The following is a 57,671-nucleotide window of genomic DNA, read 5'->3' on the forward strand; positions in this document are numbered from 1 at the left end:
CAAACCTTGCTCACCTTGAAGCCCCTGTTCTCCTTGAAGACCTTGCTCACCTTGAAGACCTTGAGTCCCACGTAAGTTTTCTAGCTGCGCATCGGTAAAATCTTCATATCTGAAATCACGTCCATTCGTCCCATCTATACCATTTGCACCATTAGTTCCTGGGTCTCCCTTAAGAGCTAACAGTTGTTCTGGCGTGAAATCTTCATATTTGAAATCGCGTCCATTAGCGCCATTGGCACCTAATATCTTTCCTAAATCTTTTGTAGAACCGTCTGAGTACGTAATAATAAGATTTCCTGAACCATTAACAGCCGTTCCCGAAATGCTTACTCCATTATCTCCTCTGTCTCCTTTATCTCCTTTTACTTTTCCAGCTTCTTTTGTTGTACCATCTGAATACGTTATGATAAGATTTCCAGAACCATCAACAGCTGTTCCAGTAATACCTTTTCCGTCATTACCATTTTTACCTGGCAAACCTTGAGGTCCCTGATCTCCTTTTACTTTTCCAGCGTCTATACTAGTTCCATCAGAAAAATTAATAATAAGATTACCTGCTGTGCTAACTATTGTATTAGAAATAGTTTTACCTCCAGCACCAATTTCATCAGAAAGCGCAATCCTATGCCATCTGTCAATATACCAGTAGTAATAACCTGGTTTCACATCTGCAATTGTCGCAGTGTTAAAGACTAGAAGACTGTTTACATTTTTTCCATCCTTAATGGTAGTACGATCTGTAGTACTAGTTAATTTTATTTGAGGAATCAAAACACCTTTGTTATTTGCATATACCTCTAACTGTGCAGAAGGATTTGGCTCTACTTTTCCTATTACTACTTGGGAGTAGGCAGAATAAGCACCTAACACAAATAGTAAAGGAAGTAATTTATTTTTCATAACATTTAAATTATCAATTTGATTTTTGCTTTTTTGTCACAATAAAGTATCTAATATTCATTTTACCATTTTAAAACACTGAAAATCAATTGTAAAAATGAATTGTAAAAACCCATAAAATGAGAGAACAAAATTCTTTTAAAACTATTTTTAAAATTGCCACTAGAAGTTTTAAAAATTATATTTTAAGTTTTTTTTTTAATGTAGCTATTTAAATTAATTGAAATTTTAAAAACCATAATATCAAAAAAAAAGAGAGAAGACTATCTTCTCTCTCTTATGCAAAAACTATCAAAAACTAAAAATGTTAAGAATTCCCAAAAACAACTAACTATTAAATTGTTATTAATAAATGTAAATATCTTACTAGCAAAAAAAATTAGAATTTCCGCTAGAAATTAAAAAAGTAAAGATCTTTCACCTCTCTAAAAAAGAGATTTTATAAAAAATAATTGAAGGAAAAGAAATGCCTACTTATCTTCCTCTCTAATTTTCGTTAGCAGAGCTACATTGATAGGTTTTATTTTATTCTTGAAAAACTGATCTTAAGAGGTAAGTCGCCGATCAGTCCATTAAATCAAATAAAAACCTGTAAATCAAACAAATACACATAAAAAAAACAAGTATAAATACTTACTTCAATATTTGACTTTTGATTTATTTTTACATCGTTATAATCTTACCCAAAATAATAAAACAATGAACCAGATTACTAAGATTTGGATTTCTCATTTTATTCAAAGCAGAATTAACACTTATCAAAAATTGCACAAAATATTAACTTTTTAGAATCTCCCTCGCACAACATAATTTAAAATCATTCAAATCTGGAGGTATTATTAATCTTAAAATGAAGTATTATGGCAAATCAACCAAGCACCGGCTATCAGGTAATCGGTACAAATGAAATGGCTCTTTTTACATTAAAAGTTCACCGTGGAGACGGAATGGCACTATTGGGAATGAATTGGAAAAATGGAAAGCCAACGTCTGACTTTGTTGGCTTTTCAATTGAATATATGGAACCTGACGGCACTAAGTTCTTTCCATTAAGAAATAGAATCAGTTTTCCAGAAGCAGATAAAACTGACCCTAATGTACGATATACATTGCGTAGTCCCTTGCAGGTCTTCCGTTGGGTACATTTTCCACGTAATCCTGAAATTCAAGGTTTATTTACTTATGTGGTTAAACCAGTATTTATGAATAAAAACAAAGAATTAAGTTATGGTGAATCCCAACAATGTTCCATAGCACTTGCGAGAGAAACTTATCCAAATGCTCTAAATGTAACTTTTACACGAGGATTTATTTCTTCCCAAGCTTTTGTAGATCGTTTTGAGAAAGAAGGCGAAATTAAAACATTACTTCCTGCCAACTCAAAAGAAGGCCTTGATTTTAAACCAACACATCCGCTTTCTAAAGATGCTTTGGCATGGATGGGATTTGAAGCATACAATGCAATTTTAAAAGTTTTAGATGATGCTATCAAAGATAAAACTGCAAAAGTTTCAGTAATTGCTTATGACCTTAATGAGCCAGAAATTGTGAAACGTCTAAAAAAATTAAAAAAGCGTCTGAAAATAATTATTGATGATTCAAAAGATCACGGAGAAGAAGGCTCATCGGAAAATAAAGCTGCTGAAATGCTAGCATTTACCGCTGGAAATGATCAAGTGATCCGTCAGAAAATGGGAAGCTTACAACATAATAAAACGATAATTGTTGATGGCTCTGAATTTAAAAAAGTAGTTTGTGGATCAACAAACTTATCATGGCGAGGTATTTTTGTCCAAAACAATAATGCCATTATACTTACAGGGGAGAAACCTGTAGAATTGTTTAATGAAGCATTTAAAAATTTCTGGTCAGTTGGCAAAAGTAACTCCGTTTCATTGTTCAACAATACAGAATCTGCTACTTGGCAGTCTCTCGGCTTAGATGGAATTGATGCTAAGGTAACCTTTTCTCCTCATAATACTGAAAATACTGTACTTGAATCAATTGGTGAAGATGTTGCATCAACCGAATCAAGTCTTTTATATTCTATGGCTTTTCTTGCACAAACAGGCGGCCCAATTAGAGAAGCGCTAACAAATATTACCAAAAAAGAGGAAATATTTGTTTATGGAATTGCTGATAAACCTGTTGGCGGAATCAATTTAAAAAGCACAGACGGAAATCCACAACCAGTCTCTCCAGCAGTAATAGCTGAAAATATTCCTGAACCTTTTAAAAAAGAGCCTGTAGGCGGTGGTGGTATACGCATGCATCACAAATTTTTGGTTATAGATTTCAATACCGATAATGCAAGGGTTTATATGGGATCCTATAATTTTTCTGGGGTTGCAGATTCTAAAAATGGAGAAAATTTATTATTAATTAAAGACAGAAAAGTAGCAACATCATATATGATTGAAGCATTAAGGATTTTTGATCACTATGAATTTAGACTTGCAAGATCAAAAGCTGATGCAAAAAACCAGAAATTAGAACTAAAATTTCCTCCAAAAGACAATAGACAGAAACCATGGTGGGACAAATATTATTCAGATAAAAGACGCGCTAAAGACCGTGAATTATTCTCATAATTAACATTTTTTATTTTGCAGTCATTTCTTAATTTATTTGTTCAAAATAGTTTTAACGATTTTAGAATTTTCAATGTACATTCAATGCAGATCTTAAAGGAAACTTTTATCATAATGTACAACTATATTAGGAAGTCAGCTAGAAAAACAAAAAATAGACCGTAAAAAAATAATTAATTATCTATTTCGCATTGCTTTTATTAATCTTGCATTACGTCTGTCAGCTCTTGAATTCTGAAGCGATATGACTGCCCATATTGCAGCAGGCAACCAACCGATTAAAGTTAGCTGTAAAATCAAACAGAGTAATGCGGTCAAAATTTTACCTCTTAAAAGAAAGGAGATACACGGAAAAAATATTGCTATAAGCGTCATCATTTATATGGTTTAGTTATATGTCGCAAATCTTGTAATTTGTTACTTAAACCTCAACCCAAAGTAAAATTATCTAAATCTCAAAAAAAATTAAATATTTCACAAAACAAGCTAAGACTTAATTGCATTATTTTCGTTTTTGCCTCACTATTAAATCTTTAGCTTTATCTAGGATTTTCTTTTTTTATATGTCAATCATTTTCTTTGCAAATAGTTTCAAAAAAGTTTTCACAATCAAAAAAACAACTTATATTTGCACTCGCAATCACAAAATGGTAGCAATATACTGGAGAAATGGCAGAGCGGTCGAATGCGGCAGTCTTGAAAACTGTTGACTGTAACAGGTCCGGGGGTTCGAATCCCTCTTTCTCCGCTGAGAGCTTAAAAAGAGACTTTTCAAAGTTTACAAAAAAGGCTAAAATTCACGGAAAACCCTGCAAATCTTATGATTCGCAGGGTTTTTAGCTTTCTGCAGGTTTTCAATGTTTTTAAAAATGCACAAAAACTTCATGGCAGGTTCGTGGCAAAATTAAAATGGAGTTCCCTTCAAAAGTGCCACAAAAAGTTAAGGCGAATTCAGTGCAAGCCAGCTTAAATGTTAGATAATTTACGTTTTAATTCTTAATTCTAAAGGAAGAATAACGCACCTAACTTTTGAAAGCATGAAAAGCAGCAGAAAAAAATACAGCACCGAATTTAAGATCTGGGCCGTCAAGACCTGCATCGAGCATAAAAGCGTGCGGCTCGCCGCCGCCAAGCTTCGGATCAACAAAAACAGCCTGCAGCACTGGAAAAACCTCTTCCGGGCTGGAAAACTCACCCTACAGCAGACGGCATGTACTGATTCAGACAGAAAAGAAACAGCCACACTTCGCAAGGAACTCAAAAACATCAGACTGGAGCGTGATATTTTACAGCGAAGTGCCGGATTGCTCCACCGGGACAGAAAAGATGTATATCAGTTCATAAAGGAACATTCCGATAAATTTCCCATCGGGTTGATGTGCCGGGTTTTTCACTCGGATCCCAGCTGTTATTACAAATGGCTTAAAAGGCAGTTCTCCGGAAGGGCCGCGCATAAAGCTTTTGTAACATCTGAGATTACAAGGATTTACCACTGGAGCCAGTGCAGATACGGAAGCCCCCGAATTGCCAAAGAACTCTCGGCAATCGGGATTAAAGTTTCCAGGGCTTTTGTAGCCAAAATTATGATGGAAAACCATCTTCGCAGCATCGCAAAATCAAAATTCAAAAAAACCACAGACTCTTCCCATAGATTGTTGACAGCACAGAACATACTGAAGCAGGATTTTAAAGCATCACGCTGCAGCGAAGTATGGGTTTCGGACATAACCTATATCGAAACCGAAGAAGGCTGGCTGTATCTTACCGTGGTAATAGACCTTTTTGACCGCAAGGTAATCGGGTGGTCTGTAAGCGAAAACCTAAAAGCAAAAGAAACCAGCATCAGGGCTTTTAAAAATGCGATAGCGAATCGTCCCTTGGAGAGCAACCGGAAACTGATCTTTCATTCAGACAGAGGAACACAATATGCCTGCCTGTGGTTTGCTTCGATGCTGGAAGGCACCGGACAGATAACCCGCAGCATGAGCGGCAGAGGAAACTGCTATGACAATGCGGTTGCGGAAAGTTTTTTCAAAACGCTGAAGACCGAACTGGTCTACCATAACACATATGCCACCAAAGAAAAAGCAAAAGAATCTATATCTGACTACATAGAGGACTTTTATAATAAATACAGAAGACATTCTGCCCTTGGTAATTTGACAATAGAAGAATTCCAAAAACAATATCTTCTGTAAAAAATAAATTTCATCTGTTTTACATCAATGATTTTTTACTGATTAGTGCTTTATTTCTTTATTTAACCAAACTCCATATTTCTTCCATTGATTGTAAAAAACAATCCATTCCGTTATCCAAGGTATCATTTTAAATAAGGGAACAATCTGCATTATCGGCTTATCAATCACTGGGTGATACAGACACAAAGACATATCACTGTACAAATGAATTTTACTGCTGTATTGTATCGATTTATCTCTAATATAGATTCTGTCAAATCTAAAATCATAAAATGGCGAATAATACAGCTCAATGTCGTAATTTTTTCCGTTTACAATTAAGTATCCTCTGCCGTATAAAGATTTTGTCTCACTTTTAACTTCCATTTTCAGCCATTTAAAATGCTGCTCAACTAATGCCTTTTGGATAATTAAAAAGACATACCAATTCTTCCTGTTGCTCGCCGCTAGATCAGCTTCCAAAGTAGTGATGAGATTCATTTTTAATTCCTGTATTTGAATTTATCTGGCCTTGAGTATTTGTATAGGCTTTTCCGCCGATAATTAGACCGCTTGCATTTGTAAAACCATCATCTGTATTCTTCGAAAAAGTTACTATCTGCTCATTTAAAGATTTTTTATAAACACCTTCGCCAAAAAGTTTTATGTAATCGTCTTTACCAGTTTCGAAAGAAGTTTTAAGATTCTGCCACTGAATATATAAATCTGAAATAAAACCATAAAAACTCTTAAAATGCTCATCAGTCCAGCTGTCAGTAAAATCTTCCTGAGGATTTACCGGATTTAAGACTTTAAATTTTGCATTTGATTTTAAAGCATCAAGATAACTTCCTTTTATCTTTTCCAATACATTGTCAATTGTATCAAAAATTGAATTTTCTCCATTGTAAAAATGAGCAGTCAGAGTTGTAATAACAATGCTTGAAACTCTGTACTTTTTGTCCGCATAATATAGATCCCTGCATCGTTTTATCAATTGAACACCCCTTTGAAGCGGTGTTTTTTGGTATAGCTCCACAGGCAGAGGTTCTGATTCCACCTTCGCCTCCATCAAAGCACGCATATGCGTTATCAATACAGGATTTCTAACCGAATCCGCAATTCTTAAAAACCATTCTGAAAAGCCTTTTGGATTTCCAGAGGACCAGCTTCTCATCATTTTCTCCGGAATTGCAATCTTTTGTTTTTCAAAATGCGAAGGCATGCAGGCAGGTAGAATATCCATATGAAAATCGCTTTTATAATTCAAACGGACGCATCTTTTCTTTTTTTCCATTATGGATTTATAATAACTGTCCTTCTCCAAAGCCTTGACTAATGCATTATAGATTTCTTCAGGTGAGTATTTATGATAGATATCATAGATATGAAGTACCGTGTCCAAATCAAAATCCTCATCATTAATAGGTTTGATACTGGTTCCTATTCGCTTAGAACCCTGAGCATAAACCTCTATTTCTACATCTTTAAAAAAGTCCTCATCTTTTTTCAGAAGGTCGGCTACGGCATTATATGCACTTTCCATTCGCTCTAAACGAGTTTTATCCAGCTGTAATTCCTGTGCAATTCTTGCCAGAAGTTCATCTCTCTGCAATGCATAGTTTTTAAATATATCTATCATTCTTTCAAAGTTTTGTTTATAATTAGTTTTGTGTGTTCTCCAATACGTGCTATCTGTTTTCCGTCAACCACAAGCCGAAGATGTTCAATATCATCACAATCAGCTATTGCATAACCTCTTGCCAAATCTAAATCCTCCTGAGCTAAATCAATAAGACTTCTCTTCTGCTGCTCATTTGGAATAAGTTCAAAAACATCATAGATTTTTACCTCATAGCACTTAAAGTATTTACTCCAGCTTAGACTGTCAGAATATCTTCTTATATGCCTATAAGTGAGAGCCTTAAAAATATCCGAATTCAGGATATTTGTATCCAAAAGTTCTTCTTTAAATTCCCGATTTGGATCTGTTTCCCTTTCCTGCATACTTTCAAACCAGTTCATCACCTCAATAACGTACTTGCCTCTAACCATAAATCGTAGATCTGAAGAGCTTTTCTTATCCGTATCCAAGCCATTTCTTTTGTTATCAGGCTTATATTCCCATTTATTGAAAAGAGAATCGTCACCATATCTTTTATATACGCCTCCAACTGGCTGAAGCTGGTTTTCAATCCTTCGGTTCAGAACAAGCAGATATTTATTAGTATCTGGTATTTGAATCTTAAAAAGGTAACTGATTGAAAATCGAATATCCTTATTCTTATATGAACCAAATTTGGTTCTAAAAAAAACACTTAAATGTTTTCTGTTCTCCCAAACTATTGCCGCCCCTTTAATAAAAATAGGTTTCAATAGTGGTGTAAATAAATCTGCCATATATCATTATCATTTAAATATTATTGAAAGAGGGAAATTCTCCCTCTCTCAAATAAACAATCTCATCGCTATTCATATTCTCAGGAATTTGGAAAACAAAATTCTAAACTAAAGGAATAATTATCTATTGGCCATCTGCATAAAGGCAATCATTCTCTTAAAAATTATCCTATTTTTTCAACTCTCTGCATCTAATTGAAAACACACGAGATCAGTTTTTGAAAAGTATCTTACTTTTCTTTTGTTACTCCTTTGAAAGGACTGTTGTCAGATGTTTTTACATCCATAAACCTACCCGTGTTAGTGTCACGTTTTACCCAATGATCGGTCTTTGGGTTGTAAGTCTGGGAACGCTCTTTAACAGCTCCTTTTCTAGAATTGTCTTTCGGTGGATTCGTTGCCATCTTGATACAATTAATTGATTAAACATATTCCTTTAACATTAAGGCATAAAGGATTTGCCTTTATTTGTAAGTATTTCATTTATATACTAATTCCATTAGGAACTTTTTTTTTAACTTTGAAAAAATTAGTAGTCCTACTCATATACTAATTCCATTAGTAACGCTTTTGATATATAGATGAAAGTTGAATTAAAAACTACAGAGATTGACTTTGAAAACTTATCCAGTGATGAACTTATTGAGTACATCTCTTTTAAGAATGAGTTTCCAAATGAAGCTGAAAATGCATTTATAGTTTTCTGCAGCAGATTTCAGAATGATGTTATCGAGAAAGCTGAAATTTATTCTGCTAAGTATGGACATAGCGGCGTTACTGCTTTAGATATTGCTAACTGCACTTTTGCAAAGGTCTGGAAATACCATTCCTTTAATAAGGAAAAAGCAAAGTCCAAAGACATGGATAAAGCCATTAAAATTTGGCTGTATGCAATAGTATTTAATGAACTCATGAAATACGGTGTAAGCGACACTTGCGCCGAACCAGAAGAGGAAGACCTTTCTATTGTAGAAAACATAAGTGACCTAATTAATGTAACTGTAGGGGAAGATCTTGACAAAAAAAGAGACTTAAAAATCAGATTGGAAATCATTGAAAAAGCAATGCTGGGGCTTTCTGAGAAGCAGAAAGTAATTTATCTCACTTATAAGGCCTATCAGAATAATGGAAAAAATATCCCAAGACAAGTCGCTAAAAAATTACGTGATACTTTAAATCTGGCTCAAAGTTCCATTCAAGTTTACAAAAAAGAAGCAACTGACCATATTAACAATTATTTGAATAGTTTAAATGGCAATCGATAAAAAATATATAGGCAAAATCTCCGAGGAGAACTTAGATGACTGGCTTCATTCGACAGGATTTTTATACCCAATGAATGAGCACCAGCTCGACAGGTTTAACAAATTATATGATGATTATGATTTTAAGCTAAAAGACTCTGTGATTGACATCGACTCAATTTTAAGTGGAAGTTTACGCAATAAATCTAAAATAATCAGTTTAGATATAAGTTCAGATGTAAAAGCAGAAATTGAGAATTTGAAAATGGTTGCCAGAAAAGGGCAAAGCGGCCTTCCGCAGCATATCATTGATAAGATGAGAAAAAAGCATCGTGATTCAGATGATAAATAACACTTCGAAAAATAAAATAAAAAGAATTGCAGAGTCCATAGCCCTGCAGTATGATCAGAAAATTACTCCTTTAGAAAACATTTTAAAGGAAGAGGGCCTAGAAGTCTTTTACGATAGCTACGGAAAAGGAACTTTTGACGGAATGACCTTTTATGACGATGGTCAATTTTACATTCATATAAATACCGACTGTGGCAATAGAATTGATTCTCCACGAGGGAGGTTTACTTTGGCCCATGAATTAGGGCATTACATAATTGACTCCCATAGAATTGGCCTGATGCAGGGGATGCTTGAGGTCCATGCCTCGAAAACTAATAAAGCACAATTTTCTGAAATAGAAAGAGAGGCTGATTATTTTGCCTCCTGCCTTTTAATGCCGGAAGAGCGTTTCAAAACAGACATTTTCAGAAAAAAATTTAATTTTGAATTAATAAGCACACTAAGTATTCAGTATGCTGTTAGTGTCACGGCTTGTGCGTTCCGTTTTGCTCAAATCGGATCTCATCCAATTATGATAATTTATGGCGAAAATGGTCTTATTAAATGGAAATATTCCAGTGATGATTTCCCTTACAAATATGTTCTAAACAACCCTAAAATTCCATCTTCATTTGTTATGGGAGAATATTTTAACAACATCAATTTAAGTGAAATTTCGAAAACCTCCCAAATTTGGGCAATCGACTGCTTTGATTATGTCAAAAATGAAGATTCAAATAAAAAGTTTTATGAGCATTGCATCACTCATAAAGGAACTGCGTTAAGTATTATTTGGGAAGATTAGTCATTACTTTCCCCACATAGAAAACCATCATCAATTAACTCAGCCAAAATTTTATTAGAAAGTTGACTTTAAAAAAGCATTGCATTAAAAAAAGTGATTTAAAGATTATATATCTTCAATTAATTTTTATTCCTTTTTATCAGACATATTTTTTAATAATGGTAGACTTTTGTATGTCATTCCCATTAAACTCATGAAATTTTCTTCTTTCAGCTTACTATCATTCCTTAATTGCATAGCGCCTATAATTCCTATGATCAAGACACCACCGATTAATACTATCGGTAGGATCACCCATGGTACGAAATTAGAAATTGTAGCAATGGTTATCAAAATCATCAAAGCTAAAAAAAGATAAAAACTACCAGAAATCCAAGGATTATTTCTTTTCATATGATTATTAATTGTAATTAAAGTTGTTTCTAATGCTGGGTTAAGTTCGGAATAAGCTTCATCTCGATCTAAAATAGTTATTTTATTGCCATTATAATCAATCTTACTACAAGCGTGATCATAATTAAACTTATGCCAATATTGATGTGAATTGACAATTACCTTTTGATAAGGTTTTGTCGCTGCCGCTACCATTAAATACATTTCCTCTTCATGAATATTTTCAGGTACATTTACATCTATCACTTCAAATCCAGAAGGGTTTCTAGACATTAAATCTAGCCATGTGAAAAAATCGTTACTTTTCAACGCATTATTTGAATAGTGATCTAATATTTTTTTTGTTTTATCAACAGCAACTTTTAGTTCGTTATCAGGATTAGGAAACTTATAAAATACATTTAATAAATGACTTTTGTTTGCGCTAACTCCATCAATATAATTTATTGATAGTGTGTAAATACCCATTAAATTTGATTTTTTAAAAACTCAGTAATATCATCGGCCAGTTCTCCAGTATAAAAATCTTTTGGCCATTCAAAGGCACCTTTAGAACTTATATCAATTTTTCTAATTGAAGCACTTTTAGTTTCTTCCTGTGGTTCAATATAATAGATTGCAACTTGATCTGGATTAATCTTTTCTTCGGAAATTCTTCTTCTCAACCTTTTTAATAAATATTCACTATGAGTCTCAATTATCAAATATTTATGTGATGAGAATGTATTTTTTCTAGTATTTTTTCGAATTGCAATGTCTATAAATAAGTCTGCCAAATCAGCCTGCATTTTTGGATGTAAATGTATTTCAGGTTGCTCTACTAAAGTTATACTTTGATCTTTCGATAAAAATCCCTGAATTATAACAGGTAATACTTGTGAAACTCCAAACCCCACATCCGTTATATCTAAATCGAGGGAATTTTGTTGAACAACAATCTGATGAATAATATCCTTTATTGGTCCAACATCTATGTGAAGATTAAATTTTTTAAACCAAGTATTTACACTATTTTTTAAATTATTATTCTCTTTAATTATTTCAGCAATTGCTTCGCCATCAAGAGTATCTAAAAAAGTATTAATTTTTGCTTTGTCTAAAAAGTAGTAACGTTTAGGATGCGCACGTAGTGGGCTTACATAGTTTATCCTTTGACCATTAAAAGAATCTTCGACTTTATCTATAATTTCCGAAAGGAAATTAACAAAATATGAATCAGAAACGCTAAGTGGAGATTCACTAGTTTCATTATATTCAATAAAAGAAAATACAGTTTTATTATTTTTAAAAATTCTTCGCAATTCAGTAATCTGCTTGCTAGTAGCTCCAGTAAAATCTTTTACTTCACTTTTAATAAAAGATTTATTATCTGTTTTATCAAAATCGACATTGACAATCTCCGAAATACCTAATTGAAGCTTAAATTTTTTAATCTTTAGAACATCTTGTATATACTCAAAGCTATAAGAAAGTCTAACATTTGTAGTATCTTTCACATCTAGCATTTTTTTTAAAAAATCATAGGTAACAATTAACTCTTGTCTATTGGACATTAATGTCTGACCAATTAAATTACTATGAAAGATGTATCTAGAATGTGTTACTTCTTTTATTAGTGACTTATCTTGAAACTTTATCAAAGTTTCATAAGTGAGATCAATTAATTGCACCAAGTCTTCTCTGTTAATATCAAAAATATTAACTAAATCGGGACTCAAAAAGCCTATCTCATTATTTTGTCGTTTATTTGATTTTGGTCTTGTAAAATTTCTTCTAATAAAATTCAAATGACCTTCATTTTTTGAAATTCGGGCAACAATAAAGAAGCAATAATTAATCACATCTTCCATATAACGTCCAAAAAAATCCTTTTGAATTAAATCTTTTATAGTAGGTTCATTAAATTCAATTTCGATATTTAAAGGATTATTAATGTCCTTTTTTCTAAATAAATTTATACCCTCTCCTAAACTAAAAAAACCGCCGTGTAATTTTAAAGCCGATTTGTAGTTCTCTGCCAAAGCAGTTTCCTGAAGCATTAAAAAGAGTTGAATTAAACTACTTTTACCAACGCTATTGGCGCCTAAAAGTATCGTAATAGGCTTTATCTCTAGCTTACCCTCTTCAAATGCCTTATAATTTTTGAAATTTATACCTGTTAACATTGAAGTTTTTTTGAAGATTAATCATTTTACTATTGTCATTATAGATATTAAAAATCATTAAGAAATTTAATCTGAATCAATATTTTTATTCGTTTTTTCGAGGATATTAAATCGGACGTAAAGAAATAAAATACGTTTAAGCTTGCAATAGGTATTTCTACGGTATTTTTGGAATTTTTACAATTTCTTCCAAATATAAATTAAGTATAATTCTAAAGAAGTTTTATATTTTGTGTACTTTGTTGTATGATAACATCAATGAAACTGTCATCAAGAGGCCTACAAAAAATTAAGACAATTTTACAAATATATGGATGTGCTAAAAAAATTGGAGAATTAGAAAGGAGAATATAATCTTAAATTACTTCTCAATTCCTTTTAACATCCCTTAAAGGTTTTCAAAAATTTCTCTGTTAGTTCGTCTTAAAAATTTGTAACTTTGCCTTTCAATTAATTACGAATTACAACATTATTTAAACGGAAAATCTGCTCCGTAACTTTTCAAAATGCACAAAAACACGCAAAAAGTTCTTGGCAGAATCATGGCAAAATAATGTATAAAACACCAAGAAATGCACTAAAAAAGCGGGATGCTACATTTTTGTTCGAATCCCTCTTTCTCCGCTGAGAGCTTAAAAATAGACTTTTCAAAGTTTAGAAAAAAGGCTAAAATTCACGGGAAACCCTGCAGATCTTAAGATCAGCAGGGTTTTGTCTTTTAAGTGCATTTTCATTATTTTCAAAACCGCACAGAAGTTTCGTGTCAGAATCGTGGCACGGGTTTCGTGAAGTCCCCTCCAAAAGCTAAGGTGAATTCTGCTTAAACTAGGTCTCGAGCTCTAATCGAAATCTACAAACCAAACGAAAATTGGAGTTTCCTTTTAGGTTTTGGACGCGAATTTGCTAAGTAAAAAAATTTCTTTTTAACCCAAACCGGAGTTGAATAAGGCCATAAACTCCCAAAAGGATGGGTATATATTTGGCGCAATAAGTTATGACTTTAAATGGAACGCCTACGCCAGTTGGGGAATTGGTCTGGGAATCGGAAAAAACTTTGTAAACTGACACAACCATAGACCTACTTTAAATTCATTTTAATATTTAAATTGCTGAAAATAAATAATTTACATACAAAAAACCACTCCTTTTCGGAGTGGTTTTTAAACAGTTATGAAGGTGTTACTAACTCTATTTAAAAAAATAACCGATCGTTATTTGAAAAACTTTATTCTTCATGTCACTGTTAATAATATAATTTGTGTTTGCTGTTACATCTTTAAACACATTGGTATAAGACAAATTATATCTTGCATCTGCATAAAACCTGTCTTTAAACTGATACCCCAATCCGAAATTTACAGAAGCGTCTACTCCATTTGAGTAATCTTTTAAATCCATTTCTTCATGGTTATCATAACCTAAAAAGTTGTCTTGATATTTGTTATTTGCTTTTAGCAGAATTCCAACTTGAGGTCCTGCTTGAATACTTAAACCTTTCACTACATAATATTTCAGCATTACAGGAATGTTTAAATAGTTTAAGGCAATAGTACTTTTGTAATGTGAATTTTGAACGTCTGGATCTGAATACGAAATTTTCATTCCCTGCTGGCTGTACAATAATTCTGGCTGTATCGAGAAGTTTTTTGCCAAAGGAATTTCTGCCATTAAACCAGCTGTAAATCCTGTTTTACTTTTGGAATCCAATTCGTTTTCATCAAATGTCAAGCTCGAAATATTTAAACCTGCTTTTACACCCAACTTTACCTTTTCGGTTTGGGCCATTACACCTGCACACATTAACAGCGCGCAGATTATTAGCTTTGATTTTTTCATCGTATTTTTTGTTTTTAAGAAGGGCAGTTCTGTATGAGAACTGCCTTTTCTATCTGTAATTTGTTACTTTTTTATAATCTTAGCCGTGTACTTTTTACCTTGAACCGTACAGTCTAAAATGTAAACTCCTGTAGTCAGCTGGCTTACATTTACACTTGATGGAACAGCAGAATAAGTTTTACTCCAAACTGCATTGCCTTCCATAGAGTAAATTTTCATTTCAGCTTCGCCTTCAGCTTTTTCAGCCAAGAAGATATTTACATTGTCTGCCGCTGGATTTGGAAATACTCTGAAAGAATTTGTCAGTTTTCCAATAAGAAGACCTTTTGAGTCAATTGGAGCAGACATACTTGTACAGCCATGTGCATTGGTTGCTTGAAGACTATAACTTCCTTCCCAAATTGTTGCAACTGTTTTTTCGGTCGCATTCGGGATAATTCTTCCATTTAAATACCACTGATAACCTGCAGCATCAGCAGAAGCTGTAATTTTATTTCCTTCTAATGCTTGAATTTCTGGTACTTTATTTTCTAAAACATTAATAGTTGTTGTAAAAATTTTACCTAATCCGTGTTCGTTGTAAACTGTTACATAGTAATCTCCGCTTTCTGTTGTAGTGAAAGTTGGATTTGTTGAGCCGTCAAACCATTCGTAAGCGGCATAATTTCCTGGATTTAAAACTACTTCAGGTCCGCAAGCATCACCGCTTGGCAATTCAGAATTGAAAGTATCGAATGTCACCGTTACTTTTTCTGTTAATGTACATCCGTTTTCAAGAACTGCCGTAACGATATAATCACCTGGTTTAGTTACTTCAATATCGCTGGTTACTTCTCCAGTATTCCATTTGTATGAAACTGCGTCTAACTCTTTGATCAGCAAATTGTTTTTTGCGTTTATATAAACACTTTTTCCAGCATAACCATGAATTGATGCATTGTCAAATAATTTGAAATCACTTGAAACTCCTTGATAATTATAATTTTCAATAATATTGTTTTGGTCAATAATATCTCCTTCTAATTTGGCTGCGAAATTAAATATATGCGAATCTCCGCTTTCGTCTAATTTTGGCTGTTTTTTAAAGGTATATTCAATACTTTCACCAACAGGAATTCCAGCTTCTACAGTTTCTGAAATACTTTCTGATGTGTTCAGATAGTCTAGCTTCAACTGAATTGAATTTTCTTTGATGGCATTCTGGCCTTCATTAGTCAATTTCACTTTATATTCTTGACTTCCGCAAACGTCTTTTGGCGATAAAATCTCCATAGCTACGTCTGTAACGGCATCATTAAAGATTTTTAAATCATCTAAAACCATATAAGAATATCCAGCTGCTTTTGCATGTCTGAAACGGAACATTACCAGTTTTCCTCTGTATTTACTAATATTCAATGCAGCTCTCTTCCATTCTGTGTCTATGTAGCTGCCTTCTTTGTTTCTTCTCCAAAGTTCTGTCCACTCGCCTCCTGCTACTTTTATATCAACTAGGAAAATGTCATTAACATTACTCTGCATTGCATAATAGAATTCTACGGCAGAAGCGCTATCAGACAATTTGTACATTGGCGAAATTAATTCTCCATAATAAGATAAATTCTCTAACGAACTGTACAGCATTTTTGCAGAAGTATCTCCTGTATGATCTTTTTTAGGAACTGTTAAGTTCGCATTATCTGGAGTCGTTACAATTCTCCACGGATAATTATCGTCACTTATACTCGAAACAAATCCATTTGCTCCTAATAATGATCCAGCTGTTACATTAGAGAAACTTTCAAGGCTTAATTCAGGAGCTTTTGCCACAACTTGAAAAGTGCCATTTATTACTTTTGCCTGATCTTTTGGTTCGTCAGCTGTAAAAGCTTTAATTGCAATTTCATAGTTTCCTGCTGGCAATTCCGGCAAACCATCAATTGTATAGGTAATTGTCTGACCAACCAGTACTTCATCATTTCTTTCTAAAGAAACTGGAGCGCCAACAGCCGTACCGTTTTGAGAAATCTGATATTCAATTGTAACTTTATTTATCGGTTTGTAGGCAGAATTTCTTGCGCTTACCACAAACTCATGAGAAGCTGAATCTTCGTTTACATTTTCTGCAACACTTAGATTTGACAATCTTACATTCGATTTTGTTTCTTTAATTTCGATATTATCTACCGCAAAACCATTAGCAAAATATCCGTTATCATTTTGGACGAATGCAATCATAACACAAGATTTTCCTGCATATTCGGTCAAATCCACTCCATATTCCCACCAATTTCCATAATAAGGCATTTTAAACACTTCCTTCCAAGTTTCTCCTCCATCTGTACTTGCTTTTACATATCCGTCAGAAAGATGCTGAGCATCACCAAAACCGTCAAAAGTTAAATGCGCTGTTTTGTAATTTGTCAAATCAAATACTGGAGAAACCAACATATCGTTTGCTGCATCACAATTGCATTTATCATCGTTACTTGCCATAAATTTGGTATGATCTGCAATAAACCAACCTGGTGAACCTAAATCTGGACGTAAACCATGTTTCCAGCCTGCAGAACCTTTATTTTCAGCAGTTCTCCATCCTTTGTATTTAGAAGCATCTTCAAAATCCATTTTATAAGGAAGAACAGAGATTTTCATATCTTCATTATTCCAATTATCGTAAGTAAGCGTCACGGCGTTGTTTCCTTGTTTAAGATCTTTTGCCATATCTTCAGGAAATACAGAAACCGTAATAGTGTGCTCTCCAATATTTTTCAAACTGATATTTGGCACTGAATATGATATTGTGTCTTTAAACTTCGCAAAGTTTAAAGTTGTTTTTTCAGTTTTTGAAAATACCTCCGTTTTTGTAGCATCAAGAACTTTAGTCGTAATATTAACCACTTGGCTAGCAGTAGCAAAATTGTTTGTAATCTTAGCTTTTATGGCAACATTACTATTATTAATATCACATTTTCCTGCATCTAGTTTTGCAGATAAAACTTCTAAATCATAAGGAGCATCGCTTACCAAGATGTTGTCTATAAATCCCCCTAAAAATCCATCATAATAATCATCTGATTTTACACGAAAACGAATGGCTGCTTTTTTACCAGCAAGCTCATTTAAACGTATTTGATAAGGATCTTTTTTCAGATTATTGTTCACACCCGTAAACCATCCTCCATCAAATAAGTCATTTAAATGCTTGGTTTCTGGATAATTTACAGTTTCAACTTTTTTCCAGTTCTGGCCATTATCTTCAGAATATTCAACCACTAATCCGTCATAGCCAGTATGAAGCAAATAATACAAATCAAACTCAACATAAGGAGAAACTACATTGGTAAAGTCAAAAATTGGAGATTCTAGAACAAAATCAGAATTAAGTCCCATTCTTTCTGTTCCTTTAAAATCTACCATTCCCCACATATATTGCGATTTAACGGTTCTAAATGATGCAGGATAATTTTGGAATAAAAACTTTTGGTTTCCAGCTAATGCTTTTGTATTCCATCCTCCAGCTGTTCTTTCAAATCCTTCAGAATATGGAAACTGTGTAATAATACCGTTATATGCAGCATTTATAATACTGTTATTTGTGGTAATTGGGTCTTGTGCAAATGTTACAAATCCTTCGTAAGTATGCAGGCCAGCCGCAGATAAATCGAAAGTGTTATCAAAAGAAACTGTCATTTCTGAATTTCCTTTAAAATCTGCCGCAAGCGTAACATCTTTCCAAATGGTTGTACTTCCGGCAGCCGTATTAGCATATCCAACTTTAAGTACCGTTCCTGCCGGAATATCAGCACAACCTAAATTAAAAATCGTCATCGATGACTGATAGTTTGAAGGAAGCACACCTCCTGTATAATAAGGCATACTCAGCGAAGTTGCTTTAAGATCATAATCTTTTTGCGCTGCAGGAACAACAAGTGGCGAAATAAAGGTATAGCCTTCTTTTGCTCCAAATTCGGTTATAGGATTTAAATCTACTTTTACTTCTACATAATTTGTTGCTCCGTTACCTTGATATGGAATTTTACTTTTTAACGGTAAAACTACTTCTTCGCCTGGATTTAGATCTTTAGCAAAAGGAACTTTCCCATCATAAGTATAAAAAGTAATCATTCTTCCTAAAGCACTTGCCATTGCTCTTAATTTGAAATTCAAATTTTCGTCGGCTTTAATTACGGTGCTTCCTGTGTTTTTAATTTTTACATAAAAAGGTTCTTCTCCTTTTAAAGGACCACATGAAACCGAAGGATTCTCAACAGAAACTAGAAGAATTTGTCTTTCTCCATAGGCAGGTCCAACACCAATTGCATACCAAGCATTGGTTACTTGCTTGTATTCTTCAGAACCTAATCCGTACAAATCTTCTGTAGCCATCAAACTTGCCTGACGCATTGCCATGAAATTTGAAGAAGGCGATAAATATTCTGTAAGTGTCGTGTAGGCAATTTTCTCGGCTTTTTCCAAACCAATTGCTTTTACGCTATAACTGTTATTTAAGTCATTAACGCCTTCGCCACCTTCTACTAAAAGATAATACCAATAATTGGTAATTCCACTATTTTGGTGAACACCTCCATTATCAACACTTGTATTGGCAGGATTTGTCCAAAATTCTCCACCGTAAGTATCTGGCTGACCAGCCGCTTTTGGGTTGGCCATACTTCTTAAACTTCCGTGTTTGTACAATTCGTCTCCAAGCATCCAGATATCATTTTTAGAATCTTTTCCAGCATAAAGCTCAATCGAAATTCCAAAAATATCACTGAACGATTCGTTCATTGCTCCAGATTCTCCTAAATAAATTAAACCTGCAGAAAATTGTGTTACGGCATGCGTCATTTCGTGTCCCGTAATTCCTAAACTTACAAATGGCTGTTTGTCTCCATCACCAAACTGCGCCCATCCTCCTGTCCAAGATGCATTCTGAACATTGGTTCCTAAGTGCGCAAGACCAAAAATGGTCATTCCTTTATCATCGACACTATTACGGTTAAATTTTTCTTCGTAATAATTCAACGTCTTTTGCAATCCCCAATGAATATCGATTGCCGCTTCATCGTGATCTTTATTGTATAAATCATTCCAATTATTGTCTTCATCGATATACTCTGTCAAAACTTCATCAGATGCGTGTTCTGCATGATTCATATTTAAAGTATAAATCGGCACTTTATATTTTCCTAATAAAGTTTCCAATCTATAACCATCTGCATATTGTGTTGTGCCAAAAGTAACATCTCCTGCAAATCTGGCTTTTCCTTTACCAATGGCAGCTCTTCCGTCAGCAGAAGGCGAAGAAGACGAGCGAAGATCTCTGCTTAAATCGATTTTTAAGATTACTTTTCCTGTATTAGCATCTACATAAATCGTCTGACTTGATTGCGGATTTGTAGCGAAAATATCGTACTTCCAAGCCAAATGATATTCTGTCAATTCTGAAGAGAAATTTGGTCCAACATAAACCAATTCTCCTTCTGGTTTTGTGCTAATTTTTTTATGCACTAAAGAAGATAACTTTTTGCTCTGCCAAACATATTCTTTAGCATTTACCGTATTTAATGCATTTTGCAAAGCCGTCGAAGCATTTACTTTATAATTACTGCTGGCTGGCAGCTTTTTGCTCACCGCACCAAATGCATCAATCTTAGATTTATCTTCTCTAACCTTGAAAATAGCTCCTTCTACAGGAACAGAATTGTGCAGTTGCTGATACGTAGCCAAAGTTCGTCCGTGCTTATCTGAAACCGATTTTAACTGCATTCTATCTGAACCCGATAACTCGAAAGCGTCTTTTTTAACTTCAAATATATTTCTAGACGTCAATTTTGCGGACTTTGCAAAAGACTTCACTTTTGTAGTGTCTGAAATCTGCACATTTTTGGCTGTTGCAGCTCTTTGGCTTTTGTCAAAAAATTTCTGGCTAGCCTTTAATCGCTGATTTACCGCATCACTTTCTTCTTGCGAAAGTGTGGTTCCGTTTACACTCTTTTGAGTTAATAAAACAGTAGGATCATCATTCTGATTACTGTTTTGATCTGTTGTTTTTTGAAAAACCTGATCTTTTTTCTGATTGGCGCTTGGCGATTGTATGGCCGTCTGCGCATTGGCCGATTTGTTTTTTGGTAAAGGTGACTGAGCCATTCCGACGGAACAGACTAAGAAACCCAACAAAAGAAACAAATACCTAGGGTTTGAGTAGGTTTGGTTCATTTTTTAAAATTTTTAGATTAGTATTAAGGCATTTTTAGTTCATAGTTTGCGCTCTATTCGTTCGCACAAAAGCGCAAAAGCCTCGTCCAAAAATCAATTTGGCGATTGATTCTTAGATCCGGTTTTTGTTATTTTCTGTAGAATTTTTAAGAGTGCGCTCTTTTTTGTTTTTGTTTCCTCCAAAAGTTCATCTAAACTTTTATTCGGTTCATTTTTCTTTGTGTCCATCCAAACGTATTTTATAATCGTTTGGTAAATGTAGAATAGCAGTATCAGACTCAGAAAAAAAGGACTATTGCAAAAACACTCGCAGGCTAAAATGCATCACTAAAAAAACACTCATTTTAAAATAAAAACAACTATATCAAATAGTTACATTTGAAATTATTTTACAATGAATCGCCTTTAAAACTGTTCAGATAAGTGGAAAGATTTACTTTTTCGTTGGTCAAATCGAACTTTTTACGCAGTCTGGTGCGGGCATTTTCTATTGATTTAAACGATTGCCCAGTGATTTGAGAAATCTCTTTTGTAGTTAAATCTAAATATAGTAGCGCACAAAGACGGCGCTCTTTTGGAGTAAGTGTCGGATAATCTATGGTCAATTTATCGAAGAAAGATTTATGAACCTGCTCAAAACTAATTTCAAATTCTTTCCAGATATCAGTATTTAAATCTTTTTCTAGACGTTTTAAAACAATATCTATTGCTTGCTGTAATTCTTTATTTGGCGTTTTGAGTTTGATCTTTTTAAGATCTGTCAGAATTTCATTGATGTTGTCTGTACGATGAATTTCAGACATTGCTTTGCCAACCAAAACCATGTTCTTGGCTTCAAGACTTTGTTTGAGTTCCTGCTGTTTGGCTTTTAATTTCTCCTGCTCCAACTGATTTTTGATGTGCTTATTTCGATATCGAATTAATAAAATAATGAGCACTAATATTCCAACAACCAATATTAATCCGACAACATAATATTTAAATCTGGTTTTCTCTTCGACGAGTGTTCTTATCTGACTTCTAACTTTATAATCTTGTTCAAGCTTAATTCTTTCAAGGTTTACAGCTTTCTGTTCAATATTTATGCTGTCACTGATTTTATTGTATTCCTGAAAATAATAAACCGCATTCTTATAATCTGCTTTTTTTAAATAAGCTTCATAAAGCATTTTATTTAATCTCATATTCGAAAAACCAAAAGGCTTATCTTTATTAAATTCAAAAGCTTTTTTCGCATTTACAATGGCAGCATCACATTTATTTTCTTCCAAATTATATTGCGAAAGAGATTCATACACAAATGATTTTAATGAATTATCGATGTTTGAACTAACCAAAGAAAAAGCCTTTTCAAAATAAAGATCGGCATTCTTCTTATCTTTCTTTTTAGCATAAGTCCTTGCTAAATTGGTATAAATATATACTGTTAAAGTATTGTTTTTCAGCTTTTCGGTTATCAAATGTGCCTTTTGATAATAGTGCAAAGAAGAGTCCGCATTTTTGTCGAGATAGATTGTTCCAATATTATTTAGAATCTTAACCAGTTTTGTCGAATCATTTTTAGCTTTCTGATACTTATATACATGCGAGAAAAATTTAAGGGCTTTTTCCTGATTATTGCTTTTTGCATACAAAATGGCTAGATTGTTTTCTGCGCTGGCAATTTCTGCAGGATTGTTTTTTTCTTTATAAATATCATAAGCCTTCAAATAGTATTGCAACGCCACATCCAAAACATCTTTTGAGTCGTAAAGATTTCCAGCTGCTGTATATACAACAGCTAAAATTTCATTTGGTTTCTCTGTTTTTTTTGCTTCAGTTTCGGCCAGTTCTATATACTTAACAGCTCTTTCCCAATCTGTTTTGTTTAATTTTAATGCTATTTTACAGCACAAATCGGCCTTGCGAGCAGGATTATTGATCGTGTTTAGGCTATCTATCAGCTCTTTTGTTGAAGATTGCGGATAAATATAAAAACTAGCTGAAATAAATAATATGTAAATTAATCGGCTCATTATATATGAAAATCGTAAGAGTAAGTTCAAAATTAGATAAAATTAAAAGCAACATTTTATAAACAGTTTCAAATTTGATTATTTAGAATTAAAAAACTAAAACTGAGACCTTTTTAACAACAAAACAAGAGCTATTGATAATCAAATCTTATAAAATTAAAATCATTCTTTATCGTATATCATAAAAAAGAGCCTTTTAACAATTAAAGAATTATATCGTAAATTTAAACGTTTTTTAACCAGTCTGGAACTTTCAATATGAATAAAAACACATAAAAAATTCATAGCAGAATCGTGGCGCAATAAAGAAAAAAAATATTAAGAAATGCAGTATAAAAGTGGGATAAGATGTAAGTAGCAATCCTTCTTTCTATGCCAAATGAAGTTTCAAAAAGAAACTTTAAAAAACATAGCCTTTAAACGTTATATTTAAAGGCTATGTTTTTTAAAGTTTTAAATTAATCAACAGTTAGTATTATTGTCTATAATTACAGTTACTGCTCCTGAACTATATTCTGGTGTGCTTACTAAAACAACTGTACGATCACCAAACAAATCATAAGACAAACCTTGCGGACCTATTCCTGTTTTCGAAAAACTATATTTTTGAACATTTAGGTCATTCCACTTTTTAGTTGCTAAACTCGCTTGTTTTTCTATTTCTTCAGTATTCCATTGAAGATCACTTATCATGATTGTTTTTGCATTCTTCAAATAATTCAATCCTCTTGAATAATCTGAAGGAAGATCACTTGGTATCAAATAATCTATATCATTTGATTTGTAGCCTACTTTTGCTAATTTTTGACTAACAATATCTTCAATCTCTACAAATGGTTTATTAATAAGATTTTGAAAAAAACTAAGCTCTTTCTTATCACGTTTAATTTGATGAATGTCCGCATGGCACATTTGATCAATCAAAACCACACCTTTTGGATGTTCTATCAAATAACTTGATACAGGAAGCCAGACTTTACATTTAACTGGTTTTGCAATTCCAGTATAGGAAAATGTACGGAAGTTATTATTTTCATTGGAAGGAAGAAATCTTTCGACTCTTACTTGACCGTTGTGCAAATTGTGAACTTTAATTTCCATAATCAAATCGTATTTATTATTGGATAATTATTTAATTCTAAAGATAAAAAAACAGATCTTACAATGATTACAATTCAAAGAAAAAATCCTTTTCGAGTGATCTTAAAAAGATAGGAAGCAAAAATTAATTCACTCCCTATCGAAACTAAAAAACTCAATTATTATATAAAACTTTAATTATAACCTGGGTTTTGTGTCAAGTTACTATTCGTATCAATCTCAGACTGCGGAATTGGTAAAATGCTTCTGAAATCGCCGTTTGGCGTGTGAGTAAACCATGATTTTTTGGTAAAAACTCCAAATCGGATTAAGTCTTGTTTTCTGTGTGCTTCGCCAATAAACTCCCAGCCAAGTTCATCCAAGAAACCTCCGTATTGAATATCTGCTCCTCCTTCTAATTTTGTAATAACACCTGCTTCATAAGTTCCGTATTTATAAACACTTCCTCCACTTAGTTTGGCTCCCGAAACGGTTGCTTTACTTGGATTTGTATTTTTAAAATCCCTTTGTCTGATTTGAGAAACAATTACAGCAGCACCTTCAGCATCTCCCGTTCGTAACAAACATTCCGCCTTGATCATTAAGGCATCTGTATATCTGTAAAAAGGAACATCATTACTTGTTTGTCCTATATCTCCAGTACCTATTTCGTATTTAACTAATCTGTAACCTTCATTTGGTTCACAGCCGTTTACATTTGTCATGAAATTAATATACTCAAATTGCACTCCATCAACCATTATTGGCTCTCCTTTGCTTGTGTACTGCTTTCCTCCTAAATAACAATCTGTTAACCTTTGATCATCTGGATCATAAGTATCAATAAATTGTGGAATTACTCCAGTTCCGTTCCAAGGACCTCCACTCATTTCAAATGTTGCCTGACTCGGAGCTGCTAATGATTTAAATGGCCAATAACTTCCTCCTGTTTTAACTTGATCAAAAGGAATAGATAATATTTCTTCTGGAGAACCTTCATTTTTAATTTTAAAATTATCAGCGTAATTACTTGCTAAACTAAATTTTCCGCTATTAATAATATCATTTACTTCACTTAAAGCCTCATTCCATTTAGGAGTGCCAATGTATACTTCTGAATTTAGATATAATTTTGCCAAAGTCATCTTAACCGCCCATTTCGTAACCTTTCCGTAAGTATTTGTATTGTTTTCCTCACTTAAATATGGCAAGGCAGTTTTTAATTCAGTTTCAACAAAATCATATACTTCTTTTCCTGTATTTTGTACTGGCAGATATCCCGGAGGATTAATAAAAGAAGTCACAATAGGAACATTTCTAAAATTATCTAGCAATAAATAATAATAAATTGCTCTTAAGGCTTTTAATTCTTGGATTACTTTTTCTTTATTTTCAATTCCTTCAATCTGCTCAATTTGATAGATTGCCCTATTTACACTGTTTACACCTGTGTACATATAACTCCAGTTACCTTCTGCATGAGGAAGAGTAGATCCCCACGTATGAAGATGCATTGTGATGTAATAATCTCCCCATCCAATACCATTTCGCTGCGGAGTTACTAAACAGTCTGATGATTCTTCATACAAATCGTGCAAACCATCCCAATTCCAAAAAATTCCTCTGAATGAAGTATAAGCTGGCGCAATAATGCTCGTTAAATCTTCTTCAGTCAATACTGTTCCTTCAGCAGTTATTTTATCATAAACTGTTTCGTCCAAATTTGTACATCCGGTTCCTAAAAGAAGCAAGCCAGAAATAAGGATTTTATATACTATATTTTGATTTTTCATCTTTAATTTTTTTTAAAAAGTTACATTTAAACCTAAAGTAAAACCTCTTGTAGTTGGATATTTATCTCTATTATCTACTCCTTGCGACAAAACATTATCTCTTGGAATCTCAGGATCTAAACCTTTGTACTTTGTAATTACAGCCAAATTATTTGCTGAAGCATACACGCGCATTGCGCTAAGGAATTTATACGGTTTAACATCAAAATTATAAGTCAATGTTACATTATCAACTTTTACATAATCTCCTTGCTCTAGATAGTAACTAACATATGTTTGGTTGTAGTTTAAAACTGCTTTATCATATACTTTATCAAATGCAGAATTCAACATATTATAATTGATCGTCGGATTTTCATAAAACATACGTTGAGAATTCAAAATTTGATAATCGAAAGCTCCTGTCATAACAACACTTAAATCAAATTTTTTGTACGTAAACGTATTAGTCCAACCTGCATTATAATTTGGTATTCCGTTACCTAAATACTGTTTATTAGCATCATTATATAAATCTGGCGTCAGTGTTTTTCTAGTTCCATCTGAAGTTTCGATGATCCATTTTCCATCATCTGTAATATCAACCGATTTTAGTCCCCAGTAATTTCCAATAGATTGTCCAACTTCTAATCTATGTGTTGTAAATGAAATTGGATCTCCTGTATCTCCTGTGTTAATAAAGTTTCTATCAATGCTATACAAATCATTTGAAAGGCTTGTCAATTTATTTTTGTTGTGAGAGAAAGTCATAGAAGAATTCCACATAAAATTCTCGGTCTTAACTGGAACTATATTTAACAAAAGCTCAAAACCTTTGTTTTCCATTTTTCCAACATTTGCAGTAATGCTTGAATATAAATATGGAGGTGTTGGCACACTATAATCCCATAGCATATCACTTGTTTTTTTACTGTAAACATCAAAACTTCCACTGATTCTATTATTTAGGAAACCAAAATCAACCCCTATGTTTACCTCAGCTGTTTTCTCCCAACGTAAATCAGGATTCGGGTTACTTGCTGGCACTAAACCTTTTACCCATTTTCCATCATTAAAGAAATAGCCGTCGTAATTATATAAAGTTTGAGACAAATAAGATTCGCCAGGAATTACTCCTGTAACACCATAACCCGCTCTTAATTTTAAGTTATTTATAGCAGTAGCCTCGCTTAAGAAAGACTCTTTGTTGATGCTCCATCCTGCTGAAACAGCTGGAAAATTACCCCATTTATGATTTTCTCCAAACTTAGAAGAACCTTCTCTTCTGATACTGAACAATACATCATATTTGTTATCAAAATTGTAATTTGCTCTTCCGAAGAAACCAATTAATTTATCATCATTTTTATAACTTCCCATAGATGCTTTTCCGTCAGAAAGCGCATTCCCTGCTCCTAAATTATTATAAGAGAAAGCGTCAGTAGGGAAATCAAAATTATAAGCAGAAAAACCTTCATTCACAGTATATTGATAACTGTAACCACCAAGCAATGTAAATTCGTGTTTATCGATTTTCTTATTGTATTTAGAAGTAAGCTCCACATAATCTCTATCTGTTTGCCCAGTAGTTCTTGAAGCAACTCCATTTCTTCCGTTTATGGTATTCGAATAATGTTTTTTAGTTTCAGCATACCCATCTAACCCTGAATTTTTATTTTTAGCAAGCAAAGCGCTTACATCCCATCCTGGCAATAAATCTAGTGTTAAATTGGCTGTAAACCTCTGCCAAGTGCTTTGTCTGTCTTGTTTTGTTTCATTTAAGATTGCAACTGGATTATAATACTGAAATCTATTTGTTTCTGCATAAGTTCCATCATCGTTATAAACAGGAGCGGTAGGATTTCTAATCATAGCTTGTCTGTAAGCATAACCTGCTGTGTCAGGAGAAATTCCCATTTTTTGAGTCCCATTCAATAAATTCAAATTAATTTTTAATCTATCATTGAACATTCTATGATTCACATCAAATGAGAATCGATATTCTTTATTAAATGTTCCATTGAAAACTCCTGTTTGATTTACGTAATTTAAGTTTACAGTATAATTCGTTTTTGCAGTTCCTCCTTTAAGGTCTAAATTATGATTTTGAGCAAATCCGCTTCTTGAAATTTCATCTAACCAATCTGTCGTAGCACCTTCATCTGTAAAAGGAACTTTAACACCTTGTGACATCAAACTTCTTAGTCCATTCGCATCTAAAAAATCTGCTTTTTTAGCAAAATTAGACACAGTAGTAAAAGTAGAATACGTCATTGTGGGCTGCATCTCTTTATTGACGTTTTTTGTTGTAATTAAAATTACCCCATTAGCACCTCTTGTCCCATAAATTGCCGCTGCCGAAGCATCTTTCAATACATCAATAGAAGCAATTTCATTAGGAGAAACAGTATCGATTCCACCAGGCACACCATTAATTAAAACCAAAGGAGTAGTTGAGCCTTTTAAAGAAGATACTCCACGTAACGAAATATTTGGAGCGGCAGAAGGATCTCCAGAACCAGTGCTAATCGTCAAACCAGCAACTTTTCCTTTTATAAGATCTGAAGCATCTCTAATTGCTCCTCTCGTAAAATCTTTTTCTTTGATACTGGCAATAGCACTTGTAACTCTTGATTTTTTTTGCGTACCATATCCAACTACAACAACGTCTGATAATTGTTCGACACTTTCGAGCAACACTACATCTACTGTATTATTTGAAACCGTAACTTCCTGGGATACAAACCCTACATAAGAAACAACCAATTTAGAATTTGGTTTTTGAAGTGTCATCTGGAAATTACCATCAAAATCTGATAATACATGATTTTGAGATACATTCTTTTCTATAATTGATACACCCGCAATAGGCACTCCATGAATATCTTTTATAGAACCTTTAATCTTTGTTTGTGCAACGGAAGTTAAAACCGTCAAAAGAAAAAAAATGGCAAATCCCAGTTTTTTCTTCAACATTTTATTTCCAAAATTTTGCAATACTGAATGGTTAGTAAAATTCATAGCTTTTTGGTTTTTTGGTTTTTGTTTGGTTAAAAAAATACTTTTTTAATACACTGTAGGTTAATTGTGTATTTTAAACACTTGTAAAGTTAAATGATAACCAATCTTAGGAAAGCCAACAATTTATCCGAAAGCTGTATTATATTATCCTGTTATTATGTTTTTTCAATCAAAACAGAATAAAAAAAATATTATTAAAAAAAATTATGTTAATTCTACACAATAAAAATCACTTAATTTTAAAATACCTTAAAAAAACAGCAAAACAATACTTACAAAATGATCAAGTTGTAAGATTTTTTCAAAAAATCGAGATTTTGATAAAAATCGAAGCCCATCACAATTAATTTTCATTAATTTTTGATGGGCTTTTTAGCATTATCATATTAACTCTACTTCTCTAACCAGTGGCTCAATATATTTTTTTGATCATTTGAATTTGATTCCAGAATCTGAAAGGAAAATTTTCTAGTTTTAGAAACTACGTCAAAATTCTCTTTCAATATCAAACCTGCATATTGTAGGTAATTATTATAGTCAATTGCTTTTGTTGTATAAACGTACTCGAAGATATTTTTTAATGAGCAGCCAGCTATCTTTTCACAAGATTCTTGAAATTCAGCATCTGTAAATCCGCGCTGCAATTTTTTATAATACTGCCAATATAAAAGGCGCATTACATCATCTAAAGATTTTTGATTTTGGGTTGCTTTACGAATAGCAAAATCCAAAACAAGACCAACAGCTGGTCCTTTATCATAATAAGAAATAGATTTATCAGCATTTTCTCCTTGTTTTCCAAAAGGCCCATCATTCCAAGTTTCAAAACTTGCCTGAGTTAAAGATTGAAAATTTCGTCCTGGAGAATTTTCAAAAGCATTGATACTGTTTTCTAAATCATTAAATAAGGTTTGAGTATTTACAAGTCCCGCTCTCTTTACAATTAAATATTCATAATAAACAGATAAACCTTCACTTACCCATAATAGATTTGTTTTGCTTCCTTGATCATAATCAAAAGGTCCCAGTTCAAAAGGTCTGATTCTTTTAACATTGTAATGATGAAAATATTCATGCGCTAAAAAACTCATCATTCTGTTCATTGCCTCAGGTTTATCCAAATCTGAGCCATCAAAACTTACAGTTGTATTATTAAGATGTTCGATTCCACCTTGTCCTGGTCCAATTCCTATAAATGTATATTGTTTATAAGGAATATCACCAATTATCGCAACAGCCGATTCTACAACCTTTTTTAGATTGTCCATAAATTTTACTTTATCAAATTCACCCATTTTATATCCTATAAATCGGTGTTCGATTCCGTTGACTTTAAAAGAGGGCAATTCTTCTAAATCTCCGATTAATATTGGACAATCATATAAAGTATCAAAATCAGGAGCAGTAAATTCATTTGATTTTCCAGCAACAGTTTCTAAACCAGTTGCAATTTTAAAGTCTTTTTTAATTCCGTTTATTTTTACAAAAACTGGCATATTTAGATGTTCGTTAATGTAGACAAATAAACTATTTGGAATTATGTAAGCGTGTGATCCATCCAGATAACTATTAGCTACAAACTGCTTATCGGCTTTAACATCATAACTTAAAGTAAACGGTTTGTTTTTTACCGTCTTAATCTGCCAGCTATTTTCGTTTAGCTTTTTTACAGCTATATTTTTATTATCGAACTTTGCCGTAAAATTTTCGACCATTTTACTGTAATTCATCAATTGATAATAACCTGGCATCCAGTTTGGCATTTTAAAATCGATCGTTTCATCTTGCCAGCCACTACAATGTAATTCTACATGAAAATAATGATTTTCAGGATTTGGCATCGAAACTACATATTGCAAAACTGGCTGTTTAGTCTGTGAAATCGCAGATTGAGCAACTCCCAAGAAAACAGAAAATAAAAGTAAAAAAACAAACGATTTTCTTTCTTTATTGTATGATAAAAGAGACTTCATAATTTTTTATTTATTGCCTTTATTTACAAAATAGTAATAAATAGGAATTCCTAAAAGCACAATTGCCAATCCTGGAATCGAAGAATTGTATTTATAAATTAACAGCATAATACAAATAGTTAAAGCCGCAACGATATAAATAAAAGGAAGTATTGGATAACCAATCGCTTTGTATGGACGTTCTAAATCTGGTTTTGTTTTTCGAAGTCTAAAAATTCCTGCAATTGTTAAAATGTAAAATATTAAAACAACAAATATTACATAATCTAAGAGCTCATTATATTTTCCGCTTAGACAAAGTACTGATGCCCAAATACATTGAATCCATAGTGCTTTTTCTGGCACTCCGTTTTTATTTAAATGAGCCAGTTTTTTAAAAAACAATCCGTCTTTAGCCATCGTATGATAAACACGCGCGCCCGAAAGTATTAATCCGTTATTGCATCCAAAAGTAGAAATCATTAATAATATTGCGATAATGTATGTTCCTGAACTTCCAAAAATATGCTGAGATGCCACAACGCCTACACGATCGTTCTCTGCATTTGCAATTTCGTTTATCGAAAGAACAGATAAGTACATCAAATTTGTTGCAATGTAAATTAAGGTCACAATCAAAGTTCCTAAGAAAAGGCTTCTTCCAATATTTTTAGAAGGATTTTTTATTTCACCCGCAATAAACGTGACATTATTCCAAGAATCACTGCTAAATAAACTTCCGACAAGACTTGCCGCTAAAGCTCCCATTATAGCAAATCCCGAGTAAGGAACCAGCGTATTTCCTTCTATTTTATTTACAGCAAAACCTGTACTCCAATTTGCTTTCCAGATATCAGCTTTTGCTGCAAGAGTAAAACCAAAAATGATAAGTCCGAACAATGCAATTAACTTTACCATTGTAAAAATGGTTTGAATTATTTTTCCTTCTTTAACACCTCTCGTATTAACATAGGTAAGAAAAACAACTAAAATTATTGAGGTCAATTGCGCTGCAGATATTTGTAAAAAACTTAAATCTATGATAATATTTTTTTCGCTTAAGGAAGGAAAAACATAAGCAGCAAATTTACTGAAAGCAACACCAACCGCTGCGATAGAACCTGTTTGTATCACAGCAAAAAAACTCCAACCGTACAAAAAACCTGTAAGTGAATTGAAAGCTTCTTTTAAATAAACATATTGTCCGCCGGCCTTAGGAAACATACTGCTCAATTCTCCATAACTTACAGCTGCTGCTATTGTGAGAAAACCAGTAAATAACCAAATTAATATTAAGGCGCCTGCTGATCCTACATTACGTATTATATCTGCGCTAACAATGAAAATTCCCGATCCAATCATAGAACCAGCAACAATCATTGTGGCATCTAATAATCCTAATGATCTTTTGAAATTATTTTTTTCGGTTGTTGATTCCATATTTCCTTGTTTTTGTTTTTTGTTTTTGAATGAAAATCTGTTTTAGAAGCTGCATTTACCCAAACCTTTCTACTTCAAAAGCATCTATATCGATACTTGTAGTTTTTCTATTTACTATTTCTGAAACCAATTTTCCTGTTCCCGGACCAAGACTTAATCCCATCATGGAATGTCCGGTTGCAACAACAACATTATTGTATTTTTTTATTCTGCCAATATATGGAAGCCCATCAGCAGAACATGGTCTGTAACCGTACCAAATATCTTCATCAGATGGTTTTTGAATATTAAATTCTGGTAAGAAATCTTTAACTGCGTTTAGTACGCCATTAATACGATGATATTGCGGTTTTTCGCTTGTTGGCACAACTTCCATTGTACCTCCAAATCTAATTTTGTTTCCATCCATTGGCGCAATTGCAACTCTGCCTTCTGCCAGAATCATCGGGTGATTTACTTTATAAGCCGAATCTTCTAATGTTATCGAATAACCTCTTCCAGGCATTAAAGAGACTTTAGCATTCACTAAAGCAGCAATTTCTTTAGTCCATGCTCCTGTCGCAATTACAATTTCATCTGCATCATAAGATTGTTTATTGGTAATTACTTTTGTCACAGCATTATTCTGCTTCTCAAAAGCAACAACAGTTTCTCCTGATTGAAACTGAACACCATTTGCTAATAAATGTTCTTTTAAAACCTTCATTAATTTATTCGGATAAATATGCGCGTCGCAATTAAACTGAACAGCTCCAATTGCATTTATTTTTGTCTGAGGTTCTAAAGCCTGTAACGCTTCATAATCCAACAAATTAACATCCAAACCTAATTCTCTGGCTTTCCAAACAGTATGTTCAGCGTGTTTAGCAACAGCTTCTGTTTGAAAAACCTCTAACATCCCTTTATGTTCGTAAGCAAATTCGAATCCTGGAATTTTTTTCCATTCCAAAAATTCATTCTGACTCAATAATGATATATCTCTCAGCGGAATAGCGGCTTTAGCAACATTTGTTTCTGTGGCGCTTTTTACAAAATTAATTCCCCAATCTAGCAATGCTTTATTAAATGAAGGCTTAACGTAAAAAGGGCTTTTAGAATTAAACATCCATTTGAATCCCTGCCAAACAATTCCTGGTGCTGCCAATGGTATAAAATGACTCGGACAAACGTATCCTAAATTCCCATAGGAACAATTGTTTTCAAAATTGTCTTTATCAATAACCGTTACCTTACAGCCACTTTGCTGTAAATAAAATGCCGAACTAAGTCCTATAATTCCTCCGCCTATTACTACTACCTGTTTCATAAATGTGCTTATATCTAAATTAAAGTTTGTAAAATTTCCAACTGGTTTTAAAATCTCTCTGCAAAGGCTGATTGGTTAATAAGGCTCTTAATAATTCAATCGGCATTGCATTTTCTCTCAAAATAGCATCATGATATTGCTGATAAGTCATTTTTCCGCTTGTTACTAATTCCTCTTTTAAGGCAGTAAACTGCAATCCGCCCAGCATATATGCAATTTGATATAACGGACTATAACCACCAACAAATGATCTTCGTACTTCACCCTCTGCGTTTGCACGTTCGTGTCCTACTCGATCAACTAGAAAATCAATACATTGTTGCGGACTCCATTTTCCTAAATGATAATTTAAAGAAAAAATAATTCGAGCGCATCGATGCATTCTCCAAAACAACATTCCGATTTTATCTTGAGGCGTCTTAGGAAATTTCAAATCCCATAACAGCATTTCCCAGTATAATGAGTTTCCTTCAACCCAAAATGGAGTATCAAAATGACGATACGCTTTGTATCGATCTCGCATAAATTGCTGTAAATGATGACCTGCAATTAATTCATGATGAATGGTCGCTCTTGAAAAATTGGGATTATTTCCGCGCATACTCATCATCTTCTCACTATAAGACATCGAACTAGTTGGATAAGAGATTATAAGGGATTCCCCACCGAGAAAAAACGGATTTATTTTTTGTGCTTCGGGCGACATCATATACATTCGCCAGCTTTCTTCAGCAATTGGCGGTATAGTCAAAAGATTGTTCTGTTTTAAAAAATCTACCGACTGATTGTATAAGTCCAGCATTGCCTGTGGTTGGTCTCCAGGAGCAACAAAAGAATTTTTAACTTTCTCCTGCGCCGCTTTCCAATTGTCTCCAAAACCCATTTCGCGTGAAGCTTTTAATAATTCTGCATCGCACCAAGCAAATTCTTTATTGGCAATAGCAACCAATTCTTCTGGCGAATAAGGTATAAATTCTGTTTGCAACTGGCGAATTAACTCTTCTCTTCCTATTGGATTTCCAACAATACCGCTTCCATCGTCTTTTTGCGTACTAGTGTCTTTTCTTTTTGATTTTAACAGAATTGCATATTCTGTCAAAGCTGCATCAACTTCAGTATAAGTTTTAGGAACCCACCAAGAAAACAACGGGTCATAACCGTTATAAAAGTCAAAATAATTCTTCAAAATTTCCTGTAAACCTTTAGTATTTAAAACAGCAAATTCTGAAGAAGCTTTATCTAAACCTTCTATTTTTTCGACTTTTTTGATTTGCTCTTTGATTGCAATTCGTAAGTCTTCTAACTCTTTTGCTACTGTTTCTCCATTAACTTTTAAACCTCTTCGGCGTGGTTTTTCTAAGGCATAAATTTTTTCATCAAAAGAAAAATAGGTTTTTATCTTATCGTATAATTTTTGCTGCTGTTGTAATTCATATTTCTCGCTGCTTAAATTTCTGCTAAACAAAATATAATCTACTTTGCCATTAATGTTCATGGCGTCGAAATTTAATCCTTCAAGTACCTTTTTATAATCTAAAATTAATTGCAAACGTCGGGTTCTTCTTTCAGGAGTATTGTAGTTGCCTTCACTATATTGTACTCCAAAAGTATCTGCATTGCTATTTGTTGCATAAAAACGCATAATACTTCCTTTATCAGCCTCATAATGGACCATTGTATTGTTTACTTCGCTGGTTTGCAAATACAAATCTGAACTGAAATTCTGCCCAAAAGAGGAAGCCGATCTTAAAACAATTAAAATGAATATTAAGAAAAAATAACTGGTTCTATTTTTTTTGGTTTTAATCATTGTGGTATTTTGGTATAGTTAAAGACTCCGAGTTTTTATTGATTTAGTTCATTACTATTTCGGCTTGGAGGATCTACTCCTAATAAATGTTTTACAAAAAAATCACGTTTTCTTTGTCTTCCATAAGGTCCGCCATCACTATGGCCAACGCCTGGCAAAGGCAGAAATTCGAAAGTCTTTCCCGCATTTATCAAAGCATCAGCAACGCGATATGTAGATTCTGGCGGTACGTTTTCATCGGCTTCTCCAATCACTAATAATACATCTCCTGTAAGTTTTCCAGCATTAGTCACATTAGATTGCTCATGGTAATGTTCTCCAACAGGATATCCCATCCATTGCTCATTCCACCATTGTTTATCAACTCGATTATCATGACAGCCACAAGCCGCTACTCCAGCTTTATAAAATTCTGGATGAAATAATAAGCCGCCTAAAGCATTTTGCCCTCCGGCAGAAGTACCGTATAATCCAACTCTAGAATCATCAACATACGGATATTTTTTTGCCAAAGCTTTAATCCATAGAATTCGATCTTCAAAACCTGCGTCTTTCAAATTCTTCCAGCAGACATCATGAAAAGCTTTTGATCTATTTGCTGTTCCCATTCCGTCAATCTGTACCACTATAAAGCCTAACTGAGCTAGACTCTGCATCTCGGTCGTATAGCGATCCATAAAGTTTTTGGGAACAAAAGAATCCTGTGGGCCTGCATAAATACTTTCAATAACAGGATATTTTTTATTCGGATCAAAATCTGCGGGACGACATATTATTCCCCAAATATCTGTAATGCCATCTCTCCCTTTTGCATGAAAAGGTTCTGGCAAATACATTCCTGTGGCGAGATAACCCGTAGCATCTGATTTTTCAAGATCCGTTATTTTTTTTCCGTCGGAAGTGCGGTGAAGTTCTATAATCGTTGCCACATTAGGCTCTGAATAAGAATCTATGTAGTATTGTTTATTTTTCGAAAAAGCAACAATATGATTCCCTTTCGCAGGAGTAAGATTTACTAATTTCTTACCATCAAAACCTATTCGGTAATTATGAAGATAATATGGATCTTCGTTTGAGTTCATTCCGCTTGCCGAAAACCATATTTGTCTTTTCTTTTCGTCAATGCTATCTATGCTTCGTACAACCCATTCTCCTTTAGTAATTTGTTTTTCCTTACCTGATATTGCATCAATTAAATATAAATGTCTCCAACCGTCTTTTTCTGAAGACATAACAATTTCATTACTTTCTTTTAGATAATGCGTAAACAATCTTGATTCGTAAATAAAAGTCTTTGCTTTTTCATCGACTACAGAACGGGTTTCAGCAGTTTGAGCATTCACTTCAAAAATTCTAAATCTTTGATGGCCACGATCTACTTTTTCGAAAGTGAAATAATTAGGATTATCTTTTCTCCAGTGTAATTCTGGAGCATCAAAAAAATCAATAATTGGCGTGTTTATTTTTGCTGTTTTTTTACTTTCAACATGAAACAAGAACATTTCATAAGCTGTAAAAGGATCTCCCGGCTGTTTGTAAGGCTGTGAATGCAATTCGCCTCGAGTTGTATTGGCTACCGATGTTAAAACATAATGAACTGGTAAATCGGTAAAAGGAGTAATATGATAACCTACAATATATTTGCTGTCTGGCGCCCATGCTAGAGAACCGTATGGTTTTTCTTTTGTACCGTCTTTTGTAAATTGAATCGCATCTCCGCCAGCAATTGGCTTTATAAAAACATTATTATCTTTTATAAAAGCAAGCCATTTTTTATTTGGAGAAATACTATCTGTCTGAAAAGAATTCCATCTTTGCCATTGTCTATTTAGACTCGGATATTTCGTAATATCTTTAGGCAGATAATTGATTTTTTGAATACTATAATCTGAAAGCTTTACCTGATAATAGTCTTTATCATATTTTAAAGCTATTGAACTCGTTTTTGCATCATAATTTATACTGTCAATGATAAGGCTTTTTTGAGGGATTTTTTTTTGTTTGAAATTGGTTATCGCAGATCTTAATTTAGGTTCATCAAATAAGATACTTTTTGTTCCTTTTTCTGCATCAACCAAGATGTATTCGATAAGACTATCTTTTAAAACATTCGAATACCAAAATGATTTTTGATCACTTTGCCATTGCGCTCTAATACTGGTCTTAAAGACTGTATTTTTTACTGCTGCATCAAGCAAAAGCGCTTTTTTATATCGTTCTAAAATTTCGGATTTTGAAGGCTGATAGGGTATCATTACTTTATTCTGTGAATATAAATTACAGTTAAGAAATGATACTAAGAAGGCAAAAATGAGTAAATTCTTTTTCATAGTTATTTAAATACAAGGAGACTTCCCTATTTAATTATAGAAACAAAAATAAGTTTGCCAATAGAACTAAGAACCTCCTAAAAGCAGGCTTAAAAGTCCTATTCACGATACTGCAAAAACTAAAAACTTTTAATTCAGGAAATTTGAATTACAACACCTGAAATCCATATGCGTATGGATCATCTTCTTCATCAATAATTATGGTATTGTAACCATACACTTTAGCCCATCCTTGTATGCTGGGAACAATTGCTTTTATATCTCCAATAGCCGTTTCCTCTTCAATTCTACCAACAAACTTGCTTCCGATATAACTTTCATGTATAAATTCATCTCCTTTTTTAAGCAGTCCTTTAGCATGCAGTTGCGCCATTCTCGCCGATGTTCCTGTACCGCAAGGCGATCTGTCTATGGCTTTATCTCCATAAAAAACAGCATTTCGTCCAGATGAAGTTGGATCTAATGGTGTACCCGTCCATAACATGTGACTGACATCTCTGATGGTATCATTTTCAGGATGAATAAATAAATTTGGATATTTTTCATTAATTCGTGCTCTCACAACCTGACTGTATTGCACAATCTTACTTGCTGTAAAATCCTGAATCCCTGAAAAGTTTTTTTGCGGATCTACAATTGCATAGTAATTTCCGCCATAAGCAACATCAAAAACTAACTCTCCTAATTCCGGACATTCTACAGTTAAATTTTCAGCAGCTAAATATGATTTTACATTGGTTAATTTAACCCATTCTACTTTTTTATTCGTCTGTTTGTATTCAATTTTGACTAATCCAGCAGGAGCTTCCATGTTTATTTTTCCTGGAATTTTTGGACTAATTAATCCTTCTTCAATTGCAATCGTAATCGTACCAATTGTACCGTGTCCACACATTGGCAGACAACCTGATGTTTCGATGAATAAAATACCAAAATCATTATCAGGATTAGTTGGCGGAAATAAAATACTTCCGCTCATCATATCATGTCCGCGAGGTTCAAACATTAGTCCTTTTCGAATCCAATCGTATTCGCTTAAAAAATGCTGTCTTTTCTCGCTCATGTTTGCCCCAATTAAATTTGGGCCTCCGCCAGCGACTACTCTAACTGGATTACCGCAAGTATGCGCATCTACACAAAAAAAAGTTTTTCTAGCCATGTTTAAATTGAATCTCTTGTTTGAACATTATTAACTAATCTTGAAATTCCAAGTGGATTTTCATTTTGAAGCGCTTCTGGAAGTTTATTGTTTGGCCAATTTTGATAACTAAAAGGTCTAACCCATCGCTTAATTGAACCAATTCCGACTGCTGTAAATCTAGAATCAGAAGAAGAGGGATACGGTCCGCCATGCACCATAGACGGACATACCTCAACTCCAGTTGGTAATCCGTTAAAAATTATTCTTCCAACACGATTTCCTAGTGCCTCTACTATTTCTTCATAATTTTCAATCTCATTTTCTTCCGCCAAAATACTACCAGTCAACTGACCTTCTAATTTTTCAATTATAGTAACCAATTCTATTTCATCTTCACATTGTACTAGTATTGAAAAAGGCCCGAAAACCTCGCGATGTAAAACTGGATTTTCTAAAAAGATTTTGCCTGAAACGGTCAGTAATTTTTGTGAAGCATAATTTGGATTATCTGTTTCAGCATATTCTGCAATTACTTCAATTCCGTCTTGCGAACTTAAGAGCTCATTATTGGACTTATAATTTTTATAAATTGATGGATGTAACATACAGCTTGGCGAAATTTTTAAAATTTCAACAGCCAGCTGTTCTGTAAAAGTCTTTAAAGAATCGCTTTTAATTCCGAGCATCAATCCAGGATTAGTACAAAATTGTCCCGCGCCTAATGTCACAGAACCTGCGCATGCAACTGCCCATTTTTCAGAATTATGCTTCAATGCTTCTGGCAAGATTACGACAGGATTTATACTTCCCATTTCAGCAAAAACTGGAATTGGTTCCTCACGTTGTGCGGCTAAATCATATAAAGAACGTCCGCCTTTTATACTTCCCGTAAATCCGATTGCCTTAACCAAAGGATGCTGCACTAATTTAACCCCAACTTCAATACCACTGCTATTTAAATTAGAAAAAACACCTTCTGGCATATTCGTTTTTTGAGCCGCTTTAATAACTGCTGAAGCTACCATTTCTCCAGTACCAGCGTGCATTGGATGACTTTTTACAATTACTGGACATCCAGCAGCCAACGCAGAGGCTGTATCGCCACCTGCAGTAGAATAAGCGAATGGAAAATTACTGGATCCAAAAACAACTACAGTGCCTAGAGGTCGCATCATTTTACGAAGATCTACTTTTGGCAATGGCACTCGGTCAGGAATAGCCGTATCAATTGTTGCCTCTACCCATGAACCTTCGGCTACTAAATCAGCGAAAGCAGTTAATTGCCCAATAGTTCGTCCTCTTTCTCCTTCAGCACGTCCTCTTGGCAAACCAGATTCCTGACAATATACGTCTAACAAGCTATCTCCTAAAGCCAAAATCTCATCTGCAATTGCTCTTAAAAACAAAGCTTTTTCTTTACCAGTACATTTCTGAAATGTCAAAAATGCTTTATTAGCAAGAGCTGTCGCCAATTCGATTTCTTCATTACTTGCTTCGGTAAACTGCCAAGGATTATCTTCGTTTTGCTGTGGATTAAACGTTTTGAAGGTTTTATCGCCACTAGCTGACAACTGATTTCCTATGTAATTTTTTCCAGTAATCATGTATTCTTTATTATAGGGTTAAGTAATTCTAAAATTGAAAAAGTTTCAAAAAACTTTTAATTATAGGCTTTTATATTCTGGCAATACAGGTCTGTTTTTTAATGCATTATCGATAATAGCCAAAACACGTTCTCTTTCAGCTCCCATAAGCGGCAACCTTGGCGCACGCACATATTCAGTCCCTAATCCTGTTCCTACTTCAGCTAACTTAATATTTTGAACTAACTGAGCATTGATATCCAATTCTAACAAAGGCAAAAACCAACGGTAAATTGTCAATGCTTCTTGAATTCTGCCAGCTTTAGCTAGTTTATAAATGGCAACCGTCTCTTCTGGAAATGCATCTACAAGACCTCCAACCCATCCGTCAGCACCCATCAATAAACTTTCTAAACCTAATGTATCAACTCCAGTAAGGACTTTCAATCTGCTTCCAAATCGGTTAATGATTCTGGTTACATTTGAAATATCTCTCGTAGATTCTTTCACTGCTTGAATGTTATCAAGTTTTAGAAGTTCTTCAAACATATCCAACGTTACCTCAATCTTGTAATCAACTGGATTGTTGTAAATCATAATTGGTAAAGAAGTATTTTTAGCTACTTGTGTAAAATATTCAACAGTTTCAAAATCGGTAGCTTTATAACGCATTGGAGGCAACATCATTAAACCTCTTGCTCCATTAGCTTCGGCTTTATTTGCAGCTTCAATAGCTCCGCGAGTTGTTTGTTCTGCAATATTCATAATTACAGGAACCTTTCCATCAACTATACGAACTGTTTCAAGAATTAAATCTTGTTTTTCTTCTTCTAAAAGAGTACTCGCCTCTCCTAAAGTTCCTCCAAGAATAACGCCTTCGACTCCAGCATCTAATTGATAATTAAGATTTTTTTCAAACATTTTAAAATCTAAAGTGTCTTCAGCTGTAAAATTTGTGGTAACAGCTGGCATTACCCCTTTCCATTGAATATTCATAATTTATTTATTTTTATTTATTTCAAAGGTATCGAGGGGTACCAAAAATTTCACCTAAGAATATTATCAAAAACCTATACAATATTATCTCATTTGTAACATTTTAACAAAAACTAGATTAATTTTAATTCATCTTTTATTAATTTTTATATCTTTCCGTAAAATATGAAAAAAATAAGAACGCAATGAAAGTTTTTCCATTTAAAATACCGAAATCAAGTGAAGAAGCATTTATATATCAAGAAGACTGCGAAACTATTTTTTATGACAAATACCACCAGCACGAAGAGATTCAAATTAGTTACATAAAAAAAGGAGAAGGTAAAATTTTAGTGGGAGATATGATTACCGAATATCAAAAAGGTGACATTATTATACTAGGAAGCAATTTACCTCATGTTTTTAAAAGCGATATTTCTGAAAGCAGAGGAATGTCTGTCATGTATACTGTTTTTTTTACCGAAAATGGTTTTGGAAAAGACTTTTTCAATTTACCAGAATTAAATATCGTACAGCCTTTTTTTACTGCTATTAAAAACGGAATACAAATTAGAGATGCAAAACCATCTATTATAAGGAAATTTAAAAAATTTAAAGAAGCCGATAAATATGACCGCTTTATTCTGCTAATGTCTATGCTAAAAGCCTTTAGCCAGTCAGAAAAAAAACATCTTTCGAATTATGTTTTCAATAAACCTTTTACTGATGCCGAAGGAAAACGAATGCAAATGGTTTTTGATTTTGTTATGACGCATTATCAAAAAAATATCACTCTGGACGAAATTGCTCAGATTGCAAACATGACCAAAAATGCTTTCTGCAAATATTTCAAAACTCGTACTAAAAAAACTTTTTTCCAATTTTTGATCGAGATAAGAATAGAACACGCTGCAAAACTTCTTATAAAAAACAAGGAATTATCGATCATAGAAATTTCAGAACTAAGCGGATTTAATAACATTTCAAATTTCAATAGAAAATTTAAAGAGATCAAAAAGAAAACGCCTTTTGAGTTTAAAAATTCACTCATTAAATCATAATCTATTCGGCCATCTTTAAGTAATATTCTATTATATCTTGATAATAAAAGCCTAGCTTCAATCGTCTAAATGTGCATATTTTTGAAAACCTACACTCTTTTTCTGTAATGAAAAAGTTTTTTAGCCCAGCTAATTTTTTAAACATTTCAAATTTAAAATGCCATGATTAGGAACTACTTAACTCTTGTTTTTTTGTGTTTTAATTTCATTTCTTTTGCCCAAAAAACAAAAACATACACGCTATCAGACACATTACGTGGTAGTTTGACTCCCGAAAGACAATGGTGGGATGTGTTACGCTACGATATTACTGTAAAACCTGATTACAACAATAAATTAATATCTGGCAGCAATACTATAACTTACAAGACAGTTAAAGAAAAGAGCAATACCAAAATGCAGATCGACTTGCAAAACCCTTTGGTTATTGACAGTGTAATTCAATCTGGAAAAAAATTAAGTTTTGCTAAAGAAAATGGTGTTTGGTATATTAAAACTCCTAAATCTAAAATTAAAACAAGTAGCAAAGTTGATATTTTCTATCACGGAAAAGTTCATGAAGCCATAAAAGCCCCGTGGGACGGAGGATGGATTTGGACTAAAGATTCTTTAGGCCGTCCGTGGATGACAGTAGCCTGCCAAGGTTTGGGCGCATCTGTGTGGTATCCGTGCAAAGACCATCAAAGCGACGAACCAAATAATGGTGCCAGTTTAACGATGATTGTTCCTGATTCTTTAACTGCAATTGCAAACGGTAGATTACAGTTTAAGAAAAGCAATAATGACGGAACAACTTCTTATAAATGGGCCGTTGTAAATCCGATTAGCAATTATTGCATCATTCCATACATTGGGAAATATGTTAACTTCAGTGAAACTTATAAAGGTGAAAAAGGTAATTTAGATCTAAATTATTGGGTACTGGATTACAATTTGGAAAAGGCCAAAAAATATATGCCAAAAGAAGTTCATAATATGTTAGACGCATTTGAATATTGGATGGGTCCTTACCCTTTTTACGAAGATGGTTATCAGCTAATAGAAACCTCACATACGGGAATGGAACATCAAAGTGCTGTTTCTTATGGAAATCATTATAAATCAGGATATCGCGGCAATGATGGCTCTGGAACTGGATGGGGAATGAAGTGGGATTTTATCATTATTCATGAAAGCGGACATGAATGGTTTGGCAATAATATCACAACAAATGATTTAGCTGATATGTGGGTTCACGAAGGATTTACGAATTACAGCGAAACTCTTTTTGTAGATTACATCTTTGGAAAACAAGCTGGTAATGAATACAATGCAGGAACTCGCCAAGGAATAAGAAATGACAGGCCAATTATACCCGATTACAACGTCAACGCGCAAGGAAGCGGCGATATGTATCCGAAAGCGGGTAATATGCTTCACGCCATTCGTCATGGAGTCGATAATGATACTTTATTTCGAGAAGTAATGAGAGGATTAGGAAAAGAATTTTATCATCAAACGGTTGACTCAAAACAGATTGAAAATTATATCTCAAAAAAGCTTAATTTTAACTACGATAAAGTTTACGAACAATATCTTAAAACAACACAAATTCCTAATTTTGAATTCTATTTAAATACAGATAAAACCAAAGTTTTCTACCGTTACACCAATTGCATAAACGGTTTTAATTTGCCTCTGACATTAAAAAACAATAGCGAAAAAATCAAAATAATACCGTCAGAGCAATGGCAGAATATTGCTTTATCAAAAGATCAAGTGTCTTTATTTGATATAGCTTCTATTACAAAAATGTATTATATAAATCCAATTTTGGAAACCAACATAAAATAAAATCTCAATTATTAACTAAAGTATATTTCGATACTATGAAAAAAACAATTTCTCTTTTTTTCTGTTTAATTGCATCTCTTTTTTTTCTAACAACTAATGCTCAAAATTTAAAATGGGCCAATAATAACAAAAGTTATTACACAATAGAGAAAGGAGAAATCATACAATATGAATTACCCAATTTTACTCCAACCAAAATTATTGACACAAAACAGCTTAAAGCAAAAGGAAGCAATAAAGCTTTAGAAATCAAAGATTTTGAGTTCAGTAAAAACGAAAAATTAGTTTTGATTTATACTAATTCGAAAAAAGTTTGGAGACTAGAAACACGTGGAGATTATTGGATTTTAAACCTCGAAACCAAAGAATTGCATCAGATTGGAAAAAGCAGACCAGAATCGTCTTTAATGTTTGCTAAACTATCGCCAGACAACAGTTCAATTGCTTATGTAAGCAATCATAATTTGTATATTGAAGATCTCAATTCTGGAAAAGCAACGGCTCTAACAACTGACGGAACTGACCGATTAATTAACGGAACTTTTGACTGGGCTTATGAAGAGGAATTTAATTGTAGAGATGGTTTTCGCTGGAGTCCAGACGGAAAAAGCATTGCATTTTGGCAAATTGACGCGACCAAAATCAAAAATTTCTTAATGATCAATAATACCGATTCTATATACTCTTATACGATTCCTGTAGAATATCCAAAAGTTGGACAAGATCCATCGGCATGTAAAATTGGAGTTGTCAATATCGCCTCGCTTCAAACCACTTGGATGAATATTCCTGGTGATTCTAAACAACATTATATTCCGTTAATGCAATGGACTCCTGACGGTACTTCGATATTGGCTGAACAACTAAATCGCAAACAAAATGAGGCGAAACTCTTTTTATGTAATCCTAAAAATGGTGAAGTAAATCAAATTTATTCGGAAAAAAATAATTCTTGGATTGATATATTACCAACTCAAGATGAGGGTTGGAAATGGATTAATAAGGAAACAGAATTTCTTTCATTATCTGAAAAGGATGGTTGGAGACATTTATACCGAATCAGTAAAAATGGAAAAGAGACTTTAGTTACCAACGGAAAATATGATATTATAGAAATTAAAGCTGTTGACGAAAAAAGCGGTTTCGTTTACTTTTTAGCTTCACCTGAAAATGCTACTCAGCAATATTTATACAAAACACTTTTAAACGGAAAAGGAAAACTTGTAAAAGTATCTCCTGCTAATGAAATTGGAACACACAATTATCAATTATCTCCCGATGCAAAATATGCTCAACATAAATTTTCTAATCATAAAAACGAAAGAAAATTAGAATGGGTAGAGCTTTCTAATCAGAAAGTAATTAAACAAAATGACCTTCATTCTGAGTTAATCAACAATGTAGAAATGATTCAGATTACAACAGCTGATAACATAACTCTCGACGGATGGATGATAAAACCAACTCCTTTTGATGAAACAAAAAAATATCCTGTTTTGTTTTATGTTTATACAGAACCTGCAGGAGCAACTGTAAAAGATGCGGCTGGTTATGCAAGTACTTTTTTATATAATGGAGACATTGCCGCAGACGGCTATATTCAAATCAGTTTGGATGGTCGAGGAACTCCAGTTCCAAAAGGTGCCGCTTGGAGAAAATCCATTTACCAAAATATCGGAATTATAAATGTTCGAGATCAAGCAATGGCGGCTAAAGAAATTCTAAAATGGCCTTTTGTAGATCAAAACCGAATCGCTGTTTGGGGATGGAGCGGCGGAGGCTCTACAACCTTGAATCTTTTATTTCAATATCCAGAAATTTATAAAACAGGAATTGCTATTGCTGCTGTACCTAATCAGCTTTTATATGATAATATTTATCAGGAACGTTATATGGGATTACCTCAAGAAAACAAAGAACCATTTATAAAAGGCTCGCCTATTACTTACGCAAGTAAACTTCAAGGTAATTTATTGCTTGTTCATGGAACTGGTGATGACAACGTACATTATCAGGGAGCTGAAATGCTTGCTAACGAATTAGTGAAAAATGGAAAGCAATTTCAAATGATGAGTTATCCAAATCGCACTCATAGCATCGATGAAGGCGAAGGGACTTCAGAACATTTATCTCAATTATTCACACAATACTTAAAAGAACACTGCCCTGGCGGAGGAATATAATATTAGTTTAAAATACAAAGTTCAAAATATGTTTAGCAGAGAAACTTATATAAATAGAAGACAAGTCTTAAAAAAAACAATTGGTTCAGGCCTTATAATTCTGCCTGGAAATGAAGAAGTTGGAATGAATTATAGAGATAATATCTATCATTTTAGACAAGACAGCAGTTTTTTATATTATACTGGAATAGATATTCCTTCTTTATTTTTAATAATTGATATCGATTCTGATCTCGAAATACTGTTTGGCGATAATCTCACGATTGAACAAACCGTTTGGGTCGGGCCACAAGATTCACTAAATATCTATGCAGAAAAATCAGGAATTACAGCCGTACAGTCTTTATCTTTTGTAGAAGGTGTGCTTAAAAATGCATTACAGCAAAAACGTGCTATTCATTTTCTTCCTCCTTATCGTGCCGCAATAACTTTAAAATTAAGTTATCTGTTGGATATTCATCCTAACGAAATAGCAAAAAAAGCTTCAATTGAATTGTCAAAGGCGATAATTGCACAGCGTTCTTATAAAACAAATGAAGAACTGATTGAAATTGAAAAAGCCATAGATATAACGGCTGCAATGCATTTAAAAGCAATACAAAGTGCACGCCCAGGAATGACCGAATATGAAATTGCGGGACAAGTAGAAGGCACAGCGATCAGTAAAGGCGGTCATCTTGCATTTCCAACAATTCTAACTATAAATGGACAATATTTGCACAATCACGCTGGCAGCAATGTTTTACAAAACGGACAAATGGTTTTATGCGATTGCGGTGCTGAAACAAATATGCATTATGCCGGAGACATGACGAGAACTTTTCCTGTTTCCAATACTTTTACTTCTCAGCAGAAAGAAATTTATAACATTGTTTTAAAGGCCGAAGAGGCTGCCATAGCCACTTTAAAACCTGGAACTTTCTTTAAATATTCGCATCTTACGGCATGTAAAGAAATTTTAACTGGATTGAAGTCTCTTGGTTTAGTAAAAGGCGATTTAGATGAAGCCGTAGCTGCAGGTGCTCATACCCTATTTTTTCAATGCGGTTTAGGCCACATGATGGGAATGGATGTTCATGATATGGAAAATATAGGCGAACAATATGTAGGTTATACCGATACTTTGAAAAAGAGCACCGAATTTGGATTAAAATCGCTACGTCTAGCAAAAGAGCTTGAAGAAGGTTTTGTATTGACAGTAGAACCTGGGATTTATTTTATACCAGAATTAATCGATCAATGGCAAGCAGAAAAAAAATACAGTGAATTTATCAATTATGATAAAGTTCAAGCTTACAGAAATTTTGGAGGTATTCGTATAGAAGAAGATTTCCTTATTACAAAGGATTCTTATAAACTATTAGGAAAACCACTTGCCAAAACAGCAGAAGATATTGAAGCATTAAGAGCATTTTAAGCCTATGAAATAGCGCTTTATATAATTCGCCTAACATCAAAAAAGCCGTCTCAAATTATGAGACGGCTTTTTTTTGAAGTTTATCGAAAAGTAAATACTGGTTAACTTTTACTAATTATCAGATAATTAAGTACATATAATTTTAATAAGACTAGTCCTAACTTAGTGTTTAAAGAGTAAAAATTCTTTTTAACCAGTCAGACTTAATTAAAAATCATGCTCCAATCGTTTAGAAACGTATGATTTTTTAAACAATTAACAACCAAAACTTATCCTATGAAAGAAAAAAAACTACCCCGATTTTTATCTTTTCTGCTTCTTGGACTCTTTGTGCTCATCGCAGAAAATTTAAATGCTCAGACAAATTTAGCAATGCTGAGTTCTACAAAAGTAAGCACCTCTCATGTTTCGCCTTGGGAAAGTCTAAGTGCAGTAAATGATGGTTTTACACCCATTAGTTCTGATGATCGAACAAATCCCATTTATGGAAATTGGGATGGCGAGGCGGCCTACAATACCTATAATTGGATAGAATATGATTGGGATTTTGCTCATCAAATAAATTCGGTTTCCTTATATTGGTTTACAGATTTTGGAGGAATTGCTCAGCCTACAGATGCTTACATTATGTATTGGGACGGACTTGATTGGATTAATTCTGGTTCGGTAGGATTAGCTTTAAACCAATTTAATTCTGTTGGAAATTTAAATTTTAAAGCTAAGAAATTAAGGGTTTATTTCAAAAGCACTACTGCAACCGGAGTAGTTGAATTCCAAGTTTTTGGTGTAGAAACAACCCAATGCGACCCTACAGGATTGACGGCTACTGCCAAAATAAATAACGGAAGCGAAAAAGCTCAAAATTATGCTGTTGTTTCTCCAACCGAAAGTGTACAGTTTTTAGCTTCAATTGCAAACAATACAACAGGAGGCAAAATGAAATGGACTGGACCAAATAATTTTGTTTCGAATAATCAAAACATCACACTTTCAAATTTACAAGTAGAAAATTCAGGAACTTATCGTTTTACCTACATTAATGATTGCGGAACCGAAAGCACACTTTCTTATTTTTTAACGGTAAAAGAAGCCAATAGTGATTTTAGTGTTTGGCCAAGTTATGACACGACTCTTCATTATGATTTTAAAGCGGATTATCCCGATTTTCCAAAGCCTACAAAAAATTTAGAAGAAGACTATCCAAACTATAATGGCTGTAATGTAGCTAAATCTACAAGTGTAGGTTCATGGACTTTTGTTGCTGGGCCAAATGCTAATCCTTTGGTTACAGATACAGCTGTAGATTTATTATTAAAACGCTTAGATAGCGATTTTACTTTTCTAAGAGATAATATGGGCTGGCCACCAGACAAATTGTATCGCGCAGGATATCGCAGTTCTGTCTATTTATATGGTTCTGGTTTGTGTACCGATACTGCTTCAAATACCGATTTAGGTGGATGGCAGAGCGGCGTTGGAACTCCAGATGGAGAAAGCTGGCCAATGGTTCTTTTGTCTTATTATCCTGTTGCAAGTTTCGATCCGAATACAACTTTTCCAGATGCACAGTATCAAACTGGGGCTTGTGTTCACGAAGGTATTCATGCTATTTATGCTTCTTTGCCTGGATGCAGAAAAGCTGCTTGGTTTCATGAAGGCTCAAATGTTTGGCTTCAAACCGTTTTGGATATTAAAAAAACAGGAAGCACAGATTATAGTAATGTCGATTTAGGATGGTTAAGTGCTGGTTCTGTTATCGCACCTTTTATTCCTATCGAATGCTACAGCGGATGGCTTCAAGATGGTTCATTTGGAGGACCTTCTGCAGAAGGTGTAGATTCTGGAGTTCAAAATTCAGAAGGAGTAACTTTAAGATTAACGAGAGATATTATTGGAGGAGTTCAGTATAGTTCTGTATTTCCAACGTTTTTAGGAGAAATTGTAGATGAAAAAAGTTTACCGTGGGTTTGGAATTATTGCGAAGGACGTGTTTTAGAAGGTATTGCAAATGGCAACGGTGTTGTTAATGGTTTAGGAGATACCAAAACACGTAAATTGATTCAAGAATACAGAGCAAGATTAGCATTGTCCGATTTTGGAAAGTTCGAGCAGCCTATTTTAAATCTATATAGAAATAATATGGGACGCGAATTAGGCCCTGAACAGCCAGCTCTTATTAATGTAGAAAAATGGAAAGCAACGCCTTATGCAATAACAACTGCAGACGAAAACGGATATTTAATTCCAAATGAAAAGACATTGCCTGGCTGGTCTGGTGCAAACTTTATTCCGATTCATGTTGAAGGAAATCAAGCTACTGTATTTTTTGAGCCTTTAGGAGAAAATATGTCGATTCAATTATGTTACCGCACCAAAGAAGGAAAAACTGTTTATACTCAGCCTGTTTATGCTGGCGATTGCACTATTTCTTTTGCTCAAGGTGTTCCAGCAAATGGCGTTATATTCGCTGTAATTTGTAATTCAGATTATGTTTTTGAAGGCGAAACTACGCGTAAAGCTAAATTCAATTACAGAATTAAATTGGAAGATGGAGCTACAAGTACGGCTAGTGTAGATAAAAATTGGTGGGATTGGAAAGCAATTATAACTGAAAATCTTTCGGTTACCGATTTTTCAAATTCATCTACTAACTTTTTGGTTTATCCAAATCCAACTAATAATGCTTCTTTGCTTAACATTAAAGTATCAAATGAAAATACTGAAACTTACAATTTAAAAATAACCAACATTAATGGTCAAGTAGTTTTTGAAAATAAAAAGTACAATCTTGAAGAACAATACCATACTGGGAATTTATCAAAAGGTATTTATTTTGTAACTATTCAGTCTCAAAATTTTAAACAGACCAAAAAGATTATTGTAAAGTAGCAATTTAGCTAAACATATTTAATTAAAAATGTACTGCATCTTTCAAATGAAAGGTGCAGTTTTCATAAAACAAAAAAGCTTTATAAATTTATAAAGCTTTTTTTAATCAAATTAAATAACTAAAATGGTTTTGTGTTTTCGAAATGTACTTTATATGGAAAACTTCTATAAACTTCTTTTTCATTTTCCCAAGAATGCTTTTCATGCTCTTTCGGACTTCCGCTAACTACTAACCATAAATATTCTGTGTTTTTTGGAATTTTAAATTCAACTTCACCATCACTCTTTTTAAAAACATTGCTGTAAACTCTACTGCCGTCTTTTAATGAGGCTACAAATCCATAGCGCCAGCCGGCTTCTTTGGTTTCAGCCAAACCTTTAAATTTTAGTTTAACTTTTGTTCCTGCCGCTGGAACGTTTAGTTTTATTCCATTATAACCATAATCCTGAGGACAATTTGTAGAATCTATTTGATACCAGTTTTCTTCAATTTCATCCAATTTCGAAAAATGCAGGTTTCGATATGGTTTTGCAACCTCATCTATTCTTTTTAAATCCCAAGTAATAAATTTTCGAGAAGCATCAAACATTTCATCATTAAATTGTTCTTGAGAAAGATTATTGATTCTCTTATAAGTCATTACAACATCTTCTCCTTCCTTAGTTGATCGGCTGAGTCTTCCCCAAAAATCAATGCCGTGTTTTTGAGACCAATATTCCAAAACATAAGGAGAATGATACATATTGGCAGGATGCAGAAAAGCGTAATGTGTTCCTCTTAAAAAATCTTGAAGATGATAATTTTCAAAAGTCATCCATTCAGGATATACTTGCCAGAGCATATATTGAGCCGACATTTCCATAACAGGTCCAGATGGTCCCGTTTTGCTGTCGGCATGGCTCATATACTGAAAGGAATGACCAATTTCATGTGCTAATGCTCCATAAGGAACTTTATTTATTCGCACAGCTGGAGTCCATAAAATGCCAACTTTATCCTCTTCTCCACCTCCAAAAGCGGTGTTTTCAGTTCCTCCAAAAACAAATATTAGTAATTTATATTGATCGCTTACTGAGTGCCCTTTTTGAACCAATTTTAAATCATTTACATAAAACTGATAAAATCGTTCACATTCTTCCATTGCTTTTTTGGGATCGAAACGTTTTTTAATATCAGTGTTTAAAGTCGGATCATCGCCATATTCTTTATGCCAAAACATCACTATATTCTCCGACTCCATCATTCGACTATAACTGTAATCACTATCTGGAGAATCATAATTATTGTGATCCGAAACAGACCAAATTTTAGCGGGAATATATCTTTTCTTCGCCGAGGCTTCTTTTTGTGCATTTATTACTCCAACAAATGATAAAAAAAGAAGCACAGCGATTTTCATAACATTATTCATTCGTTATTATTTTTTCGTAATAATCGCAGACCAGCCTCCTCCAGAAGCCATTTTAGCCGTTACTTTTGTATTTTTAGTAACCTCTAAAACTTCTTTTTTATAATCTTGCGCAAATGCTTCAGCATTAATTCCATCTGAGAATACTTCCATCGAAAAGTTTCCTTCACCTAAAAAAGAAAGATCAATAGGCAATTCTCTAGCATCTGCATCTGTCATTCCTCCAATAAACCATTTATCGCCTTTTTTTCTTGCTACTACAATATAATTTCCAACAGAACCATGAAGCACAACTGTTTTGTCCCAAACTGTTGGAATTTGAGTAATAAAATCAACTGTTTCTTGTTCTTTATAATAAGTTGATGGCGATTCACACATCATTTGCAACGGTGCTTCATAAACAACATACATTGCCACTTGATGTGCGCGCGTTCCCATTGTCATTGGATTATTAAAACTTATGGCAAAATTTTTAGGCTGCTTATTAATCATCGAGCCAGGTGTAAAATCCATTGGTCCAGCCGCCATTCTAATAAACGGAATCGTTACGGTATGCGCTGGCGTAATGTCTTCGCTCCATTTGTTGTTTTCATTCCCTCTAACTCCTTCGTAATTCAATACATTTGGATATTTTCGGTGTAAACCTGCAGGCTTAAATGCGCCGTGAAAATCTACTAATAATTCCAATTTAGCACATTCTCTGGCAATCTGCTCATAAGAATTAACCATATACTGGTCGTTGCGTTGCATGTAGTCAATTTTTATTCCTTTTGCTCCCCAACTTTTATAGGCTTCTAAAATTGGCAATAGATTCTGATCTAATGGTTTCCAAAGCACCCAAAGAATTATGCCGACACCTTTTTCTTTTCCATATCGAATCAATTCTTTGATATCCATTGCGGGATTAAAATCAAGAATTTCAGTAGTCGATTTTGTCCAGCCTTCGTCAAGAATAACATATTCAATTTTATTCGCTGCAGCAAAATCTATAAAATATTTATAAGTTGCTGTATTTAGACCCGCTTTGAAATCAACTCCATAAATATTATTATCATTGTACCAATCCCAAGCTACTTTTCCGGGTTTAATCCAATCGGTATTTTTAAGCACATTTGGCTCTGCCAGCTGGTAAGACAAGTTACTTTCTATAAAAGTGCGATCGTCATCACTAATCATAAATACACGCCACGGAAAAGCCCTACTTCCGTTTGTTTTTGCAATATAATCTGCCTCTTTCGCAATGGTTTGCACACGATCTGATCTTCCGTCTTTATCGACTGCTTCTAAAACATATTTTGGAAATATTGCATTTAAAGTTGTGTTTCCGTTGCCCTTTAAAAATAATCCTGGATAATCATGAAGTGCTGTTTCGGTAAATAAAACTTTTGCTTTAGGCGTAGTAAACAAAACCGGAAGACTGCAAAAATCCTTTGAAGCAATATCATTTAAAGATTTATCCAAATACAATCGCTCATTGTGAGAATACATAGATTCTTCCTGAGGAAATAAAGAACGAGAGTCTTTTGGAAATGATAAAGAGACTTTTTCTGAAATTACATTTCGTTTTTCTTTAGCTTCATCTATAAACTGATAGGCAACTCCGTCATTATAGGCGCGAAAATTAAGCTTGTAATTTCCCTGATAAGTAATTGAAAGTTCGGTGTACTCATCTTTTATCTCAGCTTCTTTAATTGGCACTATGGCATGTATGTTTTGAGATACACTTTTTACGGTCTGTTTTTTAACTTTCGGATTCAATCCAAAATTTGTTTTTGATGAAAAATCCATTCCCGCTTCTGCATTTTCAATAATCAAATTTCCATTTAATGATGCCGACCAAGAAATTTTATCGGAATTATTCACTTTTAGCTGAATGCGTCCATTAGGAGATTTAACTTCGTAAGTTTGAGAAGAAGCTTGGTACGCGCACAACAGTAAGCCGCATAAAATCAGTACTCTTTTTTTCATTTTCGAATGCTTTATTTAAACTATTTTTTAGAAGGTTCTTTAGTTGCTTTGGGCGCAGTTTGTTTCATTAAATTTAGGACCTCATCTTTACTCAATCCGTAATCATACATTTTAAAAGATGCCATAAAACCAGAATAATTTTCTCCAATATCTGAAGCGCCAATTATGATTTTAGCATTTTTTATAGCCGATGACAACATCATATTTTGAGCATTATCAAGTACGCCGTCTACATAAATTTTTTCCACAACACCATCAAACGTCAAAACAAGATGATGCCATTTATTTTGTTCTGGAACTTTGTTGTATTTCATATCAAAATGACCATCTAAATGCGGTGCAGCACCATAATGACTGCTATTATAAGCCAATGCATTAAAAGAATTTGCCAGATTATATTCTGAACGATCACACCACGAAGCTAGAAATTCTCCTTCTTTAGCTACTTCTGGATTTTTTACCCAGACTGCAACAGAATAAGAACCATTCCAAGCCAAACTTTTAGGAACAGGCTTATCCAAAATCAAAGCTCCGTTTACAAAATTAAGAGCTTTAATTTTATTTTCTTTATCCAAAGAAATTGTGACATTTCCCATTTTTGTAAACGAACCTCCTAACGAACCTTTATTTGGCAAACTGCTAAATGAAGTATTGTTTTTTTCATTCGAAATATCAAGATCTATCAGCATTTTATGTGAACTTACAGCTGCAGGTTCAGTATTCGATTTTTTATTTTCCAATTTTAGAGGAAGCTCAAATAATTCGCTGTACACTTTTATATTCCAAACTGCCGCATAAAGTCCTGTTTTTTCTGTACCTAAAATTTTTAGTTTTAAGAAACGAGCCATCACATTCTTATCATCAATCATTGGACTTCCAGAAGTGCGATTTTTTGATTTATCGGCATACAAATGCCAGTTTTTCTCGTCTTTAGAATATTCTAATGTATATTGATAATAATAGCTTGCAAACTCAAATTGGGTCATTACCCTTTTTATTTCTTTTACGCTTCCTAAATCGATCGTTAAATCTTGCGGTAGCGCATTACTTCCAGCTTTCCACATTGTTGCATTATTATCATCTGTTGCAAAATCAGGTTTGTATTGATAATCGTATTCTAAAGATTGTAAATGATAATAGGAAGATACTGTTGCTTTTGCATTAAGTGCTATGTTTTCAGGCACATTTGTTTTTACAATTTTTCCAATACCTACTGAAGTTGGAACTACTTTTTTGATCGTCGAATCGTTTTCAAAAACCATTTTATCGATACAAACTTGTCTTGCCAAGCCTCCTCGAGTCATTGGATAATCGTGTTTGTGATAGACGATATAATAATCTTTTCCGTCTTCTAATACCGAATGATGTCCGGGTCCGTGTGTCGTTTTATCTTCATTTGTACTCAAAATCGGATTATTAATTCCTTCTTTAAACGGACCATAAGGAGAATCTGAGTAAGAATATCTAACATTGTAAGTTTCGTCATGACAAGAAGCTCCAGAATACATCAAGATATATTTGTTTCCTTTTTTCATCATGTACGCGGCTTCAAAAGGTTCTGGGGTCTGACTTAACGGAATATTTTTGGAATTCATCATCTCTTTCATCGTAGAATTATTTAATTCTCCTACGGCATATCCGCCATTATAATGTACCCAAGTTCCCCAATAACCGTATATTTTCCCATCAGAATCTCTAAAAAATTGTGCGTCTAATGATGGAAAACCTTCTCTTGGATATCCATTTGAAATTACGGGTTCATCATTTTGATTTAGTTTTTTCCAAGGTCCTATCGGAGTATCCGAAACATAACCGTAAATATTACAGCCAATTTCACAGTTTCCAAAATACAAATAATATTTACCATCATTTCCAACAACAATATCTGGCGCCCAAAAATTGGTGATTGGTTTTGCTGTAAAAGATGGAATTTCCATAGTATAATTGTACCAGTTTTTCAAATCCTTGCTATACCAAACGGTTGGAGCTCCAGATGCCAGCATTTCATTATCTGTGGTAGCATAAATATAATAAATGTCTCCAAATTTTTTAATTGTTGGATCTGCATAATACCCTGGCAAAATTGGATTTCCAGCATTTAATAAGTTGACATTTACTTTTTCTTGCGCAAAGCCGCTTATCATAAAGAACAGTAAAAGGAAGTTAAATAATATGTTCTTTTTCATGATTGTAATTGTATTATTTTAATATAATTGAGCTATTAAGATTTAAAAAAGAACAAGGGCAACTCCACTACTAATTGCCCCTGTTCAAAACCAATCTTAGTTTAAAGCAAAAATTATTTAATTTTTATTTGAATTGTTTTCTTTTGAAGCGGGATTTCATAAGCTCCTCTAACCTTAGAATAAGGAAGCTGAATATCTTTATTAATTCTCAAATAAGCATTTGGAGTAAATTCGTTCTGACTGCTTAAAGTGATTTCAACTTCATCTGTTTTTGTATTATAAGTCACTGTATCAAAAGTTCCGGCGTCTAATGTTAACCACAATTGTTTTGGACCAATAAAAACTTTCGATTTTGCTGCCGTAGTTAATTTTACTTGAACCAAATCGCCTTTTATTGTGATATTTCCCCCAAAAGCTAACCAGCCTAAATCGCTATCTTTTGTAATATAAGTGGCGGTATTTACCGCGTAACCGTAAAAACCTGAACCGTAATCGCCAGACAAATAATCGATTCTTAATTCTGTTGGATAAGAGTGAAAAGCTGCAGAACCAAATCCGTCTTCGGTAATGTTTGAAATTCCTCCTAAAAGTCCGCCGTAACCCACTTTCAATAAATACAAGTCATCCGATTTTTTTCTGTATTGTCTCAAAACTGGAATAGCATTTAATGAAGATCCGTAATGATGGATTTGACGTTCTACTCTCGATAACTTTCCTCCGTATAAGAAATCCCAATATCTGCGCGCATTCCCATTGTACGCCCAGTGAGGCATTGTTGGCATATAAGCCAATATTGCATTCAATGTTACATCAGCTTTTTCATCATACCCAAAATAATCTGACCACATATAAACTTCTTCCTGACCTGTTGAATCCCAAGGCATTTCACTTCCAAAAGGATAATCCAATGCTTTCCAATGATTGGCTCTTTCTTTCATTTTTACTTCTAAATTGGAAGCCAGATCAGTAAGATTTTCATTTTTTAAATCTTCTAAAATCAACAGAAATACCGAACCTTCCATTTGACCAAATTGGGCATAATAAGGAGCCAATTCAGTCATTGCTATCGAGGTATAATAAGCTTGTTTTAAATACCAATCCCAAGGTTTATTTACTACTAAATCTTTATTGTATCTCGCTAATCGGTACAATGTCCAATATGCTGCAGCAACGTGCGGATAGTTATAAGATCTTCCAGGATCGTTTGCTTCTTTATGTTTCCACGCTGCCCATGAACTATAATCTACA

At 33.6% G+C, this 57,671-nt stretch carries 35 protein-coding genes, 1 tRNA gene and 1 pseudogene (1 of these 37 cut by a window edge); 11 read left to right on the forward strand and 26 right to left on the reverse strand.

Annotated features, from left to right (window positions below):
• Window positions 1-900: pseudogene (locus OD917_RS21950) on the reverse strand (hypothetical protein); the annotation flags it as partial.
• An 860-nt stretch (window positions 901-1,760) separates the two neighbouring features.
• Between OD917_RS21950 and OD917_RS21955 the strand changes: the two are divergent.
• On the forward strand, window positions 1,761-3,491 hold the full coding sequence (locus tag OD917_RS21955; protein ID WP_263525517.1) for a phospholipase D-like domain-containing protein: 1,731 nt from the start codon (window positions 1,761-1,763) through the stop codon (window positions 3,489-3,491).
• Between the two features lie 177 nt (window positions 3,492-3,668).
• On the opposite strand, the gene OD917_RS21960 is transcribed toward OD917_RS21955, so the two are convergent.
• Entirely contained in the window at window positions 3,669-3,869 is a 201-nt protein-coding gene (locus OD917_RS21960) for a YqaE/Pmp3 family membrane protein (protein WP_318013914.1), read from the reverse strand.
• A 285-nt stretch (window positions 3,870-4,154) separates the two neighbouring features.
• Here OD917_RS21960 and OD917_RS21965 point away from each other — a divergent pair.
• Together OD917_RS21965 and OD917_RS21970 are read left to right on the forward strand one after the other, a co-directional pair.
• Window positions 4,155-4,239 (forward strand) — tRNA-Ser (locus tag OD917_RS21965).
• 289 nt (window positions 4,240-4,528) lie between these two features.
• Complete coding sequence (locus tag OD917_RS21970) at window positions 4,529-5,689, forward strand: IS3 family transposase (RefSeq protein ID WP_263525518.1); 1,161 nt, start codon at window positions 4,529-4,531, stop codon at window positions 5,687-5,689.
• A gap of 42 nt (window positions 5,690-5,731) precedes the next feature.
• Here the strand turns inward: OD917_RS21970 and OD917_RS21975 are convergent, their stop codons facing one another.
• The 4 genes from OD917_RS21975 to OD917_RS21990 form a co-directional block, all read right to left on the reverse strand.
• Window positions 5,732-6,172, reverse strand: coding sequence for a hypothetical protein (locus OD917_RS21975; protein ID WP_263525519.1), 441 nt, complete (start codon window positions 6,170-6,172; stop codon window positions 5,732-5,734).
• Entirely contained in the window at window positions 6,144-7,313 is a 1,170-nt protein-coding gene (locus OD917_RS21980) for a nucleotidyltransferase (RefSeq protein WP_263525520.1), read from the reverse strand. Before OD917_RS21980 ends, OD917_RS21975 begins: the two co-directional genes overlap by 29 nt.
• Complete coding sequence (locus tag OD917_RS21985) at window positions 7,310-8,071, reverse strand: hypothetical protein (protein ID WP_263525521.1); 762 nt, start codon at window positions 8,069-8,071, stop codon at window positions 7,310-7,312. The genes OD917_RS21980 and OD917_RS21985 overlap by 4 nt, the downstream gene beginning before the upstream one ends.
• A 230-nt stretch (window positions 8,072-8,301) precedes the next feature.
• Window positions 8,302-8,475: a hypothetical protein gene (locus tag OD917_RS21990; protein WP_167398303.1), complete on the reverse strand. Its 174-nt coding sequence runs from the start codon at window positions 8,473-8,475 to the stop codon at window positions 8,302-8,304.
• 177 nt (window positions 8,476-8,652) lie between these two features.
• On the opposite strand from OD917_RS21990, the gene OD917_RS21995 reads away from it, so the two are divergent.
• Genes OD917_RS21995 through OD917_RS22005 form a run of 3 tightly spaced genes read left to right on the forward strand, consistent with a single transcriptional unit; the run spans window position 8,653 to window position 10,454 of the window.
• Window positions 8,653-9,336, forward strand: a complete 684-nt coding sequence (locus OD917_RS21995; protein WP_263525522.1) for an RNA polymerase subunit sigma — start codon at window positions 8,653-8,655, stop codon at window positions 9,334-9,336.
• Window positions 9,323-9,667 (forward strand): hypothetical protein, encoded by a 345-nt coding sequence (locus OD917_RS22000; RefSeq protein ID WP_263525523.1) that lies wholly within the window; start codon window positions 9,323-9,325, stop codon window positions 9,665-9,667. The genes OD917_RS21995 and OD917_RS22000 overlap by 14 nt, the downstream gene beginning before the upstream one ends.
• Window positions 9,657-10,454 carry an ImmA/IrrE family metallo-endopeptidase gene (locus OD917_RS22005; RefSeq protein WP_263525524.1) on the forward strand — a complete coding sequence of 266 codons (798 nt, stop codon included), beginning with the start codon at window positions 9,657-9,659 and terminating at the stop codon, window positions 10,452-10,454. Before OD917_RS22000 ends, OD917_RS22005 begins: the two co-directional genes overlap by 11 nt.
• 126 nt (window positions 10,455-10,580) lie before the next feature.
• On the opposite strand, the gene OD917_RS22010 is transcribed toward OD917_RS22005, so the two are convergent.
• From OD917_RS22010 to OD917_RS22085, 16 genes are all read right to left on the reverse strand, one after another.
• Window positions 10,581-11,315, reverse strand: coding sequence for a hypothetical protein (locus OD917_RS22010; RefSeq protein ID WP_263525525.1), 735 nt, complete (start codon window positions 11,313-11,315; stop codon window positions 10,581-10,583).
• A complete protein-coding gene (locus OD917_RS22015; protein WP_263525526.1) occupies window positions 11,315-13,012 on the reverse strand; it encodes an AAA family ATPase in 1,698 nt (565 codons plus the stop codon). The genes OD917_RS22010 and OD917_RS22015 overlap by 1 nt, the downstream gene beginning before the upstream one ends.
• Before the next feature lie 1,188 nt (window positions 13,013-14,200).
• Window positions 14,201-14,848, reverse strand: coding sequence for a porin family protein (locus OD917_RS22020; RefSeq protein WP_263525527.1), 648 nt, complete (start codon window positions 14,846-14,848; stop codon window positions 14,201-14,203).
• Between the two features lie 63 nt (window positions 14,849-14,911).
• The gene (locus tag OD917_RS22025; RefSeq protein WP_263525528.1) at window positions 14,912-21,052 is read right to left on the reverse strand and encodes a M4 family metallopeptidase; all 6,141 of its coding nucleotides are present in this window, start codon (window positions 21,050-21,052) and stop codon (window positions 14,912-14,914) included.
• 389 nt (window positions 21,053-21,441) lie between these two features.
• Window positions 21,442-23,067, reverse strand: a complete 1,626-nt coding sequence (locus OD917_RS22030) for a tetratricopeptide repeat protein (protein ID WP_263525529.1) — start codon at window positions 23,065-23,067, stop codon at window positions 21,442-21,444.
• Window positions 23,068-23,529: 462 nt separating this feature from the next.
• Window positions 23,530-24,168 (reverse strand): hypothetical protein, encoded by a 639-nt coding sequence (locus OD917_RS22035; protein ID WP_263525530.1) that lies wholly within the window; start codon window positions 24,166-24,168, stop codon window positions 23,530-23,532.
• Window positions 24,169-24,341: 173 nt separating this feature from the next.
• The gene (locus tag OD917_RS22040; protein ID WP_111287786.1) at window positions 24,342-25,940 is read right to left on the reverse strand and encodes a RagB/SusD family nutrient uptake outer membrane protein; all 1,599 of its coding nucleotides are present in this window, start codon (window positions 25,938-25,940) and stop codon (window positions 24,342-24,344) included.
• Between the two features lie 12 nt (window positions 25,941-25,952).
• Window positions 25,953-28,940, reverse strand: a complete 2,988-nt coding sequence (locus OD917_RS22045; RefSeq protein WP_263525531.1) for a SusC/RagA family TonB-linked outer membrane protein — start codon at window positions 28,938-28,940, stop codon at window positions 25,953-25,955.
• Window positions 28,941-29,332: 392 nt separating this feature from the next.
• On the reverse strand, window positions 29,333-30,913 hold the full coding sequence (locus OD917_RS22050) for a M61 family metallopeptidase (protein ID WP_263525532.1): 1,581 nt from the start codon (window positions 30,911-30,913) through the stop codon (window positions 29,333-29,335).
• Window positions 30,914-30,919: 6 nt separating this feature from the next.
• Complete coding sequence (locus OD917_RS22055) at window positions 30,920-32,332, reverse strand: APC family permease (protein ID WP_263525533.1); 1,413 nt, start codon at window positions 32,330-32,332, stop codon at window positions 30,920-30,922.
• A gap of 55 nt (window positions 32,333-32,387) precedes the next feature.
• On the reverse strand, window positions 32,388-33,638 hold the full coding sequence (locus tag OD917_RS22060) for an NAD(P)/FAD-dependent oxidoreductase (RefSeq protein ID WP_263525534.1): 1,251 nt from the start codon (window positions 33,636-33,638) through the stop codon (window positions 32,388-32,390).
• Window positions 33,639-33,657: 19 nt separating this feature from the next.
• On the reverse strand, window positions 33,658-35,448 hold the full coding sequence (locus OD917_RS22065; protein WP_263525535.1) for a DUF885 domain-containing protein: 1,791 nt from the start codon (window positions 35,446-35,448) through the stop codon (window positions 33,658-33,660).
• Window positions 35,449-35,483: 35 nt separating this feature from the next.
• Window positions 35,484-37,778 (reverse strand): S9 family peptidase, encoded by a 2,295-nt coding sequence (locus OD917_RS22070; protein ID WP_263525536.1) that lies wholly within the window; start codon window positions 37,776-37,778, stop codon window positions 35,484-35,486.
• Between the two features lie 148 nt (window positions 37,779-37,926).
• Window positions 37,927-38,937 (reverse strand): 4-hydroxyproline epimerase, encoded by a 1,011-nt coding sequence (locus OD917_RS22075; RefSeq protein ID WP_263525537.1) that lies wholly within the window; start codon window positions 38,935-38,937, stop codon window positions 37,927-37,929.
• Between the two features lie 2 nt (window positions 38,938-38,939).
• Window positions 38,940-40,523: an aldehyde dehydrogenase (NADP(+)) gene (locus tag OD917_RS22080; RefSeq protein WP_263525538.1), complete on the reverse strand. Its 1,584-nt coding sequence runs from the start codon at window positions 40,521-40,523 to the stop codon at window positions 38,940-38,942.
• Window positions 40,524-40,583: 60 nt separating this feature from the next.
• On the reverse strand, window positions 40,584-41,498 hold the full coding sequence (locus tag OD917_RS22085) for a dihydrodipicolinate synthase family protein (RefSeq protein WP_263525539.1): 915 nt from the start codon (window positions 41,496-41,498) through the stop codon (window positions 40,584-40,586).
• A 185-nt stretch (window positions 41,499-41,683) separates the two neighbouring features.
• On the opposite strand from OD917_RS22085, the gene OD917_RS22090 reads away from it, so the two are divergent.
• The 5 genes from OD917_RS22090 (at window position 41,684) to OD917_RS22110 (ending at window position 50,860) form a co-directional block, all read left to right on the forward strand.
• Entirely contained in the window at window positions 41,684-42,538 is an 855-nt protein-coding gene (locus OD917_RS22090) for an AraC family transcriptional regulator (RefSeq protein WP_263525540.1), read from the forward strand.
• Between the two features lie 162 nt (window positions 42,539-42,700).
• Entirely contained in the window at window positions 42,701-44,371 is a 1,671-nt protein-coding gene (locus tag OD917_RS22095; protein ID WP_263525541.1) for a M1 family metallopeptidase, read from the forward strand.
• Between the two features lie 35 nt (window positions 44,372-44,406).
• Window positions 44,407-46,554 carry a S9 family peptidase gene (locus tag OD917_RS22100; protein ID WP_263525542.1) on the forward strand — a complete coding sequence of 716 codons (2,148 nt, stop codon included), beginning with the start codon at window positions 44,407-44,409 and terminating at the stop codon, window positions 46,552-46,554.
• 28 nt (window positions 46,555-46,582) lie between these two features.
• Complete coding sequence (locus OD917_RS22105; RefSeq protein WP_263525543.1) at window positions 46,583-47,971, forward strand: aminopeptidase P family protein; 1,389 nt, start codon at window positions 46,583-46,585, stop codon at window positions 47,969-47,971.
• Between the two features lie 276 nt (window positions 47,972-48,247).
• Window positions 48,248-50,860, forward strand: coding sequence for a T9SS type A sorting domain-containing protein (locus OD917_RS22110; RefSeq protein WP_263525544.1), 2,613 nt, complete (start codon window positions 48,248-48,250; stop codon window positions 50,858-50,860).
• Between the two features lie 119 nt (window positions 50,861-50,979).
• Here the strand turns inward: OD917_RS22110 and OD917_RS22115 are convergent, their stop codons facing one another.
• From OD917_RS22115 to OD917_RS22130, 4 genes are all read right to left on the reverse strand, one after another.
• Window positions 50,980-52,272 carry a DUF6055 domain-containing protein gene (locus tag OD917_RS22115; protein ID WP_263525545.1) on the reverse strand — a complete coding sequence of 431 codons (1,293 nt, stop codon included), beginning with the start codon at window positions 52,270-52,272 and terminating at the stop codon, window positions 50,980-50,982.
• 6 nt (window positions 52,273-52,278) lie between these two features.
• Entirely contained in the window at window positions 52,279-54,237 is a 1,959-nt protein-coding gene (locus OD917_RS22120) for a glycoside hydrolase family 97 protein (protein WP_263525546.1), read from the reverse strand.
• A 20-nt stretch (window positions 54,238-54,257) separates the two neighbouring features.
• Window positions 54,258-56,423 carry a family 43 glycosylhydrolase gene (locus OD917_RS22125; RefSeq protein ID WP_263525547.1) on the reverse strand — a complete coding sequence of 722 codons (2,166 nt, stop codon included), beginning with the start codon at window positions 56,421-56,423 and terminating at the stop codon, window positions 54,258-54,260.
• Window positions 56,424-56,536: 113 nt separating this feature from the next.
• Window positions 56,537-57,671: the 3' end of a DUF5695 domain-containing protein gene (locus tag OD917_RS22130; protein ID WP_263525548.1), read on the reverse strand. 1,556 nt of this gene lie beyond the right edge of the window; the window shows 1,135 of its 2,691 coding nt (coding positions 1,557-2,691); the start codon falls outside the window, past its right edge; the stop codon is at window positions 56,537-56,539.

The organism is Flavobacterium sp. SH_e, assembly GCF_025717045.1.
GTDB lineage: Bacteria > Bacteroidota > Bacteroidia > Flavobacteriales > Flavobacteriaceae > Flavobacterium.

What these genes read in the sequence shown, in the direction of transcription:
- OD917_RS21955 (WP_263525517.1), top strand. Translation starts at nt 1,761, where the DNA reads ATGGCAAATCAACCAAGCACCGGCTATCAGGTAATCGGTACAAATGAA.
- OD917_RS21960 (WP_318013914.1), bottom strand. Translation starts at nt 3,869, where the DNA reads ATGATGACGCTTATAGCAATATTTTTTCCGTGTATCTCCTTTCTTTTA.
- OD917_RS21970 (WP_263525518.1), top strand. Translation starts at nt 4,529, where the DNA reads ATGAAAAGCAGCAGAAAAAAATACAGCACCGAATTTAAGATCTGGGCC.
- OD917_RS21975 (WP_263525519.1), bottom strand. Translation starts at nt 6,172, where the DNA reads ATGAATCTCATCACTACTTTGGAAGCTGATCTAGCGGCGAGCAACAGG.
- OD917_RS21980 (WP_263525520.1), bottom strand. Translation starts at nt 7,313, where the DNA reads ATGATAGATATATTTAAAAACTATGCATTGCAGAGAGATGAACTTCTG.
- OD917_RS21985 (WP_263525521.1), bottom strand. Translation starts at nt 8,071, where the DNA reads ATGGCAGATTTATTTACACCACTATTGAAACCTATTTTTATTAAAGGG.
- OD917_RS21990 (WP_167398303.1), bottom strand. Translation starts at nt 8,475, where the DNA reads ATGGCAACGAATCCACCGAAAGACAATTCTAGAAAAGGAGCTGTTAAA.
- OD917_RS21995 (WP_263525522.1), top strand. Translation starts at nt 8,653, where the DNA reads ATGAAAGTTGAATTAAAAACTACAGAGATTGACTTTGAAAACTTATCC.
- OD917_RS22000 (WP_263525523.1), top strand. Translation starts at nt 9,323, where the DNA reads ATGGCAATCGATAAAAAATATATAGGCAAAATCTCCGAGGAGAACTTA.
- OD917_RS22005 (WP_263525524.1), top strand. Translation starts at nt 9,657, where the DNA reads ATGATAAATAACACTTCGAAAAATAAAATAAAAAGAATTGCAGAGTCC.
- OD917_RS22010 (WP_263525525.1), bottom strand. Translation starts at nt 11,315, where the DNA reads ATGGGTATTTACACACTATCAATAAATTATATTGATGGAGTTAGCGCA.
- OD917_RS22015 (WP_263525526.1), bottom strand. Translation starts at nt 13,012, where the DNA reads ATGTTAACAGGTATAAATTTCAAAAATTATAAGGCATTTGAAGAGGGT.
- OD917_RS22020 (WP_263525527.1), bottom strand. Translation starts at nt 14,848, where the DNA reads ATGAAAAAATCAAAGCTAATAATCTGCGCGCTGTTAATGTGTGCAGGT.
- OD917_RS22025 (WP_263525528.1), bottom strand. Translation starts at nt 21,052, where the DNA reads ATGAACCAAACCTACTCAAACCCTAGGTATTTGTTTCTTTTGTTGGGT.
- OD917_RS22030 (WP_263525529.1), bottom strand. Translation starts at nt 23,067, where the DNA reads ATGAGCCGATTAATTTACATATTATTTATTTCAGCTAGTTTTTATATT.
- OD917_RS22035 (WP_263525530.1), bottom strand. Translation starts at nt 24,168, where the DNA reads ATGGAAATTAAAGTTCACAATTTGCACAACGGTCAAGTAAGAGTCGAA.
- OD917_RS22040 (WP_111287786.1), bottom strand. Translation starts at nt 25,940, where the DNA reads ATGAAAAATCAAAATATAGTATATAAAATCCTTATTTCTGGCTTGCTT.
- OD917_RS22045 (WP_263525531.1), bottom strand. Translation starts at nt 28,940, where the DNA reads ATGAATTTTACTAACCATTCAGTATTGCAAAATTTTGGAAATAAAATG.
- OD917_RS22050 (WP_263525532.1), bottom strand. Translation starts at nt 30,913, where the DNA reads ATGAAGTCTCTTTTATCATACAATAAAGAAAGAAAATCGTTTGTTTTT.
- OD917_RS22055 (WP_263525533.1), bottom strand. Translation starts at nt 32,332, where the DNA reads ATGGAATCAACAACCGAAAAAAATAATTTCAAAAGATCATTAGGATTA.
- OD917_RS22060 (WP_263525534.1), bottom strand. Translation starts at nt 33,638, where the DNA reads ATGAAACAGGTAGTAGTAATAGGCGGAGGAATTATAGGACTTAGTTCG.
- OD917_RS22065 (WP_263525535.1), bottom strand. Translation starts at nt 35,448, where the DNA reads ATGATTAAAACCAAAAAAAATAGAACCAGTTATTTTTTCTTAATATTC.
- OD917_RS22070 (WP_263525536.1), bottom strand. Translation starts at nt 37,778, where the DNA reads ATGAAAAAGAATTTACTCATTTTTGCCTTCTTAGTATCATTTCTTAAC.
- OD917_RS22075 (WP_263525537.1), bottom strand. Translation starts at nt 38,937, where the DNA reads ATGGCTAGAAAAACTTTTTTTTGTGTAGATGCGCATACTTGCGGTAAT.
- OD917_RS22080 (WP_263525538.1), bottom strand. Translation starts at nt 40,523, where the DNA reads ATGATTACTGGAAAAAATTACATAGGAAATCAGTTGTCAGCTAGTGGC.
- OD917_RS22085 (WP_263525539.1), bottom strand. Translation starts at nt 41,498, where the DNA reads ATGAATATTCAATGGAAAGGGGTAATGCCAGCTGTTACCACAAATTTT.
- OD917_RS22090 (WP_263525540.1), top strand. Translation starts at nt 41,684, where the DNA reads ATGAAAGTTTTTCCATTTAAAATACCGAAATCAAGTGAAGAAGCATTT.
- OD917_RS22095 (WP_263525541.1), top strand. Translation starts at nt 42,701, where the DNA reads ATGATTAGGAACTACTTAACTCTTGTTTTTTTGTGTTTTAATTTCATT.
- OD917_RS22100 (WP_263525542.1), top strand. Translation starts at nt 44,407, where the DNA reads ATGAAAAAAACAATTTCTCTTTTTTTCTGTTTAATTGCATCTCTTTTT.
- OD917_RS22105 (WP_263525543.1), top strand. Translation starts at nt 46,583, where the DNA reads ATGTTTAGCAGAGAAACTTATATAAATAGAAGACAAGTCTTAAAAAAA.
- OD917_RS22110 (WP_263525544.1), top strand. Translation starts at nt 48,248, where the DNA reads ATGAAAGAAAAAAAACTACCCCGATTTTTATCTTTTCTGCTTCTTGGA.
- OD917_RS22115 (WP_263525545.1), bottom strand. Translation starts at nt 52,272, where the DNA reads ATGAATAATGTTATGAAAATCGCTGTGCTTCTTTTTTTATCATTTGTT.
- OD917_RS22120 (WP_263525546.1), bottom strand. Translation starts at nt 54,237, where the DNA reads ATGAAAAAAAGAGTACTGATTTTATGCGGCTTACTGTTGTGCGCGTAC.
- OD917_RS22125 (WP_263525547.1), bottom strand. Translation starts at nt 56,423, where the DNA reads ATGAAAAAGAACATATTATTTAACTTCCTTTTACTGTTCTTTATGATA.